Below are 56,614 nucleotides of genomic sequence, written 5' to 3'. Positions count from 1 at the left end.
GCCAGTTGCGGTCGAGCAGGGTCCATCCCGCCTCGACCAGGTGGGCCGCGGCCACCCTCTCCCCGTACCGCCCGACGGCGTCCTTCGCTCCCATGGGCTCACCTCCGCCGCCCACCGTGGGCGACGGGGGGACGCACCGCCAGAGACTCGCGACCGCCTGTGGACGGGACCGTCAGGAAGCCGTCCTGTGGACGGCCTGGACCGTGGTCAGAGCTGGAGCTCAGCCTTCGCGAGCTCCTCGACGTTGACGTCCTTGAAGGTCACGACGCGCACGGACTTCACGAACCGTGCCGACCGGTACACGTCCCACACCCACGCGTCGGCGAGCCGCAGCTCGAAGTACACCTCGCCCGCTGCGGAACGCACCTGGAGGTCCACCTGGTTCGCCAGGTAGAAGCGACGTTCGGTCTCCACCACGTACGAGAACAGGCCCACCACGTCGCGGTACTCGCGGTACAGCGCGAGCTCCATCTCGGTCTCGTAGTTCTCGAGGTCTTCGGCGCTCACGCCTCCATCATGGACCATCGAGCGCTCGGCGCCCGCCTCAGCTCGTGGGCAGGGTGGCGTAGGGGTCGAGCTCGAGGACGTCCACGGGCTCCCCGTACGCGGGGACGTCGAGACCCTCGTCGCCCCGCTCGGGCAGCCGCCAGGACCTGCGGTGCTGCGGCGTCGGGCCGTGCTCGCGCAGGGCCTCGACGTGGGCCGCCGCGCCGTAGCCCTTGTTCTGGTCCCACCCGAAGGCGGGGTACTGCCGTGCGAGGCTGGTCATGAGGCCGTCGCGCTCCGTCTTCGCGAGGACGCTCGCCGCGGCGACCGAGGCGCACTGGAGGTCGGCCTTGACCAGCGTGCGCACCCGCGGGTCGACGAGACGCTCGTCGTCGTGCGGGTCGAGGTCGAACGCCTCGAAGAGGTCCACCGCCGAGGGGCGGCTGAGCCAGTCGTGCTTGCCGTCCAGGAGGACGGCGTCGACGTCGCCGACCGTGCGGCGCACCTGGGCGAGCGCCCGGCGGCCCGCGAGGCGCAGCGCACCGACGATGCCGTGCGCGTCGATCTCGGCGGGACCGGCGTGACCCACGGCCCAGGCGACGGACCACGCACGCGCGAGCGGCACGAGGGCCTCGCGCGCGGCCGCGGTGAGGAGCTTGGAGTCGGTGAGCCCGGGAGGGCAGGGCTTCGTCGCGAGGTCGACGACCACGACGCCCACCGAGACCGGCCCGGCGAGCGCCCCGCGACCGACCTCGTCCATGCCGGCGACGAGCCGGGCTCCGTCGCGCAGCATCGCGCGCTCCTGCCGGAGGTCCGGTCGACGACGCGTGGTCGCACGGCGCGCGCGCACGGGCGCGACGGCTGCACGCGCGTCGGGTGCCGCGGGGGGCCCGGGGACGGTGGGAGGCGCGACGGCGTCGAGCGTCACGGCTCCACCTCGGGCACGTCGGCGAACACGTCGCCGGGGTTGCGCAGGAGGCCCAGGTGGGAGAGGGGCCAGACCTTGACGAACGCCGTCCCGACGACGTTGCCCATCGGCACGAACCCGCCGCCGGGCTTGCCCGTGTTGTAGCGCGAGTCCGCCGAGTTCTGCCGGTTGTCGCCCATGACGAACAGCATGTCCTCGGGCACCGTGCGGTCGAACGGGTCCTGGCTGGGGATCGAGCCGGGCTTGATGTAGGTCTCGTCGATCGACACCCCGTTGACGCTCACCCGCCCCTCCGCGTCGCAGCAGACCACGTGGTCTCCCGGCGTGCCGATCACCCGCTTGATGAGGTGCTCACCGGTGTCCTGCGGCAGCAGGCCGATGAAGGTCAGCGCCGCGCGCACCGCCTCCGACACCGGGCTCTCGGCCTGCGGCACCGGCGGCGGCAACCACCCGCCCGGGTCCTTGAACACCACGATGTCGCCCCGGTGCACGTCGAACGCGCCTGGCACGAGCCGGGACACCATCACCCGGTCGCCCTCGACCAGGGTGTCCTCCATCGACGCGCTCGGGATGAAGAACGCCTGCACCAGGAACGTCTTGATGAGCAGCGACAGCACCAGCGCGCTGACCACGATGATCGCCGTCTCGCGCAACAGCGACGACTTCCGCGCCGGGCGTTCCCCGGCCCCGCGACCCGACCGGTGCGCACCAGGCTCCGCGAGGTGCTCCCCGTGCTGCGGGGTCTCCTCGTCGTCCCGAGGACCGAGCGCCGCGCGCTCGGTACCGGCGTCGGGTTGCGGGCCGCGGGGCGGGGCGCTGTCGGTCACGCGTTCACAATGCCACCTTCTGCCGTCTTCCGAGAAACGGACCGGCCCTCGGACCGCGCGTCCGGGGACGACGACGGCGGCCGCCCCGAGGGGACGGCCGCCGTCGTTCGAGCGGAGCGGCAGTACCTGCCGACAGCCGATCAGCGAGCGGGCGCGGTGTCGCGCTTCTCCTTGATCTTCGCCTTCTTGCCGCGCAGCGCGCGGAGGTAGTACAGCTTGGCGCGGCGCACGTCACCGCGCGTCACGACCTCGACCGAGTCGATGGACGGCGAGTGCACGGGGAACGTGCGCTCGACACCCACGCCGAAGCTGATCTTGCGGACCGTGAACGTCTCGCGGACCCCGCTACCCTGACGGGCGATGACGACGCCCTGGAACGCCTGGACGCGGGAGCGGGTGCCCTCGACGACCTTGACGTTGACCTTGAGCGTGTCGCCGGGGCGGAACTCCGGGACGTCGCTGCGCAGCGATGCTGCGTCGACGCTGTCCAGCGTGTGCATGGTGCTTCTCCTCGTCCGCCACAGGTCGGACGCGTGCTCGTGGCCCGGGCGCGCCGGGCCGTCGTGGTCTGTCGGTGGGGTGTGCCGTGCTGCGCGTGGACGGTCGACCACCTCGCGGTCGTCGACGCGTCGTGCCAGTCCGCCCGAGGATCCGGGCGCGGGCTCCCCTGTGGCAGAGGTTCCGGGGCGGCACACACCGATCGACCATTCTGCCACATGCCGGTGACCGGCGGCAGCCCGGGCCCGAGGACGACCCCCCGCGCACCGCGGAGGGTCAGGAGGCGTCGTGCCCGGCGCGGTCGAGGCGGCCGTCGACGACGGACCACCCGGCCTCGGCGAGGACCTCCAGGTCGTGCCGGTCGAGCGTGTCGACGTCGAGCGCGCGCACCATGTCCGGCCGCCGCGCGGCGGTCCGGCGCAGGGCCTGGTCGCGGCGCCAGCGGTGGATGCGCGCGTGGTGGCCCGAGAGCAGCACGTCGGGCACCTCGAGCCCGTCCCAGGCCGGCGGCTTCGTGTACACGGGGTACTCGAGCAGGCCCGCGGCACCGTGCGACTCCTCGACCAGCGACTCGGGGTTGCCCACGACGCCCGGCAGCAGCCGCCCGACCGCCTCGACCATGACGAGCGCGGCGACCTCTCCCCCGTTGAGGACGTAGTCCCCGATCGACAGCTCGCTGACCCGCATCCCGGCCGACCGGTAGTGCTCGGCGACGCGCGCGTCGATCCCCTCGTAGCGCCCGCAGGCGACGACGAGGTGCTCCTCGCTCGCGAGCGCCTCCGCCGTGCGCTGCGTGAAGGTCTCGCCCGACGGCGTCGGCACGACCAGGTGCACGGCGCTGGCCCTGGCCTCGTCACCGTCCGGCGTCCCGGCCGAGAGGCCCGACACGTCGTCGATCGCGCGGCCCCACACGTCGGGGCGCATGACCATGCCCGCCCCGCCGCCGAACGGTGTGTCGTCCACGGTGCGGTGCCGGTCCGTCGTCCAGTCCCGCAGGTCGTGGACGCGCAGGTCGAGGATCCCCGCGGTGCGCGCCTTGCCGACGAGCGACAGGTCGAGCGCGGCGAGGTAGTCGGGGAAGATCGTGACGACGTCGATGCGCACGGTCAGGCCTCGCCGTCGCGCGGGTCGTCCGGCTCGCTCGCGGCGGGGCCCGACGTCTCCTCGCCGCCGTCCGGGGTCGCCACCTCGAGCCGGTCGGCGTCCGACGCGAGCAGCCCGCCCGGCGGGTCGAGCACGACCCGGCCGCCGGCCACGTCGACGAGCGGGACGATCTGCCGGACGAACGGGACGAGCGTGCGGGCGCCCCCGGTCTCGCGCAGCACGAGGACGTCGTGCGCGGGCAGGTGCTCGAGGCCGTCGATGCGTCCGAGGGGCCGGCCGTCCGGGTCCTCCGCGCGGAGCCCGACGAGCTCGTGCGGGTACCACGCGTCCTCCTCGTCGGACGCGTCGACCTCGACCACGAGCTCGACGCCGCGCAGGGCCTCGGCGGCGGTGCGGTCGCGGACGCCCTCGAAGCCGACGAGCCACCGCCCCTGGTGCACCCGAACGGTCCCGACCGTGAGCGGTCCCGCCGTCGCGGGCCGCGTCTCCAGGCGCTCGCCCACGGCGAGGCGCTCCTCGGGATCGTCGGTGCGCAGGTCGAGCGCGACCTCGCCACGCAGTCCGTGCGCCTTGCCGACGCGCGCGACGGTCAGCTCCATGGTCGTCACTCCTCCGGTGGTCCTGTTCAGGGGTGGTGCCGGGTCGGCACCTGGTCGGGTGGCGGGAACAGGAAGGCCCGGCCCGCCGGTCGGCGGGCCGGGCCTAGCCCGTGGCCCCTCGCGGGGCACGATGTGCGGGCCTCAGCGGCGGTCGACGTCCACGACGTCGACGCGGACCGGCCCGTCGGTCGCGAGCGCGCCGATCACCGTGCGCAGGGCACGGGCGGTGCGTCCGCCACGACCGATCACGCGGCCGAGGTCGTCCGGGTGCACCCGGACCTCGAGCAGGTCACCGCGACGCAGCGTCTTCGCGTTCACCCGGACGTCGTCCGGGTTGTCCACGATGCCACGCACGAGGTGCTCGAGCGCCTCGGCGATCATCAGGCCTGCTCGTCGGCAGCGGCCTCGTCGGCCGTGTCGGCGGGCTCCTCGGCCGGAGCCTCGGTCTTCTTCTCGGCAGCCTTGGCCTTGACCTTCTCCGCGTCCGCGGCGGCGGCCTCGATCGCGGCGGCCGGGTCGACCTTCTCGCCCTTGACCTTGAGCGTGCCCTCGGCCCCGGGCAGGCCCTTGAACTTCTGCCAGTCGCCCGTGATCTTGAGGAGCGCGAGCACCTGCTCGGTCGGCTGCGCGCCGACGCCGAGCCAGTACTGGGCGCGGTCCGAGGTGATCTCGATGAACGAGGGCTCCTCGGTCGGGTGGTACTTGCCGATCTCCTCGATCACGCGACCGTCACGCTTGGTGCGCGAGTCCGCGACGACGACACGGTAGTACGGCGCACGGATCTTGCCGAGACGCTTCAGACGAATCTTGACGGCCACAGTGGTGGTCTCTCCTGGTTCTGGTTCGGGCGAACCCGGACCCGTCCCGTGGGGACAGGACGAGGAAGGGGTTCAGGACACGGCACGCGCCGGAGAGAGGGGCCGGGGCACGCCGAGTACCGGGACATTGTGCCAGACCGGACCGGCCGGGACCAACCTGCGCGCGACCCCTCAGCCCGCGTGCGGGGCGACGATCTCGCCGCGGAGCACGATCGCCGTCGGCGCGCGCAGGACGCCGACGTCCTGGCGCGGGTCCTGCGGGTACACGACGAAGTCCGCCGACGCGCCCTCGACGAGCGACGTGTAGCCGAGGTACTCCCGGCCCTGCCAGCTCGCCGCCGCGACGACCGCCGCGTCGGGGATGCCGGCGGCCACGAGCTCGGCGCACTCGTCCGCGAGGCGGCCGTGCCCGATCGTCCCGCCCGCGTCCGTCCCCACGAGGATCTGGATGCCCGCCTCGTACAGCGCCCGGGCCTGCTCGTACCTCCGCTCGTGCAGCCGTCGCATGCGCGCCGCGAACACCGGGTACTTCGCGTCGGCCTGCCGGGCGATCGCCTCGAACTGGCCGACCTGCAACAGGGTGGGCGTGACCGCGACCCCGCGCTCGGAGATCTCGTACATCAGGTCGGGGTCGATCCCCGTGCCGTGCTCGATCCCGTCGACGCCCGCGGCGAGCAGGGACGGGATCACCTCCTCGGAGAAGGCGTGCACGGTGACGCGCGCGGCCTCGGCGTGCGCGGCGGCGACGGCCTCGGCGAGGACGTCGTCGGGCCACAGCGGCCGGAGGTCTCCCTCGGCCCCGAGGTCGCGGTCGATCCAGTCGCCCACGATCTTCACCCAGCCGTCGCCCTGGCGCGCCTCGCGCCGCACGGCCTCGGGGAGCTGGGCGACGTCCTCGAGCTCGAGCCCGTAGCTCCGCAGGTAGCGCTTGGGGCGCGCGAGGTGCCGCCCGGCCCGCACGAGCCGCGGCAGGTCGCGCCGCCCGTGGACCCACCGCGTGTCGAGCGGCGAGCCCGCGTCGCGCACGAGGAGGACGCCGCTGTCGCGGTCCGTGACGGCCTGGTCCTGCGCCGTCGCCGCGTCGACCGCGCCCTGGGCACCCAGGCCGACGTGGCAGTGCACGTCGACGAGGCCGGGCAGGACCCAGCCCTCGAGCTCGACCATGTTGGTGCCCTGCGCCGACGGTCGGGTGAGACTGATCCGCCCGTCCTTGACCCACAGGTCGCCCACCTCGCGGTCGTCGCCGACGATGACGTGGCCGCGGACGTGCAGCGTGGGGCCTTCCAGCGCGGACATGCGGCTCCTGGGTGAGGACGGTCAGGACGGTCGGCCCGGTTCGCGGACGCGGGCAGGCACCGGGCAGGTGCCACGGACATAACCTAGCGCCCGGGCGCCCCCGGGACGCAGCCGGGACACGGGCGCGTGCGGTGGGTAGGCGCCGGTCCGGTCAGCGGCCGAGCAGCTTCTCGAACCCGGGCGGGAGCTGGAGGTCGTCCGGCGACGGCTGTGCGGGCTCGTCGGCCCGGCCCACGCCGAACGCCGAGCCGGCGGGTGCCGCCGGACCCGTGGCCTCTCCCGCCGCTCGCGCCGCGGCCGCGCGCTCCTGCGCTGCGCGCTTCGCCGGGTTGCCCGACCTGCCCTTGACCTTGCGCTGGGGTGCCTGGCGCCCGCGCGCCTTCTTGCCGCCCATGCCCGGGAGGTTGCCCATGCCCGGCATCCCCGGCATCCCGCCGCCGCGGCTCATCTGCCGCATCATCTTCTGCGCGCCCGCGAACCGCTCCAGGAGCTGGTTGACGTCGCTCGTCGTCACACCGGAGCCTCGCGCGATGCGCGCGCGGCGCGACCCGTTGATGATCTTCGGGTTGTCGCGCTCCGCGGGGGTCATCGAGCGGATGATCGCCTCGATCCGGTCGACCTCGCGCTCGTCGAAGTTGTCGAGCGCCTCGCGCATCTGGCCCATGCCCGGGAGCATCCCGAGCATCTTCTTCATCGAGCCCATGTTCTTCATCTGCTGCATCTGCACCAGGAAGTCGGCGAGCGTGAAGTCCTGCCCCGTGGCGACCTTCTCCGCCATCTTCGCGGCCTGCTCGGCGTCGAACGCCTTCTCTGCCTGCTCGATGAGCGTGAGGACGTCGCCCATGTCGAGGATGCGCGACGCCATGCGGTCCGGGTGGAACGCCTCGAAGTCGGTGAGCTTCTCGCCCGTGGACGCGAAGAGGATCGGGCGCCCGGTGACGCCGCGCACCGACAGCGCGGCACCACCGCGCGCGTCGCCGTCGAGCTTCGTGAGCACGACGCCCGTGAAGTCGACGCCCTCCTCGAACGCCTTCGCGGTCGCGACGGCGTCCTGGCCGATCATCGCGTCGATGACGAAGAGGACCTCGTCCGGCTGGACGGCGTCGCGGATGTCCGAGGCCTGCTGCATGAGCACGGCGTCGAGACCGAGGCGGCCCGCGGTGTCGACGATGACGACGTCGTGCTGGCGCTGGCGCGCCGTCTCGACGCCCTCGCGCGCGACGGCGACCGGGTCGCCGATGACGTCGTCGACCTCGACGCCGCTCTGGTTGCCCGGGTGCGGGGCGAACACCGGGACCCCGGCGCGCTCGGCGACGACGCTGAGCTGGGTGACCGCGTTCGGCCGCTGGAGGTCCGCGGCGACGAGGAGCGGCGTGTGCCCCTGCTCGCGCAGGTGCAGCGCCAGCTTTCCGGCGAGCGTCGTCTTGCCCGCGCCCTGGAGACCCGCGAGCATGATGACCGTCGGCGGCGTCTTGGAGAACCGCAGCCCGCGGCTCTCGCCGCCGAGGATGCCGACGAGCTCCTCGTTGACGATCTTCACGACCTGCTGCGCCGGGTTGAGCGCGCCCGAGACCTCGGACGAGAGCGCCCGCTCGCGCACGGTCGCGCTGAACTCGCGGACGACGGGGACCGCCACGTCGGCGTCGAGCAGCGCGCGCCGGATCTCCCGGATCGTCGCGTCGATGTCCGCCTCGGACAGCCGGCCCTTGGAACGCAGGTTCTTGAAGGTCGAAGTCAGTCGGTCCGACAGCGTGTTGAACACCGCGTCATCCTCACCAGTCGTCGGAAGTCTCGTCTGCGTCGGCGCTCCCGCCTGCCCTCGCCCGAGGCCGGGCACGGGCTGGCGGAGGACGGGCCGTCCGCGAGGGACCAGCCTACCCGGCGGCGTCCGGATCTCTCGGCACGTCTCTGCGCACAGCCCCCAGCGCGCGCAGCGTCTCCCCCACGAGGTCGTCGACGAGCCGCGCCCGCCACGCGGTCCACGCGCTCGGCCCGAGGGACGACGCGTCCGCCTCGGTCAGCGCGCGCAGCACCCGGAGGAGCTCCGGCCGGTGGTCGACGGCGTCGGCGAGCTCCGCGACCGTCGCCGGGTCGTCCGGGTCCTCGCTCACCGCGAGCCGGGACAGCGTCAGGTGGTGCCGCACGAGGCGCTCCACGTCGGCCACGACCTCGGGCTCGAAGCCCATGCGGCCGAGGATCGCGGGGACCAGCCGCGCGCCCTCGACCGAGTGGTCGACGGCGCCCGCGCGCTTGCCGATGTCGTGCAGCACCGCGGACAGCAGGAGCAGGTCCGGTCGCTCGACGTCCTTGCGGCCCCGGGCCGCGCGCGCCACGACCTCCACGAGGTGACGGTCGACGGTGTGCCGGTGCACGGCCGCGCGCTGCGGACGGTTGCGCACTCCGGCCCACTCCGGGATCCACGTGGTCACCACGCCGGCGAGGTCGAGCGCCTCCCACACGGCGACCTGGGCCTGCCCCGAGCCCAGCAGCGAGAGGAACGCCGCGCGCGCGGCCCGCGGCCACGGCTCGGGGAGGGGCGGGCACTGGGCGAGGCTCGCGACCGAGACCGGGGAGAGCGTGAGGCCCGTCCGCGCGGCGGTGGCGGCGGCGCGCAGCGAGAGGAGGGGGTCGGACGCGGGGTGGGCGTCCACCGCGAGCACGAGCTCGCCGTCGTGCTCGACGAGCCCGTCGCCGACGGACCGCAGCCGCGGTGCCGCCCGGCGGCCCCGGACGAGGACCGGACGGCGGGCGATCGAGGGCCGCTGGAGCGCCTGGCGGGCGCGGCGGACCGTCGTGTCGAGCGCGTAGGAGACCTCGCGGCCGGCCGCGGCGAGGCTCGCGAGCAGCTCGTCGGGGTCGTCGAACCCGGACAGCGCGGCGACCTCGTCGAGGTCGGCGAGCAGGAGACGGCTCGTGTGCCGTCCGGTGACGACCTGCAAGGTGTCGCGCACGTCCAGCAGGTGCGCGTGCGCACGGTCGACCGACCCGTGCGGACGGTCCGTGAGCCACGTCGCGGCCAGTGCCGAGAGCACGACCGCGTCCCGGATCCCGCCGCGCGACTCCTTGAGGTCGGGCTCGATGAGGTACGCGAGCTCGCCGGACCGCTCGGCACGCTCGCGCGTCGAGGAGAGCAGGTCGGGCAGGCGGCGACGCGACGCCGAGCGCCAGTCCGTGAGGACCGCGGACGACGCCCGGTGCACGACGACCGCGTCTCCCGCCACCGCACGCACGTCGAGCCAGCCGACGGCCGCGGGGACGTCCTTGGACGCCACCTGGCGGCACTGCGAGAGCGAGCGCACCGAGTGGTCGAGGTCGACCCCGGCGTCCCAGAGCGGGTACCACAGGCGCTCGGCGACCCGCGCGACGTCGTCGGCCGCGTGGCTGCGGCCGTCGTGGACGAGGACGAGGTCGAGGTCGCTCGCGGGCCCCATGTCGCCCCGGCCGAGGCTGCCCACGGCGGCGAGCGCGATGCCGTCGGGCACGACGCCGTCGGTCGCCTCACGCCACAGGCCCTGGAGGGACGACGTCACGAGGTCGACGACGGCGGCCCGGCGCGCGACCCCGCTGCGGCCGGGTCCGCTCATGGACCGCGCGACGTCGAGCATCCGCGCGCGGAGGTCCCGCACCCCCTCGGGGTGCGGGACCTCCGCGCTCTGCTCGCCCGGCTGCTGCCCGAGGCGCCCCGCCGATCCCCCTGCGACCCCGCCCGTGGTCGGGGTGTCGGCGTGGTCGGTCATCCGATGGTCCGTCGCCTCACAGAGCGCCGGGGCCGTGCTCGCCCGTGCGCACGCGGGCGACGTCGTCCACCGGGACCGTCCAGACCTTGCCGTCGCCGATCTTGCCGGTCTGCGCCGCCTTGACGATCACCTCGGTGACCACGGTCGCGTCGGCGTCGTCGACGAGGACCTCGATGCGGACCTTGGGCACCAGGTCGACGGTGTACTCGGCGCCGCGGTAGACCTCGGTGTGGCCCTTCTGGCGCCCGTAGCCGCTGGCCTCGCTGACCGTCATGCCCCGCACGCCCGCGGCCTCGAGCGCCGACTTCACGTCGTCGAGCCGGTGCGGCTGGATGATTCCCGTGACGAGCTTCATGCCCGCACCTCCTTGATGACGCTGCCCTGCTGGATGGACTCGTACGCCGTCTCGCCGTGGACCGCGAGGTCGATGCCGCCGACCTCGGCGTCCTCGCTGACCCGCCAGCCCATCGTGACCTTGAGGATCAGGCCGATGACGAGCGTGGTGGCCGCCGAGAACACGATGGCGACGAGGGCGATGAGGATCTGCACGACGAGCTGCTGCGCGCCGCCGCCGAAGAACAGGCCCGTGTCGGTGGCGAGGAAGCCGATCGCGACGGTACCCCAGAGGCCCGAGACCAGGTGGACACCGACGACGTCGAGCGAGTCGTCGTAGCCGAACCGGTACTTGAGCCCGACCGCGAGCGCGGAGAGCGCGCCGGCGACGAGACCGAGGACGATCGACGTCACCGGGTTGAGGGCTCCAGCGGCCGGCGTGATCGCGACGAGACCCGCCACGACGCCGGACGCCGCACCGAGCGACGTCGCGTGGCCGTCGCGGATCTTCTCCGTGAGGAGCCAGCCGATGATGCCCGCCGCGGTGGCGCTCGTCGTGTTGACCCAGGCGAGCCCGGCGGTCTCGTTGGCCCCGAAGGCCGAGCCCGCGTTGAAGCCGAACCAGCCGAACCACAGGAGCGCCGCACCGAGCATGACGAACGGCAGGTTGTGCGGGCGCATCGGCTCCTTGCCGAAGCCCTTGCGCTTGCCGATGAGGATCGCGAGCACGAGGGCCGCGACACCGGCGTTGATGTGGACGACCGTGCCGCCCGCGAAGTCGATCGGCGCGACCGTGGCGGCGCCGTCGGTCACCCCGAAGATCCTCGCCGCGAGGCCGTTCTCGTTGCCCGAGAGGAAGCCGCCGCCCCAGACCATGTGGGCGAGCGGGAAGTACGTCACGGTGACCCAGATCGCCGTGAAGGTGAGCCACGTGCCGAACTTGACGCGGTCGGCCAGCGCACCGGAGATGAGCGCGACCGTGATGATCGCGAACGTCACCTGGAACGCGATGTCCACCACGTTCGGGTAGTTGCCGAGCGTGCTCGCCACGGCGCTGCCGTCGGCGTCGGTGATCGCGCCCGAGAGGCCGAACTGCGCGAACGGGCTGGCGACGAGGCCACCCGTCCCGGCCTCGCCGTAGGACATCGACCAGCCCCACAGCACGTAGACGACGCCCACGACGGCCATCGCGCCGAACGACATCATCATCATGTTCAGCACGGACTTGGCGCGGACCATGCCGCCGTAGAAGAACGCCAGTCCGGGCGTCATCAGGAGCACGAGGGATGCTGAGGTCAGCATCCACGCGGTTGCCCCGGTGTCCCACTCCATCGGATCATCTCCCCTCGCCAGCCGGGCGGCCGGTCGGGGACTACGGTGGTGCGGGCGGGTTTCCCCCGCGGTGTCGGCGTGTTACGCGGGTGTGACAAGCGTTCCTCGGACGTAAACGTTCCGTTTCACCCGGGTGGAGGCGCCGCGCGGCGTCCGGATCGCGACACGCTCGTGATCGCACCGTGACACGACCGTGACCCGCCGCGGGGCGTCAGTCAGTCGCCGAGGAGACCGTCGACGAACTGCTCCGGGACGAACGGGGCGAGGTCGTCAGGGCCCTCCCCCAGCCCGACGAGCTTCACGGGGACGCCCAGCTCGCGCTGGACCGCGACGACGATGCCGCCGCGCGCGGTGCCGTCGAGCTTCGTCAGGACGATGCCGGTGACGCCCGCGACCTCGCCGAAGACGCGCGCCTGGTTGAGCCCGTTCTGCCCCGTCGTCGCGTCGAGGACGAGGAGGACCTCGGAGAGCGGCGCCTCCTTGGTGATGACGCGCCGGATCTTGCCCAGCTCGTCCATGAGGCCCTGCTTGTTCTGGAGCCGCCCGGCGGTGTCGACGAGCACGACGTCCACGCCCTCGGTGCGGCCGCGGCGCACGGCGTCGAACGCCACGGCGGCGGGGTCGGCACCGTCGCGGTCGGACCGCACGGTCGGGACGCCCACGCGCGAGCCCCAGGTCTCGAGCTGGTCCGCGGCCGCGGCACGGAACGTGTCGGCCGCGCCGAGCACGACGCTGCGGTCCTCCGCGACGAGCACGCGCGCGAGCTTGCCCACCGTCGTGGTCTTGCCCGTGCCGTTGACGCCGACGACGAGCACCACGGCCGGGACCGGGCTCCCGTCGTCCCCGGCGTGGGGAGAGGTCGCCAGCGACCGGTCGAGCGACGGGTCCACGAGCGCGACGAGCTCGGTGCGCAGCAGGTCGCGCACGCTCGCCGCGTCCCGCACCCCGAGGACCCGGACCTTGGTGCGCAGCGCGTCGATGAGCTCGCCGGCCGGACCGGCACCCACGTCCGCGAGCAGGAGCGTCTCCTCGAGCTCGTCCCAGTCGTCCTCGGTGAGGTGGTCGCGCGAGAGCACGGAGAGGAGGCGGGCGCCGAGCGGCGAGCCGGACCGCGCGAGCCGCTCACGGAGCCGGACGAGGCGACCGCCCACGGGCTCGGGGCGCTCGACGGTCGGTGCGGGGGCAGCCTCCGCCGCCGGCGGGGCGTGGTCCTCCGCCTCCGGGGGGGCCGCCGCGGCCTCGCGGGTCGCGGGAGGCTCGACCGGTGCGGCGGGAGGGGACTCGACGACGTCGCGGCGGCGTCGGCGGACCGACACGGTCCCGAAGGTCACGAGGCCGACGACGAGCAGGACGCCGAGGACGATCCAGAGCGGGAGGAGGTCGTTCACCCCGGAAGTCTCTCAGACGAGAGCGGAGGTGACGCGGTGGTGACCCGGCGGCGGCTACGCCTGGGGAGGACGCTCCCCCGGGTGCAGCGGCCGCACGCGCTCGCGCGCGCGGTGCAGGACGTCGGTCAGCTCCTCCGCGTCGACGTACGCGTTCGACGTCACCTCGGTCGCGGTGAAGAAGTCGTCGATGCTCGTGTCCACGGGTCGGGGCATGCGCACGGTCCCGACGTGGTGCGCGTCGAGGCTCCCGCGCCGGCGCCGCCGACGCAGCCCCGAGCGGAAGTCGCGCCAGAACGCGCGCATCCACTGGTCTCCGGACCGGTCCCCCTGCGCGGCCGACGACTGGGCCTCCGAACGCGCGACGACGCTCGCGAACAGGAACACGACAGCGGCGACGCCGAGCGTGAGCCCCAGCCACACGAACATCCAGACCATGAGGTCCAGTATCCGGGTCGAAGCAGCCGCCGCGACCGGTGCCACGCCGTGCCGTCCGATCAGCACTACATCTTCACAAGGCCCGGAATTCCAACGATTTCGAGGCATCGATGCAGGTCGGCGGGGTGCTCCCGCACGGGGTGAGTCGCCTCACACCGGGACGTCCTCGCGCGCCTCGTTCATCCGCTGGCTGATGACGGTCGTCACGCCGTCCCCGCGCATCGTCACCCCGTAGAGGGCGTCGGCGATCTCCATCGTCCGCTTCTGGTGCGTGATGACGATGAGCTGCGAGTCCTCCTGGAGCTCCCGGAAGATCTCGAGGAGGCGGCCGAGGTTGACGTCGTCCAGGGCCGCCTCGACCTCGTCCATGACGTAGAACGGCGACGGGCGGGCCTTGAAGATCGCCACGAGCAGCGCGACCGCCGTGAGCGAGCGCTCACCGCCGGAGAGCAACGAGAGCCGCTTGACCTTCTTGCCCGCCGGTCGCGCCTCGACCTCGATCCCGGTCGTGAGCATGTCGTCCGGGTCGGTGAGCACGAGCCGACCCTCGCCGCCGGGGAACATGCGCGCGAACACCCGCTCGAACTGCTCGGCGGTGTCGCGGTAGGCGTCCGCGAAGACGCGCTCGACCCGCTCGTCGATCTCCTTGACGATCTCCAGGAGGTCGGCGCGCGACTTCTTGAGGTCGGCGAGCTGGTCCGCGAGGAACTTGTGCCGCTCCTCGAGCGCCGCGAACTCCTCGAGCGCGAGCGGGTTCACCTTGCCGAGCCGGCCCAGGTCGCGCTCGGCGGCGCGCAGCCGCTTCTCCTGGGCCGCACGGTCGTAGGGCACGGTTCGCGGCTCGTCGTCGTCCGACGGGACCGGGACGTCGCGGTGGGGGCCGAGCTCCTCGACGAGGACCGCGGGGTCGAGGCCCAGCTCCTCGACGCTGCGCGCCTGGAGCTGCTCGATCCGGAGCTGCTGCTGGGTGCGCGCCACCTCGTCGCGGTGCGCGACGTCGGTCAGCTCGCGGAGGCGGGAGGCGAGGTCGTCGACCTCGCGCCGGGCAGCGGTCACGGCGGCGTCGCGCTCGGCGCGCGCCGCCTCCGCGGCCTCGCGCTCCTCGCCCGCGCGGGCGAGGGACCGGTCGACCGCGCCGAGGGCGCGCGCCGCGCCGTCGCGCACGGCCGACGCGCGCTCGGACTGGCGCACCCGGGCGGCCTCCCGCCGTGCGGCCCGCTCGCGCGCCTCGCGCTCCGCCGCTGCGGCCCGGGCGAGGGACTGAGCCCGGCCGGCCACGGCCCGCGCGCGCTCCTCGCTCGTGCGCAGGGCGAGGCGCGCCTCGGTCTCCGTGGTCCGGGCCGCCGACGCGAGCGCGAGGAGGCGGTCGCGCTCCGTGGTCGCCGCGGCGACGGCCTCCTCGGACTGCTCCGGCGCCGCCTCCGCGACGTCGAGCCGCTCGACGAGGCCAGCGAGCGCCTCGCGCGCGTCGTCGAGCCCCTGCGACGCCCGCCCGAGCGAGGCACGCACGCGCTCCGCCTCCGCGGCCGCCGAGCGCGCCGTCGCACCGAGGTGGCCGAGCTGCTCCGCGACCGCCGCGAGCTGGGCGTCCGACTCGTTGAGCCGGTCGAGGGTGTCGTCGTAGCGGGCGCGCGCCCCCTGCGCGGCGTCGCGCGCACCCACGAGGGCGAACCGCGCGCGCTCTCCGCGGGCCGACGCGTCGTCGTGGGCGGCACGCGCCTCGTCGAGCGCGGACTGGAGGTGCAGGACGCTCGGCGCCGAGGCCGAGCCGCCCCACGCGCGCGTCGCCGCCAGGAGGTCGCCCCCGCGCGTCACGACCGCGACGCCGGGATGCCGGGCCACCAGGGCGCGCGCCTGCGCGAGGTCGTCGACGACGGCGACGTCCGTGAGCAGGGCGCGCACGGCGTGGCCGACGCCCCCGCCCGCCGTCACGACGTCGACGGCCCAGCGCGCGCCGTCGGGCAGGGTGGCCGCGTCGCGCCCGCGCCCGTGCGCCGCGTCGCTCGCGACGACGAGCCCTGCCCGGCCGGCGTCCTCGGTGCGCAGGTAGCGCAGCGCGTCGACGGCGGCGTCCACCGACTCGACCGCGACGGCGTCCGCGGCGGGGCCGAGCGCCGCCGCCACGGCGTCCTCGTACCCGGCCTCCACGCCGAGCAGCGCCGCGAGCGACCCCACCACGCCGACGCCGTCGGCGGCGAGCAGCGCACCGGCGCCGTCCTTGCGGTCGAGGCTCAGCTCGAGCGCCTCGATCCGCGCGCTCCACGTGGCGCGCTCCTGGTCCGCGGCGGAGGCGTCGTCCTCCAGCTCCCGCACGACCGTCGTCGTCCGCTCGACCTCGTCCGCCGCAGCCTCGTGCTCGGCGTCGAGGCCCTCCTCGCCCTCCTCGGCGCCGACCACCTGGGTCTCCAGCACCGCGAAGTCCGTGCGCGCCCGGGTGCCCCGGAGCTCGGCCTCCGCCAGCGACTCGCGGAGCCGCCCGATCTCCGCCTCCGCCGCCTCGACCCGGGTGCGCTGCGCGGCGACCTGGCCTGCGAGGCGCGCGAGGCCCTCCCGGCGGTCGGCGGCACCGCGGAGCAGGGTCGCGACCGCGCGCTCGGCCTCGCCCGCCGACCGCTCGACGTCCTCACGGTCCGCGACGGCCGCCGCGAGCGCGCCCCGTGCGCGCGCGACCTCGGCCTCGAGCTCGGACTCGGTCGCGCGCACGCGCTCCGCCTGGGCCTCGAGCTCGTCGGGGTCCTGGCCGCGCGGGCCGGGCTCGGGGCGACCGAGCAGACGGACACGCTCCTCCGCGAGCGTCTGCGTGCCGCGCAGGCGCTCGCGCAGGGACGACAGCCGGAACCACACGTCGGTCGCGGCGCCGAGCGCGGGAGCCGCCTCCGCGGCCTCGCGCTCGAGCCGGCCGAGCCCGTCGCGGGCCGTGGCGAGCGCCCGCTCGACCTCCGCCTGCTGCGTGCGCAGGGCCGCCTCGTCCGCGATCTCCTGCTCGAGGGTCGCGGTGAGCTGCGCGAGGTCGTCCGCGAGCAGGCGGGCCTTGGCGTCGCGCAGGTCGGCCTGGATCGTCGCGGCCCTGCGGGCGATCTCCGCCTGCCGGCCCAGCGGGCCGAGCTGGCGGCGGATCTCCGTCGTGAGGTCGGCGAGCCGGGTGAGGTTGGCCTGCATCGCGTCGAGCTTGCGGAGCGCCTTCTCCTTGCGCTTGCGGTGCTTGAGGACGCCCGCGGCCTCCTCGACGAACCCGCGCCGGTCCTCGGGCGTCGCGCGCAGGACGGCGTCGAGCTGACCCTGCCCGACGATCACGTGCATCTCCCGGCCGAGGCCGGAGTCCGAGAGGAGGTCCTGGATGTCGAGCAGGCGGCACGCGGAGCCGTTGATCGCGTACTCGGAGCCCCCGCTGCGGAACAGCGTGCGGGAGATCGTCACCTCGGTGTAGTCGATCGGCAGCGCGCCGTCGGTGTTGTCGATCGTCAGGGAGACCTCGGCGCGCCCGAGCGGCGGCCGCCCGGACGTCCCCGCGAAGATGACGTCCTCCATCTTGCCGCCGCGCAGGGTCTTGGCCCCCTGCTCGCCCATGACCCACGCGAGCGCGTCCACGACGTTGGACTTGCCCGAGCCGTTCGGCCCGACGACGCACGTGACCCCGGGCTCGAAGCTCAGCGTCGTCGCGGACGCGAACGACTTGAAGCCGCGCAGCGTCAGGGTCTTGAGGTGCACGGACCCGAGCCTAGTCGCGGCCCCCGACGAACCCGCGGACCTGCGCCCCGCGCGGCCGGGCGCCGTCTCGGAGGTGCCGGGACGCGAGACGCCCCGCCCCGGCCGGTGCGGCCGAGACGGGGCGCGGTGCTGCGTGCCGGAGCGTCAGCCGAGCTCGGGGAACCAGAGCGCGATCTCGCGCGCGGCGGACTCGGGCGAGTCGGAGCCGTGGACGAGGTTCTGCTGGACCTTGAGGCCCCAGTCGCGGCCGAGGTCGCCGCGGATGGTGCCGGGGAGCGCCTCGGTCGGGTTCGTCGCACCCGCGAGGGAGCGGAAGCCGGGGATGACGCCCTGCCCCTCGGCGACGACTGCGAGCACCTTGCCCGACAGCATGAAGTCGACGAGCGGCTGGTAGAACGGCTTGTCCTCGTGCTCGGCGTAGTGCGCGGCGAGCAGCGCGGGCGTCGCGTCGAGCAGCCGCACGGCGGCGAGCGTGTAGCCCTTGGCCTCGACGCGGCGCAGGACCTCGCCGGACAGGCCGCGGCGGACGCCGTCGGGCTTGACGAGGATCAGGGTGCGCTCGATGGTCTCGGTCAGTGCGGGTGCGACGTCGGTCATGGTCGCCGAGCCTACCGGCCGCACCGGCGTGCGGGACGCCGTGACCACCCGCGCGAGGGCGCGGGCACGCCTCGCCTCAGTCGGCGTTGGGCGCGGTCTCGGGGTGCTCGGCGTCGTACGCCGCGCGCTCGCGGTCGATGCGCCCGCCGAGCCGGATCGAGACGACCCACAGCACGACGAAGAGCCCGCCGACCACGAACATCATGGGCACCACGAGCCCGAAGGCCAGGACCGGCACCTGGACGACCGACCCGGCGACGTAGCCACCGGGCGTGCCGACCATGCGGGAGAGGACCACGAGCACGAGGGCGAGGGCGCCGCCCACGAGCCAGATCGACGTCGCGCTCGGCAGCTCGAGCGGCCCGCGCGAGTAGGGCACGTCCCGCAGGCCGTACGCGACGAGCGTGGCGAACACCACGAGGAAGGCCTCGAGCAGGAGCGTGGTCGAGGCGAACTGGACCTTCGCGGACTTCTTCGGCTTGATGCGGTCGCCCGGGGACGGGCGCACCGGTCCCGCCGCGCGGCCGTGGCGGGACGGCTGCGCGGCGGGCTGCGACGGCGAGGTGCTCACCCGGTCAGGATACCGGCGCGGCGTCGCGGTCCCGGTCGTCCGGGTGCTCACCGTCCGCTCCGGAGGCGCCCGCGGGCACGACGACCGCGCCGGCAGGAGCGTCGTCGGCCGCGTCCCGCGCGGGGGCGTCCTCGACGAGGTCGCCGTGGTCCGCGACGGCCTCGCCGCGCGCGACCATCCCTGCGACGTCGGAGAGCTTGACCTCGCGCAGGAACAGCGCGAGGACGAACCCGACGAGCACGAGCGGGACGAGGTACCAGAAGGCCGGGGCGAGCGCGTCGGTGAACGCGTCGACGACGCCCGTGTGGATCGGCTCGGGGAGCTGCTGCACCATCTCCGGCGTGAGCGAGGAGCCCTCGGCCCCGGCGGGGGCGGAGCCCGCGGGCAGCCCGGCGAAGACGCCCTCGAGGTTGTCGGCGAGGCGCGACGTGAAGATCGTGCTGAACAGCGCCGTCCCGACGGCCGCGCCGATCTCGCGGAAGAAGTTGTTCGCGCTCGTCGCCGTCCCGATCTCGTGCGGGTCGACCGAGTTCTGCACCGCGAGGACGATCGTCTGCATGACGAGGCCCATGCCGGCGCCCATGACGAAGATCATCGCGCCGAAGAGCCACATCGACATGTCGCCCGTGATGCGCGTGAGCCACATCATGCCCGCCGCGGTGATCGCGAGGCCGAGCACCGGGTAGATCTTGTAGCGGCCGGTCTTCGTGATCGCGATGCCCGACCCGATCGCCGTGATCATGACGCCGACCATCATCGGCAGCATGAGGAAGCCGGACTCGGTGACCCCCGCGCCGGTGGACATCTGGAGGAACGTCGGCAGGAAGGCGAGAGCGGAGAACATGCCCATGCCGAGCACGAGACCGATGAGGGTCGCGATCGTGAACGTCCGGTTCTTGAACAGGTGCAGCGGGAGCAGCGGCTCCTCGGCGCGGTTCTCCACCACGACGAACGCGGCGACCGAGACGACCACGGCGGCCACGAGGCCCAGGAGCCACGGGTCCGACCAGTCGTAGCCGCGCGAGCTGGTCAGCGACTCCCAGCTCGTGACGAGCACGATGCCGGAGGTGGCCACGACGAGGAAGAAGATGCCGGCGACGTCGATCTTGCGGCCGGAGCGGTGCGACGGGAGCTTGAGCGCGACCCACGCGACGACGAACGCCGCGACGCCGATCGGGACGTTGATCCAGAACGCCCAGCGCCAGCCGGGACCCTCGGTGAACCAGCCGCCGAGGAGCGGGCCGATCACGGCCGCGATGCCGAACAGGGCGCCCATGGGGCCCATGTACTTGCCGCGGTCCTTGGCGGGCACGATGTCCGCGATGATCGCCTGCGACAGGATCATGAGCCCGCCGCCGCCGAGGCCCTGCACGCCGCGCCAGGCGACGAGCTCGGGGAACGACTGCGCGAACCCGGCGCCGGCCGACGCGATCGTGAAGAGCCCGATCGCGACGAGGAACGGCCACCGTCGACCCCAGAGGTCGCCGAACTTGCCGTAGAGGGGCATGACGATCGCGATCGCCAGGATGTAGGCCGTGATGACCCAGCCCTGGTGCTCGACGCCGTGGAGCTCGCCGACGATGGTCGGCATCGCGGTGCCGACGATCGACTGGTCGAGGGAGGACAGGAACATCGACGCCATGAGCGCGCCGAAGATCACCCACACGGTGCGCGGGGTGAGCACGACGAGCGGCTTGCCGCCGTCGACGGGCGGTGCTGCGGTGGAGGAGGCCATGAGGATCCGGTTCGGTCAGGACGGGCGGGGGCGCGCCGACGGGCGCGGCCCGTCGTCGGGTGGTGGGGAGGAGCTGATGGCGGTGCGGACGCCGTGGCGTCCCTGCCCTCGTGAGGCGGCGAGGGGCTACGGCTAGCGGGTCGCGGGATCGGGGGCGCGCGAGTCCTGGAGCAGCGCCCGGAGCTGCCCGACGACGGTCGGCAGGTGGTCCACCGGCTCCCCCTCGCGGTCGCGCTGCTGCCACTCGAGCGTGCTCGCGCGCAGCAGGCTCATGACCACGAGGGCCAGGAGCTCGGGGTCGGGGACGAAGGGCCGCACGGCCCGGCGTGCGCGGAACATGTCGACGAGCTCGGCGCGGTGCCCCTCGACCCAGGCGACGTGCCGGGTGACGAGGTGCGGCTCGCGCTGGACGAGCTCGAGCGTGCGGGCCATGCGCTCGGGCGTGACGATCTGCTGCGCGAGCACGTCGGCCACGACGACCTCGAGGTCGTCGAGCAGCGCCCCCGTGGGACCGCCCTCGACGAACGTCGCCACGATCTCGGGACGCACGGCGAGGTCCTCGAGGCCGAGCACGGCGTCGTCCTTGGAGGGGAAGTAGTTGAAGAACGTGCGCGGCGAGACCCCGACCTCGGCGCAGACGTCCTCGACCGTCACCGCGTCGAAGCCGCGTTCGAGCACGAGCGTCTGCGCGGCCTCGACCAGCGCCTCGCGCCGGGCGCGCTTCTTGCGCTCCCGCAGGCCGCCGGGTGACGGGGCCAGGCATGCCGCGGCCCGCTCGGCCAACGAGGGGCGAGCGGGCACGTCAGGGAGAGTCGTGGGCACGAGGAACATTCTTGCATCCCGTGCAATTTTGCATCAACTGCAATTCCGCGTGACGACGGTCACACGTCCCGGCTCAGACCTCGCCGAACCCGCCCTCCACGGCCTCGACCACGGCGGCCACCGCGTCGGCGGCCTGCGGCCCCTCCCCCGTGACGGTGAGCTCCTGGCCGCCGGTCGCGCCGAGCTTCATGAGCTCGAGCACGCTCGCCCCGTTGACGCCGTCGATCGCGACGGTCGCGTCGAAGCCCGCGACGAGGCGGGCCAGCACCGCGGCCGGGCGTGCGTGGAGCCCGAGCGGGTTGCGCAGCGTGACGACGGCGCGCGCGGCCCCGTCGGCGGACGCTGCGGCCTCGGTGACCGGCTCGTCGCCCTCGGACCTCTCGGCCGTGACCGCGAACGTGCCGCCCGCGTGCTCCGCGGACGCGAGCACCTCGGAGACGTCGCCGCCGCCGTGGGCGGTCACCGCCGCCGCGACGGCCCCCTCGACGAACGGGGCGTCCGCGAGCCGGACCCTCCCGTCGAAACCGTCCTCCATGTCCAGGACCGACTCGACCGTCATGACGGCCGAGCCCAGGTCGGCGAGCACGACCACGCCGTCCGCGACGCCGAGCGCCTCGGCCAGCGCCCCGGACACGCGGTCGTAGCTGGTGCCGAGCCCGCCGTCGTCGGTCCCCCCGGCCGCGAGCAGCAGCACCCCGGGAGCCATCTGCGCGGACAGCTCGACGGCGCCCTCCGCGAGCCGCTGCGAGTGCGAGACGAGGACCAGCGCGACGCGCGCCCGTGCCCCGACCGTGCCGCTCACGCGGTCGCCGCGTCGCGCGCGGCCTCGAGCAGGATCGCGGTCGACGTCGCGCCCGGGTCCTGGTGCCCCGCGCTGCGCTCGCCGAGATAGCTCGCACGGCCCTTGGTGGCGACGAGCGGGATCGTCGCCTCGGCGCCCGCGCGCGCCGCCGTCGCGGCGGCGGCGAGGACGTCCGCGGTCGACGCGCCACCGTCGGCGGCCCCCTCCGCGGCGTCCACGGCGGGCTGCCAGGCGTCCACCATCGTCTTCTCGCCGAGCTGGGCCTTGCCGCGCGCGGTGATGCCCTCGAGCGCGCCCTCGAGGAGCGCGACGACGCCGTGCGCGTCGAGCTCCTCGAGCCCGGTCACCTTCGCGGCCCGGAGGTACGCCGTCCCGTACAGGGGGCCCGAGGCGCCGCCGACGGACGACATGAGCGTCGTGGCCACGAGCTTGAGCACGTCGCCGATCTGGCCCGGCGGCTGGTCGCCGGCCGCCGCCCCGTCGAGCTTGGCGACCACCGCGCGGAAACCCCGGTCGAGGTTCTCCCCGTGGTCGCCGTCACCGATCTGGCGGTCCAGCTCGGTCAGCTCGTCTCGTGCCGCCGCGATGCGCTCCGCGCTCAGCCGCGTCCACCGGTCCGCCCAGGCCACGTCCAGCGTCATGCCCCACCTCTCCTCGCCGTCGAGCCGACGGTCCGCCGGCTCTCGGAGACTGCACGAAAGGGCACCGCCTCACCAGCGCAGCGCAGCCGTGTGGACGGGAGCGTCCCACAGGGCGGTGAGCTCGTCGTCCAGGCGCAGCACGGTGACCGACGCACCCTGCATCTCCAGCGACGTGACGTAGTTGCCGACGAGCGAGCGCGTCACCCGTACGCCGCGCCCCTCGAGCAGCCTCCTCGCCTGACGATAGACGACGTACAGCTCGGACAGCGGCGTACCGCCCATTCCGTTAACGAACAGCAACACGTCCTCGCCCCCGGACAGGCCCAGGTCGTCCGCGACGGGGTCGACGAGCCGCTGCGTGATCTCGTCCGCCGGTGCCATCGGGATGCGGTGCCGTCCCGGCTCGCCGTGGATCCCGATCCCGATCTCGACCTCGTCGTCGCCGAGGTCGAAGCTCGGCTTGCCGACGTGCGGGACCGTGCACGCGGTGAGCGCCACGCCCATCGAGCGCACGTTCGCGACGACGCGACCCGCGATCTCCGTCACGGCGCCCAGGTCGTCGCCGCGCTCAGCGGCGGCGCCCGCGATCTTCTCGACCGCGACCGTGCCCGCGACGCCGCGGCGGCCGGCGGTGTAGAGCGAGTCCTCGACCGCGACGTCGTCGTTGACCAGGATGCTCGTGACCTGCGTGCCCTCGGCCTCGACGAGCTCCACCGCCGTCTCGAAGTTCAGCACGTCGCCCGTGTAGTTCTTCACGATGGCGAGGACGCCCGCACCCGAGTCGGCGCCGAGGATCGCCGGGACGATCTGGTCCGGCGTCGGCGAGGTGAAGACCGCGCCGGGGACCGCGGCGTCGAGCATGCCCAGGCCGACGAAGCCCGCGTGCAGCGGCTCGTGCCCGGAGCCGCCACCGGAGACCAGCCCCACCTTCCCGGGGACCGCACCACCTGACCGCGAGACGTAGGGCGGCGCGACGTGCACCTCCACGAGGTCGGCGTGCGCCTGGCCGAACCCCTCCAGGGACTCCGACACCGCGTCCTGGGGATCGTTGAGCAGCTTCTTCACCGGTCATCCCTCCATCGGTCCGTGCGCCCGGGGAGACCGGACGCCGACGACCCCCGCCCGGCGCGCCCGTGCCGTCGTCGCCTCCATCAAACACCCGGGCGCGCGGTAGCGCCCGAGATCCGCGGGGCGGCGCTCCGCCGGGACGGAGCGCCGCGCAGTCGTCTGCGACGTCAGCCGCGGCCGAGGAGGACGCGAGCGTCGGCGACCGTCACGACCGAGCCCGTGACGAGCACGCCCGAGCCCGTCCCGACGCCCACCGCGTCGTCCCGCTCCGCGAGGTCGACCGCGACCTGGAGCGCCTCGTCGAGCCGCTCGGTGCTGTGCACGCGGTCCTCGCCGAACACGTCCGCGGCGAGCTCGGCGAGGTCCGTCGGGTCGGCCGAGCGATCGGAGCTGTTGCGCGTCACGACGACCTCCGACAGCACCGGCTCGAGCGCCGCGAGCAGCGGCTCGGCGTCCTTGTCGGCCATGATCGCGACGACCCCGACGAGGTGGCGCAGGTCGAACGCCTCGGTGAGCGCGGCCGCGAGCGCCTCGGCGCCCGCGGCGTTGTGGGCCGCGTCGACGAGGACGGTCGGGCTGGACCGCACGACCTCGAGCCGGCCGGGCGACGTGACGTCCGCGAACGCCGCCTCGACGAGCGGTCCGTCGAGCGCGCGGCCGCCGAGGAACGCCTCCACCGCGGCGAGGGCGAGGAGCGCGTTGTGCGCCTGGTGCTCGCCGTGCAGCGGGAGGAACACCTCGGTGTAGAGCGCGGCGGGCGTGCGCAGGTCGAGGAGCTGCCCCCCGACCGCGACCTGCCGTGCCGCCACGTCGAGGTCGACGCCCTCGCGCAGCAGGCGCGCACCGACGCGCTCGGCGCGGGCGCGCAGCACCTCCTCGACCTCCGGGCGCTGCGCGGCGGAGACGACCGTCGCGCCGTCCTTGACGATGCCCGACTTGACCGTCGCGATCTCCTCGAGCGTGCTGCCCAGCCAGCGCTCGTGGTCGAGCGCGACGGGGGTCACGACGGCGACCTCCGCGTCGACCACGTTGGTCGAGTCCCACTCGCCGCCCATGCCGACCTCGACGATCGCGACGTCGACGGGCGTGTCGGCGAACGCCGCGAACGCCACGCCCGTGAGGACCTCGAAGAAGCTGAGCTGCGACTGCCCGGTCTCCGCGAGCTCCGCGTCGACGACCTGCACGTACGGGTACACGTCCTCCCACACCTCGACGAACCGGCGCGCCGAGAGGGGCTCGCCGTCGACGACGATCCGCTCGGTGACGCTCGTCAGGTGCGGGCTCGTGAACAGGCCGGTGCGCAGGCCGTGCTCGCGCACGAGGCGCTCCGCGACGCGCGCGGTGCTCGTCTTGCCGTTGGTCCCGGTGAGGTGGATCGTCCGGAACGCGTGCTGCGGGTCGCCGAGCAGCTCGAACAGGCGCCGCACCCGGTCGATCGTCGGGTCGAAGTCGTGCTCGGGAGCACGGGACACGATGTGCTGGTAGACGCGCTCGAGGTCCGCCTGCGCGGCGGCGTCCTCCGCCGCCGCGCGGGCGTCCTTCGCACTCTGCCGTCGCCCACCGCCGGCACGGGCGGCGCTCACAGGATCACCGCCGTGTCCGGAACGGTGCCGTCGGCCTTCTCGACCCGCACGGCGCGCGCGTCGGTCGGCGACGTCTCGACGACGACCTCGACCGCGAGCGTCTCGCGCGCGACGAGGTCACGGTGCTCCTCGACCGCGACGAGCCACTCGCCCGGCACGTCGAGCGACAGCCGGATGCGGTCGGCCACGTCGAGGCCGGCGGCCTTGCGCGCGTCCTGCACGTCGCGGATCACGTCGCGGGCGTAGCCCTCGGCGAGCAGCGCGTCGTCGAGCACGAGGTCGAGGACGGCGAACCCGCCGCCCGTGAGCACCGCGGCGGCGACGCTCGGTGCCTCGCCCTCGGCGACCCCACGGTCGGCGACGACGGTCGTCAGCTCGTACTCCGTCGGCAGGAGCGCCACGTCCCCGTCGTCCGTCGTCACGACGACGTCCCCGGCGTCGTCCACGCGCCACGCCCCGGCCTTCGAGGCCTTGATGACGGCCTGGACGCCGCGACCGAGGCGCGGGCCCGCGGCGCGGGCGTTCACGGCGAGCCGCTGGGTGATGCCGAACCGCTCGGCGGCGTCGGAGTCGGTCGACTCGAGGTCGACCGCCTTGACGTTGAGCTCGCGCGCGAGCAGGTCGGTGTACGGCGCGAGCGCCTCGGGGTCGTCCACGACGACCGTGAGCCGCGCGAGCGGCTGACGCACGCGGAGCTGGTTCGCCTTGCGCAGGCCGAGCGCGGCGGACGCGACGGCACGGACCTCGTCCATCGCGGCGACGAGCGCGTCGTCGGGCACGAGGGACGCCTCCGGGACCGAACGGACGACGGTCGCCGACGACCCGTCCTCGCCGACGAACGGCTCCCCGACGTCCTCGGTGGCCGCGGGCCAGTCCGTGAGGTGCACCGAGCGCCCGCCCGTCAGGCCGCGCCACACCTCCTCGGCGAGCAGCGGCGCGAGCGGCGCCATGACGCGCGTGAGCGTCTCGAGCGCCGTGTACAGCGTGTCGAACGCGTCCGCGTCCTCCGCCCAGAACCGGTCGCGCTGCGTGCGCACGTACCAGTTCGTCAGGACGTCGAGGTGCTCGCGCACGGTCTCGCACGCGCCCGCGATGTCGTAGGCGTCGAGCTGCCCGGTCACGCGCACGACGAGGTCGTGCGTGCGCGCGAGCAGGTAGCGGTCGAGCGCCGGGAGCCCGGCCACGCGATCGGGCGCGACCTTCTGCGCGACGTAGCCCGCGGCGTCGCCCGGCTCGCTCGCCCGCGCCTGCGCCTTCGAGGTGTTCGCGTACAGGGTGAAGAAGTAGTACGTGCTCCACAGCGGAAGGAGGACCTGGCGCACCGCGTCGCGGATCCCGTCCTCGGTGACGACGAGGTTGCCGCCGCGCAGGATGGGCGAGCTCATGAGGAACCAGCGCATCGCGTCGGACCCGTCGCGGTCGAAGACCTCGTTGACGTCCGGGTAGTTGCGCAGGGACTTGCTCATCTTGCGGCCGTCGGAGCCCAGCACGATGCCGTGCGAGACGGCCGAGCGGAACGCCGGGCGGTCGAACAGCGCGGTCGCGAGCACGTGCAGCGTGTAGAACCAGCCGCGCGTCTGGCCGATGTACTCGACGATGAAGTCGCCCGGGTTGTGGTGCTCGAACCAGTCCGTGTTCTCGAACGGGTAGTGCACCTGCGCGTAGGGCATGGACCCCGAGTCGAACCAGACGTCCATGACGTCCTCGACGCGGCGCATGGTGGAGCGGCCCGTCGGGTCGTCGGGGTTCGGCCGGGTCAGGCGGTCGACGAACGGGCGGTGCAGGTCCGGCTCGCCCCTCTCGTTGCGCGGGAGCGTGCCGAAGTCGCGCTCGAGCTCGGCGAACGACCCGTAGACGTCGACGCGCGGGTGCTGCGGGTCGTCGGAGCGCCACACCGGCACGGGGCTGCCCCAGAACCGGTTGCGCGTGATCGACCAGTCGCGCGCGTTCTCGAGCCACTTGCCGAACTGGCCGTGCTGGATGTGCTCCGGCATCCAGGAGATCTGCTCGTTGAGCTCGACCATGCGGTCCTTGAACCGCGACACCGCGACGAACCACGACGACACGCCCATGTAGATGAGCGGCTGCCGGCAGCGCCAGCAGTGCGGGTAGGAGTGCGCGTACGACTCGCGGCGCAGCAGCACCGTGCCGGGGCTCGTCGCGCCCAGCGCGAGGTCCGGGGTCTCCTCGCCCGCGGCGACCGCGGCGTCGTGGCGCGTACGGCCCTTGAGGTGGTCGATGATGAGCGCGTTCGCGTCGAAGACCTGGAGGCTCTCGTAGTCGACGACGGGGAAGACGAACTTGCCGTCGGACGCCACCGGGAGGACCGGCTCGACGCCCTCGCGGTCGGAGACGACCTTGTCCTCCTCGCCGAACGCGCCGGCGTTGTGCACGAGGCCGGTGCCGTCCGTCGTCGTGACGAAGTCCGCCTCGACCACGCGGTGCGCACCCGCGTGGCCGGAGAAGTACGAGAAGGGCGGCGTGTACGACCGCCCGACGAGGTCGGCGCCCGTGAGGCGCTCGACGACCTGCGTCGTGACGTCCTCGACGCCGTCGTCGGCGAGCTCGCGCGCGTACGCCGCGAGCCGCTCGGCCGCGATCACGTAGCGCTCCTTCACGCCCGTGAACGACGACTCGACGACGACGTACTCGACGTCCGGGCCGACCATGACGAACAGGTTGGACGGCAGGGTCCAGGGCGTCGTCGTCCAGATGAGGGCCAGCTCACCCGTCTCGAGCCGGAACCCGACCGTGACCGCCGGGTCCTGCCGGACCTGGTAGACGTCCTCGTCCATGCGCAGCTCGTGGTTGGACAGCGGCGTCTGGTCGTTCCAGCAGTAGGGCAGCACGCGGAAGCCCTCGTAGACGAGGCCCTTGTCGTAGAGCTGCTTGAACGCCCACAGGACCGACTCCATGAACGTGGGGTCGAGCGTCTTGTAGTCGTGCTCGAAGTCGACCCAGCGCGCCTGGCGGGTCACGTAGTCCTGCCACTCGCTCGTGTACTTGAGCACCGACGCGCGGCACGCGTCGTTGAACCGCTCGATCCCCAGCTCGAGGATCTCCTCCTTGGTCTTGATCCCGAGCTGGTCCATCGCCTCGAGCTCGGCGGGCAGCCCGTGCGTGTCCCACCCGAAGCGGCGCTCGACGTGCTTGCCGCGCATGGTCTGGTAGCGCGGGACGACGTCCTTCGCGTACCCCGTGAGCAGGTGCCCGTAGTGGGGCAGGCCGTTCGCGAACGGCGGGCCGTCGTAGAAGACGAACTCGTTGCTGCCGTTCTCGCCGGCGGGGTTGCGCTCGACCGAGGCTCGGAACGTGTCGTCCGCGTCCCAGTAGGCGAGCACCTCGCGCTCGATGGCGGGCAGGTCCGGGGAGGCGGGGACGCCGAACGCGGCTCCGGGGTGCGGGGCGTCCGAGGAGGCGGCAGCGGACGAGGGTGCGCGGTGCAGCGGGTAGGCCATGGTCTCGAGGACTCCGGTGGGTAGCGGCCGGCGGGTTCGTCCGCCGTGGTGGTACGGGTCGGTCGTGCTCTCCTGCGAGGACGACTCCCCCACCCAGGGGCGGGCTCGCCGCGGTACCACCTCGCTTGCCGACGTCGTCCCCCCGGTGCCCGACGTCGTCGGGCCCGGCGGGCGGTCGCCGACCGCTCGTCGCAGGCTGTGACGGGCCCACCCGTCCGGTTCTAGTGGGGACCTGGCCGCGGGCCGTCAGGCCTGCCCGACGGTGCGGGTCCCGTTCTTCCGGAGGCTCGCCGGTGATGGCCGGGTCGACGCCTGTGCGTCCATGGTAGCCGCCGCACGGCGACGCGCCGAGTAGGCGTCGATGTCCCGGGCGACGAGCCACTCCAGCGTGAGGGGCGGGCGAGCGTCGTGCCCGACGGCGGTCGTCGCGGCGCGCGGGCGGGCGGCCTCGGGCGACGGCGCGGCGAGCGGCGTCGTCGGGCGGTAGCGGGGAGAGCTCGGGGGAACGTACATGGTGGTCTCGCGTCCTGTGCTCGGCGGGCGTCCGGAGGTGCAGACCCGGGTGTCGCGCGGGACTCATCGATGAGCCCGTGGCACGAGACCGGCGACCGTCACGCCCCTTCGCCTGGAGGGAGGGGCGGGAGGCTGCTCGCGGACACCAGGTCGAGGCTGCGCAGGGCGCCGCGAGCCCTCAACAACAGGTGGCGGAGGCGACCTGCGGGCGCGAGAGGACGAGCGTGCTGCTCGTGGGGCGCGCGGAGGTCACGCGGACATGGTGCCAGGGCGGACCCGGGACGGACAACCCCGGGTCCACGGGCCGGACGCCGGTCCCTCAGCCCACGCGGACCGTGACCTCGTGCCACCCGGACGCGCCGTCGGGCGCGGGCGGGGCGACGTCGGCGGTCTGCGTGCGGCCGTCGGCGTCGGTCGCGCGGACCGTCAGGCGGTGCTCCCCCGGGGTCGCGTCCCACGCGTACGACCACTGCCGCCACGTGTCCGGACCCACGGTGTCGGCGAGCGTCGCGGTGCGCCACGTGCCGTCGTCGACCCGGACCTCCACGCCCGCGATCCCCGTGTGCTGCGCCCACGCGACGCCCGCGACGGTCACGACGCCCGCCGGGACCGGCGCCCCCGCGCGCGGCGTGTCGACGCGCGACGCGAGCTTGATCGGGCCGCGCTCGGACCAGCCGCGCGTCGACCAGTACGCGACGTCGTCGGCGAACGTCGTGACCTTGAGCTCGGTGACCCACTTGGTCGCCGACACGTAGCCGTACAGGCCCGGGACCACGAGCCGCGCGGGGAAGCCGTGCTCCGCGGGCAGCGGCTCACCGTTCATCCCGACCGCGAGCAGGCACGCCCGGTCGGGGTCGGTGAGCACGTCGAGCGGGGTGCTCGCGGTCCAGCCGTCGGCGCTCGTGGACAGGACCATGTCGGCGCCGTCCTGGACCCCGGCCCGCGCCAGCAGCTCGCGCACGGGGTACCCGAGCCACCGCGCGTTGCCCACGAGGTCGCCGCCGACCTCGTTCGACACGCACGTCAGCGTCACGTGGTGCTCCGTGAGCGGGAGCGCGAGCAGATCGTCGAGCGTGAGCTCGAACGGCTCGTCGACGAGCCCCGTCACTCGGAGCGTCCACGAGGCGGGGTCGACCTGCGGCACGCGCAGCGCGGTGTCGATCCGGTAGAAGTCGCCGTTCGGCGTCACGTACGGCGCGAGGCCCGGGACGCCTAGGTCCGCCCCGGCGGGCACGGGCGGGGCAGGCGTCGCCGGCGCCGGCAGCCGCAGCGCCTCGCGTGCGGCCGTGACGGCGCGCGACCCGGCCGAGACCGCGCGGGACGTCGCGAGCGCGACGACGCCTGCCGCGGCGGCCAGGCCGGTGACGAGGAGGAAGCGACGACGGTCCATCGACGCGCGCGCGGCGCCGGTGCCCGCCGCGTCGCCGTCCAGGCTCCCACCGGCGAGAGTCGCCCCCGCGGGCCCGCGCAGCGGCGCCAGCGACGCGCGGAGCAGCAGGATCGCGACCCCGACCCCGACGAGCGAGGGCAGCGCCCACGCGACGCTCGCGCCCGGCCGGACCGCAGCCACGACGGCTCCGACGGCTCCCACGACGCCCAGCAGCACGGACCCCCACGGCGGACGGCGCAGCTCGAGCCAGCCCGCGAGCGCCGCGCCCGCGGCGAGGACGACCGCCATGCCGCCGAGCAGGACGGCCTTGTCCGCCGTGCCGAACGTCGCGACCGCCCACTCCTTGACCGGCCCGGGCACGGCGTCGACCACCCCGGCCCCGGCGGCGAACAGCGGGCTGGATCCCGGCCCGACGAGCGCCGCGACGAGCTCGGCGACCGCGAACCCGACCGCCGCCGACACGACGCCGGCGACCGCCGCCCACGCGCCTGCCCGCGCCGTCGGTCTTTCCTCGCTCCTCATGGTGACCAGGGTGCGCCGGGTCGGTGCTCCAGGTCCAGCGGCCTCAGGCGCCGTCGACGAGCCGCACGTACCCGGGGCGCGAGGCGTCCGGCGCCACGACGGCGGCGCTGCTCAGCAGCGTCCGGTAGTCGCCCGTGAAGACGTCCGGGGACGTGACGAGGAGGCGCACCACCTGTCCCCCGTCCCGGAAGACGAAGAGGTCCGTGCCGCCGGTGAACCGCTCCTTGTCGATCCCGGTCTCGCCGACGACGCTCTCGATGTCGTCGACCGTCGTCCCCTCGTGGAACAGCGCGACCTCGTCCCAGGAGAAGTCCGCCGCGTCCGCGAGCGCCAGCTCGGTCCCCCCTCGCGCGGCCTCGATGATCGCCTCGTCGAGCGCCTCCGGAGCACCTTCGATCGTCGGCATGTCGGCTTCCTCTCCGCTGCACCCCGCAGCGACCAGGACGAGGGCGGCGCTCAGGAGCAACGAACGACCGGCGCGCGTCACGAGTCGGAGCTCTCGTCGTTGAACTGCGGATCCTTGCCCGGCAGGGGGTCGGCGGGGCGAGCGTGCCCGGTCTCGCCGACCGCGACCTCGTTCGAGTAGGCGAGGTTCCCCTCCGGGTCGACGACGACCGCCTCGCCGTCACGGACCGCCTTCTCGACGAGGTCGGCGAGCTGGTACACGTCCGCGTCGGGGTTCTGGGCGGCGATCCGCCGCCCGACCTCGTTGTTGTACAGGTCCATCGCCTCGCGGGCAGGGGGGGTTGCCGGGGATCTGCTCGTGCGCCGTCGCGTAGTCCTCGGCCCACGCCTCGCCGTACTTGCGCGTCATGAGCGCGTTCCAGTACGCGTGCCGGAAGGCGTCGTTGTGGTTGTCGTTCTGGTCGCCCGGCTCGAACCGCTCGTCGGCGAGCTCGAAGGCGCGGTCGTGGATGTCCTGGAAGGACTTCAGGGACAGGAGGCTGAGATCGTTGAGCATCGAGGCCTCCTTCTCCGTGATCTGCGGCAGCGGGTCGGTGAACATGCTCGCCGGCCAGTCCGGCTCCCAGTTCTTCAGGACCTTCCCGTCGCTCACCTGGTACCCGGTGAGGATCTCCTCCGGCGTCGCTCGGGCGTCGCCGGGCGCGTGCGCGACGACCGCCATCGCCTGTGGCGACGGAGCGGCCGCGAGGGTCGTCGAGTCGTGCCCGGGTGCGGGAGACGACCCGGCGGCCGGACCCTGGGCTCCCCCGCCCGAGGTCCCTCCCGCGGCGCTCGCCCGCTCCTGCTGGTCCGCCTGGCGGCGCACGTCGAGCCCCGTCTCGCGGACGAGCTCGGTGGCGCGCGCGAGGTGGCGGCGCAGCTCACCCTCCCAGGACGCGGTGAACGACGCCCCGTCGGGACCGTGCCATGCCGCGGACCCGACGACGCGGTCGAGCTCCGCCCGCGTCGCGGCGAGGCTCTCCCCGGCCGACTCGAAGGCCTCCCCCAGGCGGCGCAGCGCCGCGACATCCGCTCCGACCAGCACGTTCTCCCCCTCCGACGTGGTCTCGGCCGCTCAACCTACCAGCGCCGGAGGGGCTGTCGGCAGGTCATCCCGCGCGCTTCGGCTCGAGCGGGGCGCGCCACAGGGAGTACGTCGACGCCTGGGCGACGGGGCGCAGGACCAGCGAGTCGATGTTGACGTGGTGCGGGCGCGTCACGGCGAAGGTCACGACGTCGGCGACGTCGTCGGCGGTGAGCGGGTCCACGACCCCGGCGTAGACCGCGTCGGCTCCCGCCTGGTCCCCGTGGTAGCGGTTGAGCGAGAACTCCGGCGTGTGCACGAGGCCGGGGGCGATCTCGATGACGCGGATCGGCTCGCCGACCAGCTCCAGCCGGAGCGTCTTCGCGACCCCGAGCAGCGCGTGCTTGGACGCGACGTAGCCGGAACCGCCGACGTACGTGTCGTGACCCGCGGTCGACGTCATGAGCACGATGTCGCCCCGGCGCGACGCGCGCAGGAGGGGCAGGAACGCCTTCGTCACGCGCACGGTGCCGAGCACGTTCGTCTCGTACATCGCGCGCCACTCGTCGATCTTCGCCTCGTCGACGTGGTCGACGCCGAGCCCGAACCCGGCGATGTTCAGCAGCGCGTGCACGGGCCCACGCGCACCCGCCTCCGCGACGAGGCGTGCGACGTCCTCGTCCGACGTGACGTCCCCGACGACCGGGTGGGCGCCGGTGCGCTCCGCGACCTCGGCGAGCCGGTCCGCGCGCCGCGCGAACGCCACGACGTCCCAGCCGCGGGCGCGCAGGTGTCGCACGCACGCCTCCCCGATGCCCGACGACGCGCCGGTCACCACCGCGCGCAGGGGTTCGGTCGAGGGGTGCTCTGCAGGGATGTTCGATGCCTCCGTCACGACGGACACTCTGCCACGCCGCCCCACGAAGAGGACTAGGCTGGCGGAGGATCGCGGGCCCTGCACTGGCCCGTCGGGGCGGCACCGGATCTGTGCCGCGGGTCCGCGCGACGCGAGATGACGCGTCGGTCCCGGTCGGCGCTCGCCGGTCGGCATCGAGAACGCACCGCCGCACCGGCGTGCCCGTCGAGGGTTCGCCGCGACGCGCCCGACCCCGGAGACCTCGCCCCGTGCCCCCATTCCGCACACCGTCCCGCCAGCCCGTCCGTCGCGCAGCTCTCGTGCTCCCGACCGCCGCGCTCACCCTCGTGCTCGCCGCCTGTTCCTCGGGCACGACGCCCGGCGACACGCCGACGCCGACCGGGGACACCTCGCCGTCGGGCGGAGCGGCAGCGACGACCTACCCGCTGACGCTCGACGACTGCGGGTTCGAGGTGACGTTCGACGCGGCACCCGAGCGCGTCGTGACGATCAAGTCGAGCACCACGGAGATGCTGCTCGCGCTCGGGCTGGGCGACCGCATCGTCGCGAGCGCGTTCGCCGACGGCCCGGTCCCCGCGTCGCTCGCCGACGCCGCGGCGGACGTCCCCGCCGTCGCGGAGCCGCTCTCGGACCAGGTCCCCGGCGCCGAGGCGGTCCTGGAGACCGAGCCCGACCTCGTCTACGCGGGCTGGGAGTCCAACCTCACGGCCGAGGGCGCGGGCGACCGCGAGACGCTCGCGCAGCTCGGCGTCGCGACGTACGTCTCCCCCGCCGCGTGCAAGGCACCCGAGTACATGCCCGACCCGCTGACGTTCGACGACGTGTTCGCCGAGATCACCGAGGTCGGCACGATCTTCGACGCGCAGGACGCGGCAGCCGACCTGGTCACCGAGCAGCGCGCGACGCTCGACGGCGTCGCCCGGGACGAGCGCGGGCTCACGGCCCTGTGGTACTCGTCCGGGGACGACATCCCGTACGTCGGCGCGGGCATCGGCGCGCCGCAGATGATCATGGACGCCGTCGGGCTGGAGAACGTCGCGGGAGACGTGCACGACACCTGGACCGCGTTCGCGTGGGAGGAGGCGATCGCCGCCGACCCCGACGTCCTCGTCCTCGTCGACGCCGCGTGGAACACGGCCGAGGCGAAGATCGAGCGGCTCGAGTCCAACCCGGCCACGGCCGAGATGACCGCGGTGCGCGAGGGCCGTTACCTGACGATCCCGTTCCCGGCGACCGAGGCCGGAGTGCGCAACGTCGACGCCGTCGTGGACCTCGCGGCGCAGCTGGAGGCGCTCGGCCTGTGACCACGCTGCGCGCCCGGCCCGCACCCGCGCCGCCCGCCCGACGGGACGGCGCGGGGACCGCCGCGCGCCGTGGCGCGGGCTGGTGGGTGCCGGTCGGCGTCGGCGCCCTCGTCGTGACGGTGCTCGTCACCGTGACGATCGGTCCGGCGGACCTCGCGGTCGGCGACGTGTGGCGCTCGGTCGCGACGCACCTCGGGCTCGGCGGGCCGCTCGGCCTCGAGCCGCTCGGGACGCTCCAGGACGGCATGGTGTGGCAGCTCCGCCTCCCCCGCGTGCTCACCGCCGCGGCGGTCGGCGCCGGTCTGGCCGTGTGCGGCGTCGTCATGCAGTCGCTCACGCGCAACCCGCTCGCGGACCCGTACCTCCTCGGGCTGTCGTCGGGCGCGTCGCTCGGCGCGGTGCTCGTGCTGGTCGCCGGGTGGACGGTGCTCCTGCCGGTCGCGGCGTTCGGGGGCGCCGTGCTCGCGCTCGTCGCGGCGCTCGGCCTCGCGGGGGCGCTCGGCGCCCTCACGCCCACGCGGACCGTGCTCGCCGGCCTCGCCGTGAGCCAGCTCGCCGCGGCCGCGACGAGCTTCGTCATCTTCTGGTCCGCGACCGGCGACTCCTACCGCGAGATCCTCTCGTGGCTCATGGGGTCCGTCGCGGGAGCGACCTGGACGTCCGTCGCGGTCGCGGGTGGCGCGACCCTCGTGCTCGGGACGCTGCTCGCCTCGACCGGCTCCGTGCTGGACGCCTTCACGTTCGGCGACACGGCGGCGTCCACGCTCGGGGTCGACGTCGCGCGCGTGCGCTGGACGCTGCTCGTGGGCGTCGCGCTGCTCACCGGGGCGCTCGTCTCCCAGTCGGGGTCGATCGGGTTCGTCGGGCTGATCCTGCCGCACGCGGTCCGGCTCCTCACGGGTGCGCGGCACCGCCTCCTGCTGCCGTTGTCCGCGCTGTTCGGCGCGACGTTCCTCGTCTGGGCGGACACGCTCGCGCGCACCGTGTTCGCGCCGCGCGAGCTGCCCGTCGGGATCGTCACCGCCGCGATCGGCGCGCCGGTGTTCGCGCTGCTCCTGTGGCGCGGGAGGAGGGCCGCATGAGCGAGGCGACGCGCACCACGACGCCCGTGGGGCCCGCGGTCGGCCCCGACGTCGTGCGGGACCGCCCCGACGACGCGGCGGTGCGGAGCCCGTCCGGCCGGCCGGGCGCGGCGGGGCTCGACGCCGCGCGCGTGTCGTGGTCCGTCGACGGTCGCCTGATCCTCGACGGCGTCGACTGCACCGCCCCGGCCGGCGCGGTGAGCGGGCTGCTCGGGCCCAACGGCTCCGGCAAGTCGACGCTCCTGCGCGTGCTCGCGGGGGTGCGCGCGCCGACCACGGGTCCCGACGACGCCGCGCACGCACGCTTCGACGGCGCGGACCTGCTCACGATGCCGCGGCGGCAGCGTGCGCGCGTCCTCGCGCTCGTCGAGCAGGACGCCACGACCGACCTCCCGCTCTCCGTGCTCGACGCCGTCCTGCTGGGCCGCATCCCCCACCGCTCGCTCCTCGCGGGCGACTCCGCGCACGACCGGGAGGTGGCGACCGCAGCGCTCGCCCGCGCGGGCATGGCCGCGTTCGCCGAGCGGGAGGTCGCGACGCTCTCGGGCGGCGAGCGCCAGCGCGTGCACCTGGCGCGCGCGCTCGCCCAGGAGCCCGCGCTGCTCCTGCTCGACGAACCGACCAACCACCTCGACATCGCCGCGCAGCTCGACACGATGCACGTCCTGCGCGACCTCGCCGACGACGGTGTGACCGTCCTCGCCGCGCTCCACGACCTCAACCTCGCGGCCCAGACGTGCGACCACGTCGTCGTGCTGGCGGACGGCAGGGTCGTCGCCGCGGGCGACGTGCGCGAGGTCCTGGTCCCCGAGGTGCTCGACCCGGTCTACGGCGTGCGGTGCGAGGTGCTCACGCACCCGCGCACGGGCCGGCCGGTGCTGACGTTCGCGCCGCAGGACTGAGCGCCCGTTCGCGTACCCTCGGCGGGTGCGCCTCTCCCTGGTTCCCCGCGCCGTGCGGACCCTCGTCGCGACCGGTCTCGTCGCGACGTGCGTCGTGTCCCTCTCCGGCTGCGCGGTGCTCGACGGGCGCTCCCCGTTCGACACCTCGAACGTCTCGTACGCGGACGTCGAACGGGCCCTGCCCGCGGTCCAGGACGCGCTGGACGAGGCCGACCTCCCCGTCGAGGCGAGCCTGTACACCGGTTCGAGCAACTGCGAGGGCGCGTGCGACCTGGGCGTCGGGGTGAGCCTGCTCGCGGCCGAGGACGCACGTCGTCCCGACCTGCACCCCGATGCGCTGGCCGCGGTGCTGGTGGTCGTGCTGCCCGAGGTGTCCGGCATGCCGGTCTACGTCGGGACCGGGTTCTCCGACGACGGCACGAGCCTCGACCTCGATCCCGCGGCCCGGGCCCTCGGACTGGACGAGTCGCCCTTCTCGGTGTCGATCGGCGAGGTGCGCATCCCGAAGGACGAGCTCGGCACGGCCCTCGAGCTGGCCGTCGCCCGCCTCGATCGCTGACCGCGGCCCTCCAGGTCGTGCGTTCACCGGACCGGGCCGGGGCTCGGTGCTCGCTCAGTAGCCGCGGAGGCGCTCCAGGCGGACGCGCACGGTGACGGAGTAGTCCTCGTGGAAGCCGTCGGGGGTCATGCCGAGGCCGCGGATCCCCTGGTCGTACTTCGCGTCGTACGCGGTGCGCTCGTCGGGCGAGAGGCCGGCGTCGTCGATCGCGGCGGTGCCGGTGAGGACGACGACGTCGTCCCCCGACCGGGTGCTGTTGAGATGCACCGCGACGCGGTCGTTCCCGCGGACGTTGCGGAGCTTCGCGGTGCGCGGCTGGGACTTGACCACGACCTCGTCGGCGCCGTCCCACAGGAACCACACGGGGGTCGGCTGGGGGGCGTCGTGCGGGTCGACGGTCACGAACCACAGCACCGGCTCGTCCCTCAGCCGGGTCGCGGCGCGCGAGCCCAGGTCGGTCGTGGTGTCGATCGCGGTCACGGTCACACCTCCTTCGTGGTGGTGGACGCAGCGAGGCGCGGCAGCTCGATGGCGGGGCAGCGGTCCATGACCATGTCGAGCCCGGCCTCACGGACGCGGCGAGCGGCGTCCTCGTCGATCACGTCGAGCTGGAACCAGACGGTCTTCGCGCCGACCGCGACGGCCTGGTCGGCGACGTCGCCCGCGAGCTCGGAGCGCACGAACACGTCGACGACGTCGACGGGGAACGGGACGTCCGCGAGCGTCGCGTAGCCCTGCTCGCCGTGCACGGTCTCCGCGGACGGGTGGACGGGGACGATGCGCTTGCCGTGCTGCTGGAGCACCCGCGCCACGCCGTACGCGGCGCGCGACGTGTTGTTCGACAGGCCGACGACGGCCCAGGTCTCGGTGCCCTCGAGCACCCGACGGATGGTCTCGTGCTCATCGGCCGGCACGGCCGCTGCGACGTCTCTCATGTCGTGCGCAACCGGGCCCCGGCCGCGGCTATTCCGCGGCCGGGGCTCGGACGTCTCGGCCGTCTCGGGCGGCGCGCGACGGTGGTCAGACGAGGGCGAGCGCGAGCAGCGCGGTCGCGGCCGCGCCCGCGACGGTCCGCACGTGGTTCCACGCGAGCCAGCGCGGGAGGAACGCACCCCACGCGGCGGCGAGGTCCGCGGGCCGGGCCGCCGCCGCGTCGAGGCGCTCGTTGAGCGGGACGTTGCCCACCGCGGTCACGCCGAGGATCCCGACGAGCGCGACCGCGGCACCCGCGAGCGCCCACCCCGCTCCGGGCGTCCCGCCGACGAGGCCGACGACAGCCGCCGCCGCGGGCACGAGCACGCTCGCCGCGAGCAGGAGCATGAGCGGGGGTCGGAGCGCGTCCCGGTTGATCGCGACCATGGCCGCGGCGCCGTCAGCGGCGGGCAGGCGGCGCAGGCCGCCCATGACGAACGTGGAGAACGCGAAGAGCACCCCGCCCGCGAGCCCGGTCGCGACCGCGCCCGCGACCACGAGCGCGGTGAAGACGCTCACGACGACTGCCCGGAGGTCGACGGGACGGGCACCGACCAGGTCGCGGCCTCGCGCGCGGCGAACTCGCGGAAGTCCCGCGGCTCGCGGCCCAGCGCCTGCCGGACCCCGTCGGCGACAGGGGTCCCGCGCCCGTCGAGCACCTCGGTGAAGAGGTAGCGCATGAGGCCCACGACGTCGTCGGGCAGCCCGATCGCCCGCAGCCCCGCGACGAACTCGTCCATGGCGATCGGCACGAACCGCACGTCGCGCCCGCTCGCGGCCGCGATCTCCGCCACCGCCTCGGAGAACGTGATCGCGCGCGGCCCGGTGAGCTCGTAGACGCGGCCGGCGTGCGCGTCGTCGACGAGGGCCGCGACCGCCACCTCGGCGACGTCCTCGAGGTCGACGAACGGCTCGGCGACCCGGTCGGCCGGCAGGGCGAGGACGCCGTCGAGCACGGGCTCGAGCAGGAAGCTCTCGCTGAAGTTCTGGTCGAAGAACGCGCACCGGACCACGGTGCGGCCCGGGAACGCGTCGGCGACCAGCACCTCCGCGCGCTGCGCCTCCACCTCGCCGCGACCCGAGAGCAGGACGAGCCGGCGCACGCCCGCCTCCCGGGCGAGGGCCGCGAACCGGGCGACGGTCTCCGGGGAGCCCGGGACCGCGAGGTCGGGCACGTACACCACGTACACCGCCTCCGCCCCCTCGACGGCAGGGCCCCACGTGGTCTCGTCCTCCCAGTCGAAGCGGACGGCGCCGGAGCGGGAGGCGCGCCGCACGGGGACCCCGAGCGCGTCGAGGCGGCCGGCGACCCGGCGGCCGGTCTTGCCCGTCGCGCCGAGGACGAGGACCGGTCCGGGTGCGGTGGCGTCGGTCAGGGCGTCGGTCAGGCGCGGTGTCGTGGCGCTCATGGCGTCTCTCCTGTCGAAGGTTCGTGCGGGGACGGATGCCAGTCAACCGGCCGCCGGCGAGACGCGACATGGCTCTGACGCTCGACTCCATACGCGATCGTCTCCGGTCGCCCGCGCCGTGCGGTGTCTGGTCGCGGACACGGGACCGTGCGTACCCTGACCGGATGGACGTCGTCGCCGGGCTCCTCGACGGGCCGCGCGCCCGCGGCGCCTTCCTCCTGCGCAGCCATCTCCGCGCCCCGTGGGGCATGCGCATCGAGGACGAGGCGCCGCTGACGATCGTGCCCGTGCTGCGCGGGTCGGGCTGGGTCGGGCCGGTCGTGGGCGACGACGGCTCGGACCCGGGCGAGCACGTCGGGACGGGGGACGTCGTCCTGCTGCGCGGCCCCGACCACTACGTCGTGGCGGACGCGCCGACGACCGCGCCGCAGGTCGTCATCGGACCCGAGTCCGACATGTGCCGCGCGGTCGACGGCGGGCCCTCCCCCATGACGGTGCTGGGCGTCCGCTCGTGGGGCAACGACCCCGGCGGCGAGACCGTCATCATCACGGGCACGTACCCGCTCGACGGCGAGGTGGGCCGCCGGGTCCTGCGCGTGCTCCCGCAGCGCGTGGTGCTGCGCAGCGGCGACGTCGACGGGACGCTGGTCGAGATGCTCGCGCGCGAGGTCGTGCAGGACCTGCCCGGCCAGGAGGCGGTGCTCGACCGGCTGCTCGACCTGCTCCTCATCTCGTGCCTGCGCACGTGGCTCTCGCGCGACGACGCGCCCGGCTGGTACCGCGCCGACGCGGACCCGGTGGTCGGCGCGGCGCTGCGCCTCATCCACCACGACCCGGTCCGCGCCTGGACCGTCGACTCCCTCGCGCGGGAGGTCGGGCTCTCGCGCGCGGCGTTCTCGCGACGCTTCACCGCGCTCGTCGGCGAGCCGCCGATGAGCTATCTCACGGGCTGGCGCCTCGATCTCGCGGCGGACCTGCTGCTGGAGCCCGACGCCACGCTGACGTCCGTCGCACGCGCCGTCGGGTACGCGTCGCCGTTCGCGCTGAGCGCGGCGTTCAAGCGCGTGCGCGGCGTGAGCCCGGCCGCGCACCGGGCGCGCGCGGGTGCCGCCTGAGGCGGCTCAGCGCGGCACCGGCACGAGCGCGACGTCCCGGAGCACCCCGTCGTCGGCGACGGCCGTGAGGACCGTGCCGACCGGCGGACGGCGACGGTCCGTCGGCGAGCCGGGGTTGAGCAGGCGCAGCCCACCCGGCGACGTGGTGTCCCACGGGATGTGGCTGTGCCCGAACACGAGGACGTCCGCGTCGGGGAACGCCGCGTCGGCGCGGCGCTCGCGCCCCTGCTTCGCCCCCGTCTCGTGCACGACGGCGAGCCGCAGCCCGTCGACCGTCGCGCGCGCGACCTCGGGCAGGCGCGCGTGCAGCGCAGGGCCGTCGTTGTTGCCCGCGACGCCGACCAACCGGGCGGCCCGGGACTCCAGGGCGTCCAGCAGGTCGACGCTCACCCAGTCGCCCGCGTGCACGACGACGTCGGCGTCGTCGACGGCGCGCCACACCTGGTCCGGGAGCACCCGCGCCCGCACGGGGACGTGGGTGTCGCTCAGCAGGAGCAGGCGCGTCGGCACGGGTCTCACGATAGGTCGCGCGGTCGGGCCGCGCCGGGCCACGATGGGGCATGCCGATCCCACGCTGGGTGACCCGCAGCAACAAGCGCTTCCTCAACCCCGTGATGCTCCGCGTCGCGACCGGCGTCGGGCCGATGGCGGTGGTCCGGCACGTCGGCCGGCGCAGCGGTCGCGCCTACCGCACGCCGGTCTTCGCGTTCGCGTACCGCGCGTCTCCCACCGAGCCCGTCCGCGTCGTCCTCGCGCTCACGTACGGCCCCGACGTCGACTGGGTGCGCAACGTCGACGCCGCGGGCGAGTTCGTGCTGGAGCGCCGGGGCGAGGAGTTCCGCGTCGAGGACGTGCGGCGCGTCACGGGCGAGGACGGGCTGCGACTCCTGCCCGGCTGGACGAGCGCCGTCCTGCGCCGCACCGGTGTGGACGAGTTCCGGACCGGACGCCTGCGCCGTGCGCTGCCATGATGGGGTCATGACCGACCAGCTCTGGATCACCGGTGACCCCGACGCGGACGCGCTCCTCAGCGACGACGCGTTCGCCCTCCTCGTCGGCATGCTCCTCGACCAGCAGTACCCGATGGAGCACGCGTTCGCGGGACCGCGCAAGATCCGCGACCGCCTCGGCTCCATCGACCCGCGCGCGGTCGCGGAGGCGGACCCCGACGCGTTCGTCACGCTCGCCACGACCCCGCCGGCCATCCACCGGTACGGGCGCTCGATGGCGGCCCGCGTGCAGGACCTGGCGCGCGTCGTCGTCGACGAGTACGACGGCGACGCGACCCGGATCTGGACCGCGCCCGGGTCCAGTGACGACGGTGCGGCAGCGCCGACCGGTGCCGAGGTCCTCGCCCGGCTGCGCGCGCTGCCCGGGTACGGCGACCAGAAGGCCCGCATCTTCCTCGCGCTGCTCGGCAAGCAGCGCGGCGTGCAGCCCGCGGGGTGGCGCGAGGCGGCGGGCCACTACGGCGACGAGGGGTCGCGCCGGTCCATCGCCGACGTCACGAGCCCGGAGTCGCTCGCGGAGGTCCGCACGTTCAAGAAGGCGCAGAAGGCCGCCGCGAAGGCCGCGAAGGCCTGACTCCGCGGGCACGTCGCCGGCCGCGCCGCCGGGCGCACCGCGACGGACGCCCGCGTGCGCGACGACGCCCGGCCGCTATCGTCGGCGCGTGACCACGACGACGCCGCGCGCCCCGGCGCTGCCTCCCTCGACCCGCACGCTCCTGGCCCTCGCCGCGGGCGTGGTGGTGCTCGCAGGCGTCCACACGGCCCGCGAGGTGCTCGCGCCGATCCTCCTCGCGGCGGTGATCGTCATCATCTGCCACCCCGTGCGGTTCCCGCTCGAGCGTCGCGGCTGGCCCCGCTGGGCCGCGACGACGGCGGTCGTGGTGGTCGCCTACCTCATCCTCGCCGTGCTCGTCGCGATGCTCGTGTTCGCAGGCTTCCGGTTCGCCGACCTCGTGCGCGAGTACCTGCCGGCGCTGGTGCGCTCGGTCGAGGACGTCGTCGACCAGCTCGCTGCCGTGGGGATCGACACCGACGTCGCGGAGGCCGCGACGTCGTGGCTGGAGCCCGCCCGGGTCCTCAGCCTCGCCGGGAACGTGTCGGGCATGGCGCTCGGCATCGCGACGGCCTTCTTCTTCGTGCTCGCGTACGCGATCTTCATGGCGGCCGACGCCGCGCGGTACTCGACCGCGACCACGGTCTTCGGCACCGAGCGCGCCGCGACGATCGACCGCGCGTCCCGGTTCAGCGGCGGGGTGCGGCGCTACTTCGTGGTCAACGCGTCGTTCGGTGCGGTCGTGGCGGTCGTCGACGGCATAGCGCTGTTCCTGCTCGGTGTTCCTGCCCCGACGGTGTGGGCGATCCTCGCGTTCGTCACGAACTTCATCCCGAACATCGGCTTCGTGCTCGGCCTCGTCCCGCCCGCGATCATGGCGTTCGTCGTCGGGGGGTGGCAGCTCGCGCTCGCCGTCGTCGCGGTCTACTGCGTCGTGAACGTCGTGCTCCAGGTGCTCGTCCAGCCGAAGTTCGTGGCGGACGCCGTGAACCTCAGCCTGACCCTCAGCTTCGTCTCGGTCGTGTTCTGGACGTTCGTCATCGGACCGCTCGGGGCGATCCTCGCGATCCCGCTCACGCTGCTCGTGCGCGCGCTCGTGCTCGAGCCCGATCCTGGCTCGGGCTGGCTGCGCTGGCTCTCCGGCGACGACGTGCCCCCGTCGGACGCGACGCCGGGCCTCACCCCGGACACCGCACGAGAGGCGACCGCAGACCCGGCCGTTCGGGACCGCGGGACGACCGACGAGCCAGCACCCGTGGCCGAGCCCGAGCCGAACCCTCAGGTACAGCCTGAGGGTTCGGCGGCCGGTGATCCTGCCGGTCCGGAGAGGGCCTAGCGCACACCCTGTTGCGCCGGTGCTGGTGGTCCCTAGGCTGGCAGACGGCGGGTGTCCGCCCGTCACCGGTACGGGGGAGGAACCATGGCGCACGGAGACATCACGCACATCGACATCCCGGTGAGCGACAGCGGCAGGGCCACGCAGTTCTACGGCGAGCTGTTCGGCTGGCAGATCGCCGAGGTCCCCGGCTTCGAGGGTTACCCGATGTGGCAGGCACCGAACAAGATCAGCGGCGGCGGCCTCGCGCCGCGGTCCGAGGGGTTCACGACCCCGCGCAGCTATGTCGAGGTCGACTCGATCGAGGACACGCTCGCGAAGGTGCGCGAGCTCGGCGGGCGCGTGGTCCTGGAGAAGTCCGAGATCAGCCCGACGTCCTGGTGGGCGGCGTTCGAGGACGCCGACGGGAACCAGATCGGCCTCTACGAGGGCACGACGGACGCCGGCTGACCACGCCGGGCGCGCACGCCCGGGCGGTCGTCACGGTCGGAGCGACAGCACGCGACCGTCCGGGTCGTCCGGTCGGCGCGGCCGCAGCGTGGGCGGGGGCGGCCACGGGAGCTCGTAGCGCTCGACGGGGACGTCGATCGCACCGAAGTCGTCCGTCTGCACGACCACGCCGTCCGGCGTGACCTCCACGAGCCGGACGCGCACGGGCGGCGCGTCCTCCTGCTCGAGCACCCAGACCTCGGCCAGCCACGCGAGGCTGACCTCGTCGAGCGCCTCCTCGGCCTCCAGCCAGTCCACCGGTCCGGTCAGCTCGCGCCCGAGGAGCGAGACGGCGACCCAGAGGTCACCGTCGGGACGGATCCAGCCCACGTGCTCGCGGTCGTCGGGGCGGCGGTGCGGGATCCACTCGGCGGGCAGCATCCCGGCAGGCTAGCCGCCCACCGTCCCGCGAGCCACGGGATTGCGGCCCGGTCGCGCTCGTCCGCTCAGTCGACGGGGACCTGCTCGTCGCCCGACCCCTCGCGGAAGCCCTCGCCGAACCCGTCGCGGTAGCCGCGGTCGTAGGCCTCGGCGCTCCCCTCCCGGAACAGGTCGTCGACCGAGGGCCGCACGAGCGAGCGCGCCCCGGGCCCGTCGTCGTCGCCGACGTACCGGCCGAGCCCCCGCACGACGGCGACGGGCCTCCCCGCCGTCTTGCCGCGCACGAGCTCGCTCGCGGAGGCCACCTCGTCGGCGACGGCGGTGACGGTCACGGAGAGGGCCCGGCCGTGCGCGTCCACGCCGCCGCGCAGGTCCTCGGCGACGACGATCCCTGCGGCGCCGATCGCGACGTCGACGAGCCCGTCGCGCCACGCGCGGCCCGCGGTGTCCGTGACGACGACGCCGAGGTGGGCGAGACCGAACCGGTCGCGCAGCGCGGTCCGCAGCGCCCGGGCCGAGGCGTCCGGGTCGCGCGGGAGCAGCAGGACCGTCCCGTCGGGGGTGTTGGAGGCGTCGACCCCGGCCGCGGCCATGACGAGGCCGAGGTGGTTCTCCACGATGCGCAACGGAGGCTGTCCGGGGCGCTCGCGCGTCGCGACGACGCGCACCGTCTCGTCCGTGATCGCCTGCTCGCGGTCGGCGGCGGCGACGACGCGGCCCTCCGCCTTGGAGACGACCTTGCTCGTCACCACGACGACGTCGCCCTCCGCGAGCGCGTCGGCCGGCGCGGCCGCGGCGAGCAGGTCGCCGACGAGCGCGGCGAGGTCGTCGCCCGGGCGCACCTCGCCCAGGCCCGACGGCGCCCACGCGGACAGGCGCGCGTCGTCGGCCTCGCGCGCGCCGCCGTCGGGCACGACCGCACCCGCGCCGCCGGAGGTCATCGCGCCAGCTTCGGCAGGACCTCGCGGCCGAAGACCTCGATCCACTCCCGCTGGTTGCGGCCCACGTTGTGGAGGTAGATCCGGTCGAAGCCGAGGTCGACGAACTTCTGGACGTACGCGCGGTGCTCGTCGGGGTCGGCCGAGATCACCATGCGGCCCTCGAAGTCCTCGGGGCGCACGAGCTTGGCCATCTGCTCGAAGTCGTGGGGCGAGCGGATGTCGGCCTTGGGGAACTTCATGCCGCCGTTGGGCCACTCGGTCATCGCGTTCGCGAGCGCCTCCTCGTCCGTCGCGGCCCAGGACAGGTGGAGCTGGAGCACCTTGGGCATCGCCTGCGGGTCGCGGCCGGACTCGCGGACGCCGTCGTCGAACTTGCCGAACAGCATGGAGATCTTCTCCAGCGGGGCGCCGACCGTGATGAGGCCGTCCGCGTGCCGCCCGGCGCGCTTGGCCGTCACCGGGCCGGCCGTGGCGACGAGGATCTCGGGCGCGACCTCGGGCATGGTCCACAGGCGCGTGGACTCCATCTTGTAGAACTGCCCGGAGTGCTTGACGTCCTTGTTGTCCAGCCCGGACTGGAACAGCTTCTTGATGACGTCGATCGCCTCGAACATGCGGTTGATGCGCTCGGGCGCCTCCGGCCAGTAGCCCGCGACGACGTGCTCGTTGAGCGCCTCGCCCGAGCCCAGGCCGAGCCAGTGCCGCCCGGGGTACATCGCGGCGAGCGTGGCCGAGGCCTGCGCGACCATCGCGGGGTGCCACCGGAACGTCGGCGCCGTGACGCCCGGCCCGAGGTCGCCCGTCGTGCGCTCGCCGAGCGCGGTGAGCACGTTCCACACGAACGACGACTCGCCCTGCGCCGGGACCCACGGCTGGAAGTGGTCCGCCGCCATCGTGCCGGAGAAGCCGTGCTCCTCCGCGTAGGCCGAGAGCGCGACGGCCTCGGTCGGGTGGAACTGCTCGAGCATGGCGGCATAGCCGATCGTCAGACCCATGCTCCGACCCTAGTACGCGCCGGGCGAGGTCTCGCCAGGATCGGGCCGGGGCCGCCCGCCACGGCGGTCCCGGCCGGACGCCCTAGACGTGGACGGGGGTCAGCGCCGCGTACTCCTCGACGGAGCCGTTCCGCAGGCAGACCTCGATGATCTGCCGCCCCAGCGGGTCGAGGTCGTCGGTGAGGAACTGCCGGAGCTCGCTGGCGAAGAAGTCGGTGATGATCCGCGCTCCGGCGTCGTAGGCCTCGAGGCCGACCTGGGACTGGAGCTCGGGCCGCAGGAACGTGGGTCGGACGAGCTGGCCGTCGATCTTCATCTCCGTGAGCGTGTACCCGAACAGCGGGCAGCGGGCCGGGGTGAGCTCCTCGGGGCGCAGGCGCCCGCCCCCGCGCCGCGCGAGGTACTCGCGGGTCAGCCACTCGGCGGCGAAGTCGACCTTGTACGCGCCGATGTGCTGGTTGGGCGTCAGGACGTACCGGGTCCGGTCCGTCTCCACGAGCTGGCGCAGCAGGAGGTTCGCCGCCGCGACCTTGGTCCCGGTCGCGAACGGCCAGTACGACCCGACGCCCTCTGCGACCATGCCGCCGTGCGCCAGGGCCTCGGTGGCCGACCGCGACTCGCCGATCGAGGGGTTCTTGTCGCCGCGCGGCGCGACGAGCCGCCAGATCCACGCGAGCGAGGCGGGGACGACGTGCGTCATGCCCATGATCCCGTAGGTCGGGTGGTCCCGGGTGCAGGCCGGCATACGGGCGCCGAAGGTCCGGACGTCGACCTCCGCCGGCCCCACGACGTCGGTGAGCAGGTGCCGGGGCACGACGACCCGCGGGTTGGGGCACCGCCGGCCGTCGGAGTCGAGCGAGTGCTCCCAGGGCAGCACGGTGGCGTCGGGGACGCCGTCGATGTTGAAGAAGACGAGCGGGACGTCGGGGTGGATGCACGCGCGCTCCAGGTGGGCGTCCTGGCCGTAGCCGGTCAGGTTGTCGACGCGCACGAACCAGCCCTCCTCCGCGTCCGTGACGACGAGGCGCCCGTCGCCCGTCTGGAGCCCGGCGTGGCACAGCGTCATGTCGTCGGTGACCGGGTCGAGCGCGCTCGTCTCCCCCAGCGTGATGACGTACGGCTCGTCGGTCACCACGTTGGTGCCCAGCAGGATCCGCCCGTCCTCCTGACGACGGATCTCCTGGCACATCTCGGACTTGCCGCCGCCCGACGCGCCCTCGTGCATGACGACGGTCTCGTTCTCGTACGGCGTGGTGACCCGGACCGACGACGCGTGCGCCGTGACCCAGCCCTCGCGCTCGCCCACGTCGAGCAGCACCGAGAAGACGCCCTTCTTCGCGCTCGGACCGGGGTAGAGGTTGTAGGCGAACACCTCGTGCAGCGTCTCGGAGCGGTCGTGCACGACGACCTGGCGCCCGTCGAAGCGGGTGTGGCGGAACGGCGGGGCGACGTAGAGGATCGAGCGCGGCGCGAACGGCCCGAGCTCGTCGAACGTGGTCCAGCCCTGGAGGTCGACGAGGGCGAGGGCGAAGAACGCCGCGTTGACGGGGCAGACGGCGAGCGACGGGTAGCCGTGGGTCCGCCCGCCGGCGCGGAACGGCACGACGACGAGCTCCTGGGTCCCGAGCCACGCGAGCGTCTCGTCCTTGACCGGCCCGAACCCGGCCCCGAAGACGTCGCGGTAGCGCGGCTTGTCGGTCGGCAGGTCGTCGGCGATGCGCATGCAGTCCGGGTCGCGCCGGCGCATGTAGTCCTCGGGGTAGTTCACGGCGATCCCGTTCCGGCACCGCACGACCTCCGCCTCGGGCACGAGCGTGCCGCCGGCGTCGTACTCGACGACGAACCGCGGACCGCCCTCGGGACCGAGCGCGAGGCGGTACAGCTCGTCGCGCGAGGACGGCACGACGAGGGCCGGGCACGCGGCGAGCGCGGCCTCGAGCGCCGGCGGGACGACGACGCCGGGCGGCAGCGCCCCGGTCGTGGACGCGCGGTCGGTGGTCGTGAGGGTCATGGCTGCTCCCGGTGGTCGGCGCGAGGGACGAGATCGAGGTGCGCCCACGAGCACCCGTGTCTTTGCGTGCAGGTTACGAGTCGATGACCAATCACCCCCAGGGACCTTGGACCCGTCTTGGGCTCTTCCACGGGTCGGGCACGCGTCCCGCGCGCCGCGCCGACCCCCGCTAGCCTCTCGCCGGTGAACACCTCTCCCCCGCCCGGCGCGACCCTCGACACGCGAGCCCTCGTGGAGCCCGTGGACCGCGCGGCGGTGCGCGCGCACCACCGGGAGCTCCGTCGCGGGGCACGCGCGGAACGGGCGCGCACGAGATCCTCGGTGACATCCTCGGTGCTCGCGAGGGTGCTCGGAACCACCTTCCTCGCCCTCCTGCTCGCCGTCGGGGCGGCCGTCGTCGGTGCCGTCCTCGCCCTCGCCGTGGTCGGTCTCGTCGCCGCCGGGGTCGCCCTCCCGGTCGCCGTCGGTCTCGTGGTGGCCGGCGTCGTCGCGCTCGGTCTTCTCGTCGTCCGAGGCGTACGGGGGTCGTCCGCCCGGGAGCACGAGCAGGCGTACCGGCTGAGCAGGTTCGCCGCGGCGAACGGGTTCGACGTCGAGCCGCGGGTCGACGAGCCCGCACGGCCCAGCGGAGCGTTCGGCATCGGCATCCTCCGCGTCGCCCGGAACGTCGTCCGTACGCGGGGCCCGCGCACCGTGGAGGTCGCGACCTACACCTACAGCGCCGGCTACCGCGACGGCGAGCCCTTCGCGTTCACCTACGCCATGGTCGCCCTCGACCGCACCCTGCCCCGCGTCGTCGTGGAGACGATGCCCGCCCGGGGCGTGCGGGGCGCCCGGGCGCCGCAGGGGGTCGAGCGCGTGTGGGAGCTGCCGGTCGACGGCCCGTTCGGCGACCGCCACCAGGCCTACGGGCCCGTGCGGTCCGCGACCGGCACCGCGCGCGCCGTCTTCACCCCGGAGATCGTCGAGACGCTCGTCCGCGGCCCCCTCCCGCTCGCCGCCGAGGTGTCCGGGGACAGGCTCTTCCTATTCAGCGAGCGCGCGCTCGACCTGCTCGACCCCGCGGTCTGGGAACGCCTCCTGGGGGCCGCCGCCGACCTGGCAGCGCGCGTGTCCCGCGCGGACGGGCAAGACGGTCCGTCCGCCGCGCCCGGCACCCGGTGACGACCGCGGCCGGGACGCGAGACGCCGTCGGGAGCGGCCCCGAGATCTGGGAGAATGGGCGACCATGAGCGACTTCCCGACGAACGCGCCGACGGGCGCGGCCGATGCCACTGCAGCAACGACCTCCTCCGCCGGCCGCGTAGCCGGCGACGTCGTCCGCGCGGTGGTCGCGGGAGTACCCGACCGGGTGAGCCTCGACGGGCTCGAGGAGACCTACGACGCCCGCTGGGCCGAGCAGGGGACGTACGCGTTCGACCGCTCCAGGACCCGCGAGCAGGTCTTCTCCATCGACACCCCGCCGCCGACGGTCTCCGGGTCCCTGCACGTGGGCCACGTGTTCTCCTACACGCACACGGACGTCGTCGCGCGGTTCCAGCGCATGCGCGGCCTCGAGGTGTTCTACCCCATGGGCTGGGACGACAACGGCCTGCCCACCGAGCGTCGGGTGCAGAACTACTACGGCGTGCGCTGCGACCCCACGCTCGGCTACGTCGAGGGCTTCGAGCCCCCGCACGAGGGCGGCGAGGGCAAGTCGGTCAAGGCTGCGGACCAGGTGCCGGTGAGCCGCCGCAACTTCATCGAGCTGTGCGAGCGCCTGACCGCCGAGGACGAGAAGCAGTTCGAGGCGCTGTGGCGCCGGCTCGGGCTCTCGGTCGACTGGGCGCAGCACTACCAGACGATCGACGCGCGGTCGCGCACGGCAGCGCAGCGCGCGTTCCTGCGCAACCTCGGCCGCGGCGAGGCGTACCAGGCCGAGGCGCCGGGGCTGTGGGACGTGACGTTCCAGACCGCGGTCGCGCAGGCCGAGCTCGAGGCGCGCGACTACCCCGGTCACTTCCACAAGGTCGCGTTCCACCGCGTCGCGCCGGGCACGCCCGACGACGGCGCCCCGGTCTACATCGAGACGACGCGCCCCGAGCTGCTCGCCGCGTGCGTCGCGCTCGTCGCGCACCCGGACGACGAGCGCTACCAGCACCTGTTCGGCACGACGGTGCGCTCGCCGCTGTTCGACGTCGAGCTGCCCGTCCTCGCCCACCCCGCCGCCGAGCGCGACAAGGGTGCGGGCATCGCGATGTGCTGCACGTTCGGCGACCTCACCGACGTGCAGTGGTGGCGCGAGCTCCAGCTCCCCACCCGGTCGATCATCACGCGCGACGGCCGCATCACGCGCGAGACCCCGGACTGGATCACGTCGCACTCCGGCCAGGGCGTGTTCGCCGAGATCGAGGGCAAGACGACGTTCTCCGCGCGCCAGGTCGTCGTCGACGCCCTGCGGGACACGGGAGACCTCGACGGCGAGCCCGTGGCGACCCAGCGCAAGGCGAACTTCTTCGAGAAGGGCGACAAGCCCCTCGAGATCGTCACCTCGCGCCAGTGGTACATCCGCAACGGCGGCCGCGACTGGACCACCGCGGACGGCACCGTCCGCGACCTGCGCGGCGAGCTTCTCGGCCGGGGCAAGGAGCTCGCGTTCCACCCCGACTTCATGCGCGTGCGCTACGAGAACTGGGTCGGCGGCCTCAACGGCGACTGGCTCATCTCGCGCCAGCGCTTCTTCGGCGTCGCGATCCCGCTCTGGTACCCCGTGCTCGAGTCGGGCGAGGTCGACCACGACCACCCGATCGTCCCGTCCGAGGACGTGCTTCCGGTCGACCCGTCGTCCGACGTGCCGGCCGGGTACACCGAGGACCAGCGCGGCGTGCCGGGCGGGTTCGTCGGCGAGAACGACATCATGGACACGTGGGCGACGTCGTCGCTCACGCCGCAGATCGCGGGCGGCTGGGAGGTCGACCCCGACCTCTTCGAGCGCGTCTTCCCCATGGACCTGCGCCCGCAGGGCCAGGACATCATCCGGACCTGGCTCTTCTCGACCGTCGTGCGCTCGCACCTCGAGTTCGGCTCGCTGCCGTGGAAGAACGCCGCGATCTCGGGCTGGATCCTCGACCCCGACCGCAAGAAGATGTCGAAGTCCAAGGGCAACGTCGTCACGCCGATGGGCCTGCTCGAGGAGCACGGCTCGGACGCGGTGCGGTACTGGGCCGCCTCGGCCCGCCTGGGCACGGACGCCGCGTTCGAGGTCGGCCAGATGAAGATCGGCCGCCGCCTCGCGATCAAGATCCTCAACGCGTCGAAGTTCGCGCTGTCGTTCGGCGTCGATGCCGAGAGCGGGACCGGCGAGATCGTCCTCGACCCCGCGCTCGTCACCGAGACGCTCGACCGCGCGATGCTCGCGGGCCTCGCGTCCGTCGTCGAGAAGGCGACCGAGGCGTTCGAGGCGTACGACCACACCCGCGCGCTCGAGACCACGGAGACGTTCTTCTGGACGTTCTGCGACGACTACCTCGAGCTCGTCAAGGACCGCGCGTACGGGGCCGGGGCCGCGGCGTCCGACGTCTCGCCCGAGACCCGGTCGGCGCGCGTCGCGCTCGCGATCGCGCTCGACACGCTCCTGCGCCTCTTCGCGCCGTTCGTGCCGTTCGCGACCGAGGAGGTCTGGTCGTGGTGGCGCGCGCCCGAGGGCTCGATCCACCGCGCGCCGTGGCCGACGTCCGACGTCGCGCGTGCGGCCGCGGGCGACGCCGAGCCGGCCGTGCTCACCGCCGCGGGCCACGCGCTCGCCGCGCTGCGCAAGGTCAAGTCCGAGGCGAAGGTCTCCATGCGCACGCCGATCCTCGCGGCGACCGTGGCCGTCCCGGCGGCGTCGCTCGCGGGCGTCGAGGCGTCGGTCGTCGACGTCCGCAACGGCGGGCGCGTCACCGGCACGCTCGACCTCGTGGCGACCACGGAGGGCCAGGGCGACTCAGCCGTCCAGGGCGGGATCGTCGTCGTCTCCTCCGAGCTCGGCGAGCCCGAGGCGCGCAAGAAGGCCTGACGCCCGGTCTCAGCGCGACGCCCTCCCCGGCTCCGGCCGGGGAGGGCGTCGTCGCGTGCGGGCTCGTCAGATGATCTCGCCGCGCAGCCGCGCGTCGTCGCCGGACATCGTCGCCGCGACCTCGCGCGGCGTGCCCTCGTCGGCCCAGCGCAGGGTCGCGCCGACGCCCTCGATGAGCTCGACGCTGCCCTCGGGCGCGAACGTCAGGCCGGCGTCCTGGCCGATCGCGGCGCGGACGAGCGCGACCGTCGCAGGGAGCTTCTCGAGGCCCTCGGTGACCCCCAGGTCATGGATCTCCTCCTTGGTCGCGGCGATGTGCATCGGGCTCGGCCCGATCCACAGCGAGCGGCCGTCCAGGGCGGCGTCCTGACCGTACTCGTCGGCCAGGACGAGCTCCTTCACCTGCCCGCGCGCCAGGACCGCGACGACGTCCTCGACGGAGGTCACGGCACCCGACTCGCGCCCCTGCTCCTGGCGGAACTCCGCGAGGACCTTCTCGCGCCGGCGCTCACGGAAGCTGTCGAGCGCGTCGGCGACGTTCGACTCGAACGCGGCCTCGTTGATGCCCGGCCCGCGACCGCCGCCCGGGACCTCGACGACGAGCTCCGCCGTCGCGCGGCCCAGCGCCCCGCGCACGAGGGGCACCGCGCGCACGTCGCCGGTGAGGAGCACGAGCTCCGGGCGGTACTCCGCCGCCTGGCGCTCGAGCTCGGCAGCGACCGCCTCGGCGTTGCGCTCCCACGAGTCCTCTGCCCGGGACTCGATGCGCTTGTGGGACAGGCCGCCGGTGCGGACCTTGTTGATGACGTCGTGGCCGCCCTCGACCGACTCCGGCTCCGCGTACGGCAGGTGGCCGCCCGCGACCGACCACGTGAGGTCCGCGCCCTGGCGGTCGACGACGACGCGCACGTAGTCGACGGACTCGTCGGCCGCGCGCGCCGCCTGGAGCAGCGCCGGGACCGGTCCCCACGACCCCTTCGTGAGCGCCGGCGGGTCCTTGACGACGCGGTCGACGAGCACACCCGTGTCGTCCGCGATCAGCACGCGCCCGTGGGTGCCGCCGACCCGCGTCGGCCGCAGCACCACCTCCTCGAGGTCCTCGAGGACGGCGTCGGGCGCGCCCTCCTGGCGCAGCGTGCGCCGCACGCCCTTCCAGCGGTTCTCGACCTCGCGGTCCCCGGCCTCGTGGGCCCGCGTCGCGTCGATGTACACCGTCGCGAAGGGGCCCGGGTGGCCGAGGAGGGGCTTGAGCCAATCGATCTTCATGCGAACACCTCTAGCGTCCGTCGGCGTGGCGGGCGGGCCGCCCGGCGCGCAGGTCGTGCCGACGCCGGGGCCCACCCTGGGACCCCTCCAGGGTCGGTCAGATCGACCGGGGTCGCCACCGCGCGTCAGGCGGGTCCGTCACGGGCGCCTGCCGTCAGGAGTAGGTGTCGAGGACGGGCGTGCCCTCGCCCGAGGCGGCGTGGTCGGCGGCGATCCGCTCGTGGTGGCGGATGACCTCGCGGACGATGAACTCGCGGAACTGCTCGGCGAACTCCGGGTCGAGTCCCGCAGCATCGGCGATGCCCGTCAGGCGCGCGATCTGCTGCCGGTCCCGGTCCGGGTCGGCCGGGGGCAGCCCGCCCTGCGCCTTGAGCTCCCCGACCCGGCGCGTGAACTTGAACCGCTCGGCGAGCAGGTGCATGAGCGCCGCGTCGATGTTGTCGATGCTGTCGCGCAGCGTGAGGATCTCGGCGGGGACGGCGGGCTGGCCGGTCTGGTTCGTCACCCACCGATCCTAGGCGCGCCCGACGACCCCGAGGAACGCGATACTCGGAGTACGGAGTAAAGTGTCACGCCGTCCCTACCTGCCGTCCCACTCAGCGGAGAGTCCCATGACGGAACACGCGTCGCCGAGCCTCGTCGAGGTCTCCCCCACGGCGACCATCAGCACCCTCCTCACCGACCGCGTCGCCCGCGGTCCCCACGCGACGCTCGTCGAGCGCCGGACCACCGCGGACGGCCCGTGGGAGCCCGTCACCGCGCAGGAGTTCGAGGCGGACGTCGTCGCCGTCGCGCGCGGCCTCGTGGCCCGCGGCATCGAGCCCGGCGACCACGTCGCGATCATGTCCCGCACGCGCTACGAGTGGACGCTGCTCGACTTTGCCACGTGGGCCGTGGGTGCCGTCCCCGTGCCCGTCTACGAGACGTCGTCGGCCGAGCAGGTGCACTGGATCTGCTCCGACGCCGCCGTCCGCCTCGCCCTCGTGGAGACCGCGTCCCACGCCGCCGAGGTGGCGTCCGTCCGCGACCGCCTCCCCGACCTCGAGGACGTGCTCGTCGTCGAGGACGGCGCCGTCGACGCCCTCCGCGCCGCGGGCGCCGACGTGCCCGCCGAGGAGATCGACCGCCGTCGTGCCGCCCAGCGGGTCGACGACCTCGCGACGGTCATCTACACCTCCGGGTCGACCGGGCGCCCCAAGGGCGTCGAGCTCACGCACCGCAACTTCGTGCACCTCGCGCTCAACGGCCGGGCAGGATTGGCCGAGATCCTCGACTCCGACGGCGCCCGCACGCTGCTGTTCCTCCCGCTCGCCCACGTCTTCGCGCGCTTCATCCAGGTCGTCGTCGTCGCGTCGAACGCCGTGCTCGCGCACTCGTGGGACACCAAGAACCTCGTCGCCGACCTCGGGACGTTCCACCCGACGTTCCTGCTGGCCGTGCCGCGCGTGTTCGAGAAGGTCTACAACACCGCCGAGCAGAAGACGGGGACCGGCGCCAAGCGCAAGGTGTTCCACTGGGCCGCGAAGGTCGCCATCACCTGGTCGCGCGCGCTCGACGCCGCGGGCGGCCCGTCGTTCGGGCTGCGCGTGCAGCACGCCCTCGCCGACCGGCTCGTCTACTCGACGCTGCGGTCCGCGATGGGCGGGCAGCTCACGTACTCGATCTCCGGCGGCGCGCCCCTCGGCGAGCGGCTCGGCCACTTCTACCGGGGAGTCGGGCTGCGCATCCTCGAGGGCTACGGTCTCACCGAGACGACCGCCCCCACCGCCGTGAACCTGCCCGGCCTCACCAAGATCGGCACCGTCGGGCCCGCGTTCCCCGGTACGTCGCTGCGCATCGACGAGGACGGCGAGCTGCTCGTCAAGGGCGACCACATCTTCCGCGGCTACCGCAACCAGCCCGAGCTCACCGCCGAGGCGCTCCAGGACGGCTGGTTCCGCACCGGCGACCTCGGCGCGTTCGACGACGACGGCTACCTGCGCATCACCGGCCGCAAGAAGGAGATCATCGTCACCGCCGGCGGCAAGAACGTCGCCCCCGCCGTGCTCGAGGACCGCCTCCGCGCGCACCCGCTCGTGAGCCAGGTCGTCGTCGTGGGCGACCAGCGACCCTTCATCGGCGCGCTCGTCACGCTCGACGCCGAGATGCTGCCCGGCTGGCTCTCGACTCACGGCCTGCCGACCATGGACGTCGACACCTCCGCGCAGGACCCAGACGTCCTCGCCGCGCTCGACCGCGCCGTCGCGCACGCCAACGAGGCCGTCTCCCGCGCCGAGTCGATCCGCAAGATCACCGTGCTCACCACCGACTTCACCGAGCAGAACGGCTACCTCACCCCGTCCCTCAAGGTGAAGCGCGGGCTCGTCATCAAGGACTTCGCCGACACCATCGACACCCTCTACGGCGCCAAGGTGGGCGCCGACGCCTGACCGAGCCCCCAGCCCCGGTCCTCCGAGGTAGAGCCGCGTGGTCGCGCGAGGTAGAGCCGCAGTCCGCCGAGGTAGAGCCGTGGTTGCGCGAGGTAGAGCCGCGGTCTTTGTGCCCGACGACGCGTGGTCGGCCTGGGTGGTCGGGGTGGGTGGTGGTGCCGCGTCTACCATCCGCCGCTCGTTCCTCGCGGCTGGAGCCTGACCCGCTTTCCCGGACACCTGATCTGAGGCGATGATCGCCTCGGGAGAGGAGTCCGTGATGCCTGCAGCCAAGCCGCCGGAGTTCCG

Annotated in this window: 55 protein-coding genes (1 of these 55 cut by a window edge); 12 read left to right on the top strand and 43 right to left on the bottom strand. The window is 74.1% G+C overall.

Going from position 1 to position 56,614, the window contains the following annotated elements:
* From ACFVN3_RS08830 to ACFVN3_RS08675, 32 genes are all read right to left on the bottom strand, one after another.
* A protein-coding gene (locus tag ACFVN3_RS08830; RefSeq protein WP_047232652.1) for a YraN family protein crosses the window boundary here: on the bottom strand, positions 1-94 show its start. It extends 266 nt beyond the left edge of the window; 94 of the gene's 360 nt are visible here — the first part of the coding sequence; it begins with the start codon at positions 92-94; its stop codon lies off the left edge, out of view.
* 113 nt (positions 95-207) lie between these two features.
* The gene (locus tag ACFVN3_RS08825; RefSeq protein WP_024840525.1) at positions 208-507 is read right to left on the bottom strand and encodes a DUF2469 domain-containing protein; all 300 of its coding nucleotides are present in this window, start codon (positions 505-507) and stop codon (positions 208-210) included.
* 37 nt (positions 508-544) lie between these two features.
* On the bottom strand, positions 545-1,279 hold the full coding sequence (locus ACFVN3_RS08820; RefSeq protein ID WP_378232580.1) for a ribonuclease HII: 735 nt from the start codon (positions 1,277-1,279) through the stop codon (positions 545-547).
* Between the two features lie 131 nt (positions 1,280-1,410).
* A complete protein-coding gene (lepB, locus tag ACFVN3_RS08815; protein ID WP_378232416.1) occupies positions 1,411-2,241 on the bottom strand; it encodes a signal peptidase I in 831 nt (276 codons plus the stop codon).
* Between the two features lie 140 nt (positions 2,242-2,381).
* Complete coding sequence (gene rplS / locus ACFVN3_RS08810) at positions 2,382-2,741, bottom strand: 50S ribosomal protein L19 (protein ID WP_378232414.1); 360 nt, start codon at positions 2,739-2,741, stop codon at positions 2,382-2,384.
* A gap of 274 nt (positions 2,742-3,015) precedes the next feature.
* On the bottom strand, positions 3,016-3,843 hold the full coding sequence (trmD, locus tag ACFVN3_RS08805; protein WP_378232413.1) for a tRNA (guanosine(37)-N1)-methyltransferase TrmD: 828 nt from the start codon (positions 3,841-3,843) through the stop codon (positions 3,016-3,018).
* A gap of 2 nt (positions 3,844-3,845) precedes the next feature.
* Positions 3,846-4,442 carry a ribosome maturation factor RimM gene (gene rimM, locus ACFVN3_RS08800; protein WP_378232412.1) on the bottom strand — a complete coding sequence of 199 codons (597 nt, stop codon included), beginning with the start codon at positions 4,440-4,442 and terminating at the stop codon, positions 3,846-3,848.
* Positions 4,443-4,583: 141 nt separating this feature from the next.
* Positions 4,584-4,823, bottom strand: a complete 240-nt coding sequence (locus tag ACFVN3_RS08795) for an RNA-binding protein (RefSeq protein ID WP_024840519.1) — start codon at positions 4,821-4,823, stop codon at positions 4,584-4,586.
* Positions 4,823-5,260, bottom strand: a complete 438-nt coding sequence (gene rpsP, locus ACFVN3_RS08790) for a 30S ribosomal protein S16 (RefSeq protein ID WP_047232648.1) — start codon at positions 5,258-5,260, stop codon at positions 4,823-4,825. The genes ACFVN3_RS08795 and rpsP overlap by 1 nt, the downstream gene beginning before the upstream one ends.
* 171 nt (positions 5,261-5,431) lie before the next feature.
* Complete coding sequence (locus ACFVN3_RS08785; protein WP_378232411.1) at positions 5,432-6,556, bottom strand: amidohydrolase family protein; 1,125 nt, start codon at positions 6,554-6,556, stop codon at positions 5,432-5,434.
* Positions 6,557-6,707: 151 nt separating this feature from the next.
* Complete coding sequence (ffh, locus tag ACFVN3_RS08780) at positions 6,708-8,318, bottom strand: signal recognition particle protein (protein WP_378232410.1); 1,611 nt, start codon at positions 8,316-8,318, stop codon at positions 6,708-6,710.
* A gap of 112 nt (positions 8,319-8,430) precedes the next feature.
* Positions 8,431-10,293 (bottom strand): [protein-PII] uridylyltransferase, encoded by a 1,863-nt coding sequence (locus ACFVN3_RS08775; RefSeq protein WP_378232409.1) that lies wholly within the window; start codon positions 10,291-10,293, stop codon positions 8,431-8,433.
* A 16-nt stretch (positions 10,294-10,309) separates the two neighbouring features.
* On the bottom strand, positions 10,310-10,648 hold the full coding sequence (locus tag ACFVN3_RS08770) for a P-II family nitrogen regulator (RefSeq protein WP_047232645.1): 339 nt from the start codon (positions 10,646-10,648) through the stop codon (positions 10,310-10,312).
* Complete coding sequence (locus tag ACFVN3_RS08765; protein ID WP_378232407.1) at positions 10,645-11,958, bottom strand: ammonium transporter; 1,314 nt, start codon at positions 11,956-11,958, stop codon at positions 10,645-10,647. Before ACFVN3_RS08765 ends, ACFVN3_RS08770 begins: the two co-directional genes overlap by 4 nt.
* 215 nt (positions 11,959-12,173) lie before the next feature.
* Positions 12,174-13,346, bottom strand: a complete 1,173-nt coding sequence (gene ftsY / locus ACFVN3_RS08760; RefSeq protein WP_378232406.1) for a signal recognition particle-docking protein FtsY — start codon at positions 13,344-13,346, stop codon at positions 12,174-12,176.
* A gap of 54 nt (positions 13,347-13,400) precedes the next feature.
* Positions 13,401-13,781, bottom strand: coding sequence for a hypothetical protein (locus tag ACFVN3_RS08755; protein ID WP_378232404.1), 381 nt, complete (start codon positions 13,779-13,781; stop codon positions 13,401-13,403).
* Between the two features lie 150 nt (positions 13,782-13,931).
* Complete coding sequence (gene smc / locus ACFVN3_RS08750) at positions 13,932-17,489, bottom strand: chromosome segregation protein SMC (protein ID WP_378232403.1); 3,558 nt, start codon at positions 17,487-17,489, stop codon at positions 13,932-13,934.
* 144 nt (positions 17,490-17,633) lie between these two features.
* Positions 17,634-18,086 (bottom strand): nucleoside-diphosphate kinase, encoded by a 453-nt coding sequence (ndk, locus tag ACFVN3_RS08745; RefSeq protein ID WP_378232402.1) that lies wholly within the window; start codon positions 18,084-18,086, stop codon positions 17,634-17,636.
* A gap of 76 nt (positions 18,087-18,162) precedes the next feature.
* Complete coding sequence (locus tag ACFVN3_RS08740; protein ID WP_378232401.1) at positions 18,163-18,657, bottom strand: DUF4233 domain-containing protein; 495 nt, start codon at positions 18,655-18,657, stop codon at positions 18,163-18,165.
* A gap of 4 nt (positions 18,658-18,661) precedes the next feature.
* On the bottom strand, positions 18,662-20,392 hold the full coding sequence (locus ACFVN3_RS08735; RefSeq protein WP_378232400.1) for an MDR family MFS transporter: 1,731 nt from the start codon (positions 20,390-20,392) through the stop codon (positions 18,662-18,664).
* Positions 20,393-20,524: 132 nt separating this feature from the next.
* Positions 20,525-21,193 carry a TetR/AcrR family transcriptional regulator gene (locus ACFVN3_RS08730; protein WP_378232399.1) on the bottom strand — a complete coding sequence of 223 codons (669 nt, stop codon included), beginning with the start codon at positions 21,191-21,193 and terminating at the stop codon, positions 20,525-20,527.
* Between the two features lie 94 nt (positions 21,194-21,287).
* On the bottom strand, positions 21,288-22,016 hold the full coding sequence (gene dhaM, locus ACFVN3_RS08725) for a dihydroxyacetone kinase phosphoryl donor subunit DhaM (protein ID WP_378232398.1): 729 nt from the start codon (positions 22,014-22,016) through the stop codon (positions 21,288-21,290).
* Positions 22,013-22,657 (bottom strand): dihydroxyacetone kinase subunit DhaL, encoded by a 645-nt coding sequence (gene dhaL / locus ACFVN3_RS08720; RefSeq protein WP_375810497.1) that lies wholly within the window; start codon positions 22,655-22,657, stop codon positions 22,013-22,015. The genes dhaM and dhaL overlap by 4 nt, the downstream gene beginning before the upstream one ends.
* A 69-nt stretch (positions 22,658-22,726) precedes the next feature.
* On the bottom strand, positions 22,727-23,722 hold the full coding sequence (gene dhaK / locus ACFVN3_RS08715; protein ID WP_378232397.1) for a dihydroxyacetone kinase subunit DhaK: 996 nt from the start codon (positions 23,720-23,722) through the stop codon (positions 22,727-22,729).
* Between the two features lie 170 nt (positions 23,723-23,892).
* Positions 23,893-25,308, bottom strand: coding sequence for a bifunctional folylpolyglutamate synthase/dihydrofolate synthase (locus ACFVN3_RS08710; protein WP_378232396.1), 1,416 nt, complete (start codon positions 25,306-25,308; stop codon positions 23,893-23,895).
* Positions 25,305-28,766 carry an isoleucine--tRNA ligase gene (gene ileS, locus ACFVN3_RS08705; RefSeq protein WP_378232395.1) on the bottom strand — a complete coding sequence of 1,154 codons (3,462 nt, stop codon included), beginning with the start codon at positions 28,764-28,766 and terminating at the stop codon, positions 25,305-25,307. Before ileS ends, ACFVN3_RS08710 begins: the two co-directional genes overlap by 4 nt.
* Positions 28,767-29,012: 246 nt before the next feature.
* Positions 29,013-29,279: a hypothetical protein gene (locus ACFVN3_RS08700; RefSeq protein WP_378232393.1), complete on the bottom strand. Its 267-nt coding sequence runs from the start codon at positions 29,277-29,279 to the stop codon at positions 29,013-29,015.
* A gap of 319 nt (positions 29,280-29,598) precedes the next feature.
* Positions 29,599-31,191 (bottom strand): molybdopterin-dependent oxidoreductase, encoded by a 1,593-nt coding sequence (locus ACFVN3_RS08695; protein ID WP_378232392.1) that lies wholly within the window; start codon positions 31,189-31,191, stop codon positions 29,599-29,601.
* 43 nt (positions 31,192-31,234) lie between these two features.
* Positions 31,235-31,597 (bottom strand): hypothetical protein, encoded by a 363-nt coding sequence (locus tag ACFVN3_RS08690; protein WP_378232391.1) that lies wholly within the window; start codon positions 31,595-31,597, stop codon positions 31,235-31,237.
* Positions 31,598-31,674: 77 nt separating this feature from the next.
* Positions 31,675-31,917, bottom strand: coding sequence for a hypothetical protein (locus ACFVN3_RS08685; RefSeq protein WP_378232390.1), 243 nt, complete (start codon positions 31,915-31,917; stop codon positions 31,675-31,677).
* Positions 31,817-32,680, bottom strand: coding sequence for a DUF6973 domain-containing protein (locus tag ACFVN3_RS08680; protein ID WP_378232389.1), 864 nt, complete (start codon positions 32,678-32,680; stop codon positions 31,817-31,819). Before ACFVN3_RS08680 ends, ACFVN3_RS08685 begins: the two co-directional genes overlap by 101 nt.
* Before the next feature lie 64 nt (positions 32,681-32,744).
* The gene (locus tag ACFVN3_RS08675; protein WP_378232388.1) at positions 32,745-33,554 is read right to left on the bottom strand and encodes an SDR family oxidoreductase; all 810 of its coding nucleotides are present in this window, start codon (positions 33,552-33,554) and stop codon (positions 32,745-32,747) included.
* A 281-nt stretch (positions 33,555-33,835) separates the two neighbouring features.
* On the opposite strand from ACFVN3_RS08675, the gene ACFVN3_RS08670 reads away from it, so the two are divergent.
* Genes ACFVN3_RS08670 through ACFVN3_RS08655 form a run of 4 tightly spaced genes read left to right on the top strand, consistent with a single transcriptional unit; the run spans position 33,836 to position 37,383 of the window.
* Complete coding sequence (locus tag ACFVN3_RS08670) at positions 33,836-34,840, top strand: putative F420-0 ABC transporter substrate-binding protein (RefSeq protein ID WP_378232387.1); 1,005 nt, start codon at positions 33,836-33,838, stop codon at positions 34,838-34,840.
* Entirely contained in the window at positions 34,837-35,922 is a 1,086-nt protein-coding gene (locus ACFVN3_RS08665; RefSeq protein WP_378232386.1) for a putative F420-0 ABC transporter permease subunit, read from the top strand. Before ACFVN3_RS08670 ends, ACFVN3_RS08665 begins: the two co-directional genes overlap by 4 nt.
* Positions 35,919-36,824, top strand: coding sequence for a putative F420-0 ABC transporter ATP-binding protein (locus ACFVN3_RS08660; RefSeq protein ID WP_378232385.1), 906 nt, complete (start codon positions 35,919-35,921; stop codon positions 36,822-36,824). Before ACFVN3_RS08665 ends, ACFVN3_RS08660 begins: the two co-directional genes overlap by 4 nt.
* A 25-nt stretch (positions 36,825-36,849) precedes the next feature.
* Positions 36,850-37,383: a hypothetical protein gene (locus ACFVN3_RS08655; RefSeq protein WP_378232384.1), complete on the top strand. Its 534-nt coding sequence runs from the start codon at positions 36,850-36,852 to the stop codon at positions 37,381-37,383.
* 54 nt (positions 37,384-37,437) lie between these two features.
* Here the strand turns inward: ACFVN3_RS08655 and ACFVN3_RS08650 are convergent, their stop codons facing one another.
* The 4 genes from ACFVN3_RS08650 to ACFVN3_RS08635 all read right to left on the bottom strand — a co-directional run bounded on the left by ACFVN3_RS08650 (position 37,438) and on the right by ACFVN3_RS08635 (position 39,764).
* A complete protein-coding gene (locus ACFVN3_RS08650; RefSeq protein ID WP_378232383.1) occupies positions 37,438-37,863 on the bottom strand; it encodes a TIGR03667 family PPOX class F420-dependent oxidoreductase in 426 nt (141 codons plus the stop codon).
* 2 nt (positions 37,864-37,865) lie between these two features.
* Positions 37,866-38,318 (bottom strand): CoA-binding protein, encoded by a 453-nt coding sequence (locus ACFVN3_RS08645; protein ID WP_378232382.1) that lies wholly within the window; start codon positions 38,316-38,318, stop codon positions 37,866-37,868.
* 85 nt (positions 38,319-38,403) lie between these two features.
* The gene (locus ACFVN3_RS08640) at positions 38,404-38,874 is read right to left on the bottom strand and encodes an anthrone oxygenase family protein (protein WP_378232380.1); all 471 of its coding nucleotides are present in this window, start codon (positions 38,872-38,874) and stop codon (positions 38,404-38,406) included.
* Positions 38,871-39,764, bottom strand: a complete 894-nt coding sequence (locus ACFVN3_RS08635; protein WP_378232379.1) for an NmrA family transcriptional regulator — start codon at positions 39,762-39,764, stop codon at positions 38,871-38,873. The genes ACFVN3_RS08640 and ACFVN3_RS08635 overlap by 4 nt, the downstream gene beginning before the upstream one ends.
* A gap of 164 nt (positions 39,765-39,928) precedes the next feature.
* On the opposite strand from ACFVN3_RS08635, the gene ACFVN3_RS08630 reads away from it, so the two are divergent.
* Complete coding sequence (locus tag ACFVN3_RS08630) at positions 39,929-40,879, top strand: AraC family transcriptional regulator (protein ID WP_378232378.1); 951 nt, start codon at positions 39,929-39,931, stop codon at positions 40,877-40,879.
* 6 nt (positions 40,880-40,885) lie between these two features.
* Here the strand turns inward: ACFVN3_RS08630 and ACFVN3_RS08625 are convergent, their stop codons facing one another.
* Positions 40,886-41,389 carry a metallophosphoesterase family protein gene (locus ACFVN3_RS08625; protein WP_378232377.1) on the bottom strand — a complete coding sequence of 168 codons (504 nt, stop codon included), beginning with the start codon at positions 41,387-41,389 and terminating at the stop codon, positions 40,886-40,888.
* Positions 41,390-41,439: 50 nt separating this feature from the next.
* Between ACFVN3_RS08625 and ACFVN3_RS08620 the strand changes: the two genes are divergently transcribed.
* The 4 genes from ACFVN3_RS08620 (at position 41,440) to ACFVN3_RS08605 (ending at position 44,228) form a co-directional block, all read left to right on the top strand.
* Positions 41,440-41,850, top strand: coding sequence for a nitroreductase family deazaflavin-dependent oxidoreductase (locus ACFVN3_RS08620; RefSeq protein ID WP_378232376.1), 411 nt, complete (start codon positions 41,440-41,442; stop codon positions 41,848-41,850).
* Positions 41,851-41,857: 7 nt separating this feature from the next.
* Positions 41,858-42,463, top strand: a complete 606-nt coding sequence (locus tag ACFVN3_RS08615; protein ID WP_378232375.1) for an HhH-GPD-type base excision DNA repair protein — start codon at positions 41,858-41,860, stop codon at positions 42,461-42,463.
* Positions 42,464-42,551: 88 nt separating this feature from the next.
* On the top strand, positions 42,552-43,778 hold the full coding sequence (locus ACFVN3_RS08610) for an AI-2E family transporter (RefSeq protein ID WP_378232374.1): 1,227 nt from the start codon (positions 42,552-42,554) through the stop codon (positions 43,776-43,778).
* 84 nt (positions 43,779-43,862) lie between these two features.
* Entirely contained in the window at positions 43,863-44,228 is a 366-nt protein-coding gene (locus ACFVN3_RS08605) for a VOC family protein (protein WP_047232624.1), read from the top strand.
* A 30-nt stretch (positions 44,229-44,258) separates the two neighbouring features.
* Here ACFVN3_RS08605 and ACFVN3_RS08600 read toward each other — a convergent pair whose 3' ends face one another.
* From ACFVN3_RS08600 to ACFVN3_RS08585, 4 genes are all read right to left on the bottom strand, one after another.
* Positions 44,259-44,648 (bottom strand): hypothetical protein, encoded by a 390-nt coding sequence (locus ACFVN3_RS08600; RefSeq protein WP_378232373.1) that lies wholly within the window; start codon positions 44,646-44,648, stop codon positions 44,259-44,261.
* Between the two features lie 65 nt (positions 44,649-44,713).
* Positions 44,714-45,589, bottom strand: coding sequence for a coenzyme F420-0:L-glutamate ligase (cofE, locus tag ACFVN3_RS08595; protein WP_378232372.1), 876 nt, complete (start codon positions 45,587-45,589; stop codon positions 44,714-44,716).
* Positions 45,586-46,584: a TIGR03557 family F420-dependent LLM class oxidoreductase gene (locus ACFVN3_RS08590; RefSeq protein WP_378232371.1), complete on the bottom strand. Its 999-nt coding sequence runs from the start codon at positions 46,582-46,584 to the stop codon at positions 45,586-45,588. The genes cofE and ACFVN3_RS08590 overlap by 4 nt, the downstream gene beginning before the upstream one ends.
* Positions 46,585-46,666: 82 nt before the next feature.
* Positions 46,667-48,595, bottom strand: a complete 1,929-nt coding sequence (locus ACFVN3_RS08585; RefSeq protein WP_378232369.1) for a DUF4914 family protein — start codon at positions 48,593-48,595, stop codon at positions 46,667-46,669.
* Positions 48,596-48,940: 345 nt separating this feature from the next.
* On the opposite strand from ACFVN3_RS08585, the gene ACFVN3_RS08580 reads away from it, so the two are divergent.
* Entirely contained in the window at positions 48,941-49,759 is an 819-nt protein-coding gene (locus tag ACFVN3_RS08580) for a hypothetical protein (protein WP_378232368.1), read from the top strand.
* A gap of 64 nt (positions 49,760-49,823) precedes the next feature.
* Positions 49,824-52,631, top strand: a complete 2,808-nt coding sequence (valS, locus tag ACFVN3_RS08575; RefSeq protein WP_378232367.1) for a valine--tRNA ligase — start codon at positions 49,824-49,826, stop codon at positions 52,629-52,631.
* 66 nt (positions 52,632-52,697) lie between these two features.
* On the opposite strand, the gene ACFVN3_RS08570 is transcribed toward valS, so the two are convergent.
* Complete coding sequence (locus ACFVN3_RS08570; RefSeq protein WP_378232366.1) at positions 52,698-53,897, bottom strand: Vms1/Ankzf1 family peptidyl-tRNA hydrolase; 1,200 nt, start codon at positions 53,895-53,897, stop codon at positions 52,698-52,700.
* A gap of 154 nt (positions 53,898-54,051) precedes the next feature.
* Complete coding sequence (locus ACFVN3_RS08565; RefSeq protein ID WP_378232365.1) at positions 54,052-54,402, bottom strand: chorismate mutase; 351 nt, start codon at positions 54,400-54,402, stop codon at positions 54,052-54,054.
* Positions 54,403-54,508: 106 nt separating this feature from the next.
* Between ACFVN3_RS08565 and ACFVN3_RS08560 the strand changes: the two genes are divergently transcribed.
* The gene (locus ACFVN3_RS08560; RefSeq protein WP_378232364.1) at positions 54,509-56,326 is read left to right on the top strand and encodes an AMP-dependent synthetase/ligase; all 1,818 of its coding nucleotides are present in this window, start codon (positions 54,509-54,511) and stop codon (positions 56,324-56,326) included.
* Positions 56,327-56,614: the final 288 nt, after the last annotated feature.

Origin of the sequence: Cellulosimicrobium sp. NPDC057862, assembly GCF_042797035.1 — a bacterium.
GTDB lineage: Bacteria > Actinomycetota > Actinomycetes > Actinomycetales > Cellulomonadaceae > Cellulosimicrobium.
Note: the sequence above shows the minus strand (reverse complement) of the source record. Positions and strands in the feature narration are given on the sequence as shown.

Bases quoted from the DNA above. Each gene is read 5' to 3' on its own strand.
- ACFVN3_RS08770 (WP_047232645.1), bottom strand. From the start codon at position 10,648: ATGAAGCTCGTCACGGGAATCATCCAGCCGCACCGGCTCGACGACGTG.
- ACFVN3_RS08585 (WP_378232369.1), bottom strand. From the start codon at position 48,595: ATGACCCTCACGACCACCGACCGCGCGTCCACGACCGGGGCGCTGCCG.
- ndk (WP_378232402.1), bottom strand. From the start codon at position 18,086: ATGACCGACGTCGCACCCGCACTGACCGAGACCATCGAGCGCACCCTG.
- ACFVN3_RS08700 (WP_378232393.1), bottom strand. From the start codon at position 29,279: ATGTACGTTCCCCCGAGCTCTCCCCGCTACCGCCCGACGACGCCGCTC.
- ACFVN3_RS08755 (WP_378232404.1), bottom strand. From the start codon at position 13,781: ATGGTCTGGATGTTCGTGTGGCTGGGGCTCACGCTCGGCGTCGCCGCT.
- ACFVN3_RS08765 (WP_378232407.1), bottom strand. From the start codon at position 11,958: ATGGAGTGGGACACCGGGGCAACCGCGTGGATGCTGACCTCAGCATCC.
- ACFVN3_RS08775 (WP_378232409.1), bottom strand. From the start codon at position 10,293: ATGACCGACCACGCCGACACCCCGACCACGGGCGGGGTCGCAGGGGGA.
- ACFVN3_RS08605 (WP_047232624.1), top strand. From the start codon at position 43,863: ATGGCGCACGGAGACATCACGCACATCGACATCCCGGTGAGCGACAGC.
- ACFVN3_RS08785 (WP_378232411.1), bottom strand. From the start codon at position 6,556: ATGTCCGCGCTGGAAGGCCCCACGCTGCACGTCCGCGGCCACGTCATC.
- cofE (WP_378232372.1), bottom strand. From the start codon at position 45,589: ATGACCTCCGGCGGCGCGGGTGCGGTCGTGCCCGACGGCGGCGCGCGC.
- rimM (WP_378232412.1), bottom strand. From the start codon at position 4,442: ATGGAGCTGACCGTCGCGCGCGTCGGCAAGGCGCACGGACTGCGTGGC.
- ACFVN3_RS08560 (WP_378232364.1), top strand. From the start codon at position 54,509: ATGACGGAACACGCGTCGCCGAGCCTCGTCGAGGTCTCCCCCACGGCG.
- ACFVN3_RS08690 (WP_378232391.1), bottom strand. From the start codon at position 31,597: ATGCCGACGATCGAAGGTGCTCCGGAGGCGCTCGACGAGGCGATCATC.
- ACFVN3_RS08570 (WP_378232366.1), bottom strand. From the start codon at position 53,897: ATGAAGATCGATTGGCTCAAGCCCCTCCTCGGCCACCCGGGCCCCTTC.
- ACFVN3_RS08615 (WP_378232375.1), top strand. From the start codon at position 41,858: ATGACCGACCAGCTCTGGATCACCGGTGACCCCGACGCGGACGCGCTC.
- ACFVN3_RS08685 (WP_378232390.1), bottom strand. From the start codon at position 31,917: ATGGACCTGTACAACAACGAGGTCGGGCGGCGGATCGCCGCCCAGAAC.
- ACFVN3_RS08590 (WP_378232371.1), bottom strand. From the start codon at position 46,584: ATGGGTCTGACGATCGGCTATGCCGCCATGCTCGAGCAGTTCCACCCG.
- ACFVN3_RS08635 (WP_378232379.1), bottom strand. From the start codon at position 39,764: ATGAGCGCCACGACACCGCGCCTGACCGACGCCCTGACCGACGCCACC.
- rplS (WP_378232414.1), bottom strand. From the start codon at position 2,741: ATGCACACGCTGGACAGCGTCGACGCAGCATCGCTGCGCAGCGACGTC.
- ACFVN3_RS08735 (WP_378232400.1), bottom strand. From the start codon at position 20,392: ATGGCCTCCTCCACCGCAGCACCGCCCGTCGACGGCGGCAAGCCGCTC.
- ACFVN3_RS08645 (WP_378232382.1), bottom strand. From the start codon at position 38,318: ATGAGAGACGTCGCAGCGGCCGTGCCGGCCGATGAGCACGAGACCATC.
- dhaL (WP_375810497.1), bottom strand. From the start codon at position 22,657: ATGACGCTGGACGTGGCCTGGGCGGACCGGTGGACGCGGCTGAGCGCG.
- ACFVN3_RS08620 (WP_378232376.1), top strand. From the start codon at position 41,440: ATGCCGATCCCACGCTGGGTGACCCGCAGCAACAAGCGCTTCCTCAAC.
- ACFVN3_RS08660 (WP_378232385.1), top strand. From the start codon at position 35,919: ATGAGCGAGGCGACGCGCACCACGACGCCCGTGGGGCCCGCGGTCGGC.
- ACFVN3_RS08600 (WP_378232373.1), bottom strand. From the start codon at position 44,648: ATGCTGCCCGCCGAGTGGATCCCGCACCGCCGCCCCGACGACCGCGAG.
- ileS (WP_378232395.1), bottom strand. From the start codon at position 28,766: ATGGCCTACCCGCTGCACCGCGCACCCTCGTCCGCTGCCGCCTCCTCG.
- valS (WP_378232367.1), top strand. From the start codon at position 49,824: ATGAGCGACTTCCCGACGAACGCGCCGACGGGCGCGGCCGATGCCACT.
- ACFVN3_RS08820 (WP_378232580.1), bottom strand. From the start codon at position 1,279: ATGCTGCGCGACGGAGCCCGGCTCGTCGCCGGCATGGACGAGGTCGGT.
- ACFVN3_RS08695 (WP_378232392.1), bottom strand. From the start codon at position 31,191: ATGAGGAGCGAGGAAAGACCGACGGCGCGGGCAGGCGCGTGGGCGGCG.
- ACFVN3_RS08795 (WP_024840519.1), bottom strand. From the start codon at position 4,823: ATGATCGCCGAGGCGCTCGAGCACCTCGTGCGTGGCATCGTGGACAAC.
- ACFVN3_RS08630 (WP_378232378.1), top strand. From the start codon at position 39,929: ATGGACGTCGTCGCCGGGCTCCTCGACGGGCCGCGCGCCCGCGGCGCC.